Here is a 48,734-nt window from a genome sequence, read left to right on the forward strand (position 1 = left end):
AGTTGTTGTATATCTCCGCCGACCGTCCGTCCGTTCGGAGTACGTAATTACTTCGTAGTGCATACATTATACGTAAGTTATACGAGTCGGCCCGGCGTCGACCGGGCCGGGAGGTCGGCCCGCGGGCGGCGGTATCGGGTGTCGGCGGTCGCCGTCTGCGAGGCGGTCGTGGCCGGCTCGACGTAGAACGCGTCCGTGACCTCGTCGTAGCCGAGCGCGACGACCTCCGTCCGGTCCTCGAAGTAGTCGAGGGCGTCGGCGAGCGCGTCGCCGTGGTGGTACGTCGTCGCCCCCTGCGGCGGGTCACCGACATGGGGCAGCTCCACGGACGCGTCCGTCTCGACTGCCTGCGTGTGAACGAACGCTGATTGTTCGAGGGTGAGCGTCTCCTCGTCGGGGTCACAGCCGAGCGTCGCGGGCCCGTCAGCGCCCTCGGCCGCGAGGACGTCCGCGAGCGCGGTTGCGTCGACGCCGACCGTGCCGGGGGTGGCGTCGTATCGGTCACACAGCGTCCGGTGGAGGTTCGCCTGGACGGCTGTCACCATGGCATCGTCGACGCTCGCGGCGACGAGTCCGTCGTCCGCCACCGCGAGTTCGGTGGGGCCGTCGACGGCCGCGACCGGTGCGAACAGTCGCCGGAGGTGACGCCGGTCGATTGTGGCTTCGAGCCGCGGCGGGGGCGCGGACGTAGCCGGGAACCACGAGCGCATTAAACCCAGAACGTCATTCCAGTAACAGGTATTTTTCGGTCTCCGTCGGGACCCTCGCTGATCCGTTGGCGTCACCGACGACCCGGTTTGCCATCATGTCGACCTCCCCGCTGAGGGCGGTGAACTCGTTTCAGTCGGTGACCTTGTCGGCGTTGACATCGACGTTGCCTATGTGTTTGCGGTCTGTGACGCACGCCGCGACGGTCGCTCTAACGTCGCCGCTCCCGATGATCGACAGACGCATCTTGCGTAGTCGTCCACGGGTGGGTGACAAGAAACCTCTCGTTAGCGGCTCGACCAGTTTTCAGATGCTTAGTTTCGACGAACGATAGCGATCGTAGCTCGTCAGTATTCAAATCTAATGATAAAAAATATCTATCGGGGGTGTGGACATCAGAGTGATTCATGGAGGTCACCAAAGCAGTCATCCCTGCGGCCGGGTTCGGGACGCGATTCCTGCCCGTCACGAAGGCCCAGCCGAAGGAGATGATGCCCGTTCTCGACAAGCCGACGATCCAATACGTCGTCGAAGAGGCCGTCGAGGCCGGCATCGACGACATCCTCATCATCACCGGGCGGGGCAAACAGGCGATCGAGCGTCACTTCGACAAGTCCTACGAACTCGAAGAGGCGCTCGAAGCCGACGGCAAACTCGATCGGCTCGACCGCGTTCAGGAGATCGCCGACCTGGCGGACATCCATTACGTCCGACAGAAGGAACGCGACGGACTGGGTGATGCGGTCCGATACGCGCGCAAGCACGTCGGTGACGAACCGTTCGCGCTCTTGCTCGGGGACACTATCATCGAGAACGACACGCCGTGTACGGAGACGCTCATCGACGAGGCGGAGGCTCACGAGACCTCGGTGCTCTCCTTGGAACGCGTGCCCTGGGAACAGGTCCCGTCTTACGGCGTTGCGGACACCGGTGACGTGGAGTCAAGTGCCGGAAGCTTCCCGGTCAACGACTTCGTCGAGAAACCGCCACAGGACGAGGCCCCGTCGAACCTCGCGATCACCGGTCGATACGTGCTCACGTCGGAGATCTTCGAGCTGCTCGAATCGACGGAGAAGGGCGTGGGCGGCGAACTCCAGCTGACGGACGCGATCCGAGAGCTCGACGACGTACGGGGTGTGGAACTCGACGGCGACCGCTACGACATCGGGAACATCCCGAGCTGGCTGCGGGCGAACATCGAGATGTCGCTCCACCACGACGACGGCGAGATCAACGAGGCCGTGGAGGCACTCCTCAGAGAGCAGTCGCTATGAGCCGGATCCTCGTCACTGGGGCTGCGGGCTTTCTCGGATCGTTCCTCTGTGACCGGCTGCTGGCGGACGGCCACGAAGTCATCGGGATGGACAATCAGGTGAGCGGACGGACGGAGAACCTCGACGACGCGTTCTATCACGACGATTTTTCCTATTACGAACACGACGTGACGGAGTTCATCCACGTCTCCGGCGAGTTGGACGCGGTGCTACACTTAGCGAGTCTCGCGTCGCCGGTGTTCTACCGGGATCACCCGATCAAGACGCTGAAGGTCGGCGCGCTCGGCACGCACAAGACGCTCGGGCTGGCGAAAGAGAAGGACGCGACGTACCTGTTCACCTCGACGAGCGAAGTGTACGGGGATCCAGAGGTGAATCCGCAGCCGGAGTCGTATCGCGGGAACGTGGATTCGTACGGGCCGCGGTCGTGTTACGACGAGTCGAAACGCTACGGGGAATCGCTGGTGCGGGCGTATCGGGATCAACACGACCTGGACGTGCGCGTCGCCCGGATTTTCAACACGTACGGGCCCCGGATGCGGTTGGATGACGGGCGCGTGATCCCGAACTTCATGAAACAGGCGCTGACGGGAGAAGACCTGACCGTGTACGGGGACGGCGAACAGACGCGGAGCTTCTGTTACGTCTCAGATATGATCGACGGGCTGGTGGCGCTGTTGGAGTCCGACGTACAGGAGCCCGTGAATATCGGGAATCCCGACGAGCGAACGATCAACGAACTCGCGGAAGTCGTGCGGGAGGTGACCGAGAGCGAGAGCGGGATCACCCACAAGGAGTTGCCGCCACAGGATCCGCAGGTTCGCCGACCGGATATTACGAAAGCGCGTGAGGAGTTGGAGTGGGAACCGACGGTAGACCTTCGAGACGGGCTTCGACGTTCCGTTCCATACTTTACGGAATAGCTGTCCTCGCTTCCTGTGTCTTCGCCTCTCTCAGAACGGAACTAACTGCGTCCTTGCGTACCGGATTCTGCGCGTGTCGCGTCTGATTGGTTGACAGAGTGAAAAGACATATGCCGGCGTCACGACACCCTTCGACCATGCAAGCCGTCGTACTGGCCGCCGGCGAGGGGACACGGCTGCGCCCGCTCACGGAGGACAAACCGAAGGGGATGGTCGAGGTCGACGGGAAGCCCATCCTGACGCACTGTTTCGAGCAGCTCGCCGACCTCGGTGCCGACGAGTTCGTCGTCGTCGTGGGGTATCTCAAAGAGGCGATTATCGACCACTACGGCGACGAATTCGACGGCATTCCGATCACGTACGCCCACCAGCGCGACCAGCAGGGACTCGCGCACGCGCTGTTGACCGTCGAAGAGCACGTCGACGACGACTTCATGCTCATGTTGGGCGACAACGTCTTCCAGGCGAACTTGGAGGACGTGGTGCGACGCCAGCGCGAGGACCGCGCCGACGCGGCGTTTCTCGTCGAGGAGGTCGACTGGGAGGACGCGTCGCGGTACGGGGTGTGTGACACGAACAAGTACGGCGAGATCACGGATGTTGTGGAGAAGCCCGACGACCCGCCGTCGAATCTCGTGATGACCGGGTTCTACACGTTCACGCCCGCGATCTTCCACGCGTGTCACCTCGTCCAGCCGTCGAATCGTGGGGAGTACGAGATCAGCGAGGCGATCGACCTGTTGATTCAGAGCGGGCGGACCATTGATGCGATCGGACTGGAGGGCTGGCGGATCGACGTGGGGTATCCCGAGGATCGGGACGAGGCCGAGCGGCGGTTGCAGGACGAGGAGGTAGAGGCTTGACATCCTCTCCGCGCTGAAACGCGAGGCTTTCTCCTTGATTCTCCGTAAGACGGGGACAGACAGTTCTCTCGGAACGGCGTCGGGGTGTGGATCATACGCGGCCCATCGCATCATCTCGTAGTACCGGGACGGAACGTCGAAGGACTGCGAGGAACCCCCCACCCCATCGGTTCCGCTGTTAGCATAGGGGTGTCGGGAACGAGGACATGAACGAGACAGAGGTGACCGCTAACAGCGGAAGCAGTGGGGGCATTCGTCGCAAATGGTGAGTGATGAGACGCACAGTACCCCCACCCCACCACTTCCGCTGTTCCAGTCTCCCCTCGCGGAGAGATGTATCTGCCTACACCCCCATCGGTTCCGCTGTTATGACAGAGAGGTCGATCTCTCGACGAACCTAATTGTTAACAGCGGAACTGCCGGGGTTAGTGGTATATAAAATATCGACAACAGCGGAAGCAACGGAAGTAATGGTTTTATATAGAAACGGGGATCGTACTATGAATATGGCCGACTTCTCGTTCACTCCGAACGACGCTATCTTCGAAAATCGGGAGGCGCTCCTCGAAGAGTGGACGCCGGACAGCCTTGTCGGGCGGGACGAGGAGCTCACCCGATACCACGCCGCTCTCCAACCCGTCATCAACAACGAGACTCCCTCGAACGTCTTTCTCTACGGAAAAAGCGGGGTGGGAAAGACTGCGGCCACGCGCTATCTTCTCCGCACGCTCGAAGGGGACGCAACCGACGTGCCGGAACTCGAACTCACGACGATCGAGGTCAACTGCGACGGCCTGAACACGTCCTATCAGGTGGCCGTAAAACTCGTTAATGAACTCCGAGAGCCGGGACGGCAGATCTCCAACACGGGGTATCCACAGGCGAGTGTGTATGAGTTCCTCTTCGACGAACTCGACACGTGTGGAGGGACGGTTCTCATCGTCCTCGACGAAGTCGATCACATTGGTGACGATTCGTTGCTGTACAAACTGCCGCGTGCTCGCTCGAACGGCGACATCAGCGACGCGAAGCTCGGCGTCATCGGCATCTCAAACGATCTGGACTTCCGGACGCAGCTGTCCTCGAAGGTTCGATCGTCGCTTTGTGAGAAGGAGGTGTCGTTCAGCGCGTACGACGCCGACGAGCTCCGACTCGTCCTCGAACAGCGCGAACGGGTCGCCTTTCAGGACGGCGTTCTCGAAGACGGAGTTATTGCGATGTGTGCAGCGTACGGCGCGAAGGACTCCGGTGACGCACGGAAGGCGTTGGACCTTCTGCTGGAGGCCGGAGACGTTGCACGCGAGAGCGGGTCGGACGTCGTGACCGAGGCGCACGTTCAGGAGGCCCGTGAGCGCGTGCAGATGGATCAAGTGGTAGAGGGCATCCAGAACTACTCCGAGCACGGGAAGCTCGTGTTGTACGCGCTGACGCTGCTCCACGAACGCGGTGAGACGCCAGCACGGACGCGCGAAGTCGTCGAGACGTACCGGGAGGTGGCTCACTCGGAGGGGGTGAGTCCGGTGTCGGAGCGTTCGGTACGTGACTACCTCGGCGAGTTGGCCCAGCTGGGAATCACGAGTTCGACAGAACACAACCGAGGGAAAGGCGGTGGGAAGTACAACGAACACCGGTTGGCGCAGTCCGTTTCGGCGGTCCGGAGCGGGTTGTCGACGTTGTTGGAGTCGGCGTGAATCAGGGCGCTATCAGCTCCGGTGGTGACGGTAGCGTCTATCCTGTGCTAACAGCGGAAGCAGTGGGGTGGGTGTGGTGAACCATCTCGGGGCCAAGCACCGTGTATTCGCCTCGCACCACCTGTGAATCGTTTCGGTACACTTCCCGAGACGCTCGGTCTACGCTGACTGTATCGGTCCGACCAAGCGACCCTTCCGTAGAGGCGTACCACGCGATATCCGTCCGTGGTTCAAGACTTTACTATTCCACGCGCCGTCAGTATTCAAGTTCGTCTAGATAGCGTTCGACGTACGGATGGAATCCTTCGAAGGGCGGATAGAACAGATCGAGGGCGCTGTGCTGGTCGTCGCCGGCAAACACTGGCTCCGCGTGTTCGAGATGACAGCGATACGCGGTCGCGAGGTAGTGTTTCGAGTCGACGCCCTCGATTTCGGACGTGTCGTAGAAGTGTTCGTAGGTGCCAAGACACTTGTCGATGACGACCGGTTCGCCGAGTTCCTCTTTGGCCACGCGATGGACCGCGTCCGTTCGCGATTCGTTTTTCAGGACCGTTCCACCGGACACGAACCACTCGCCTTTCGCGGGCTCGTTCTCGCGTTTGCCGAGGAGAACGCCGCCGTCGTGTTCGACGACGAGGTCGACGGAGACGAGTGGCACGTTTGCGACAATCGTCTCCCACTCCGAGGGTGGGATTGGTTTCTCGTCGCTCATCGATCAGTCGAGGTAGTACTGGACCGCCCGGTCAAGTCCTTCTTCGAAGGTGTACGCGGGTTCCCAGCCGAGCGCTTCGATCTTGGCGGTGTCGAGCGCGTAGCGCTGGTCGTGGCCGGCCCGATCCTCGACGAACTCGATGAGGTCGTCGTCGGCACCAACGGCATCGAGAATCGCCTCGGTGACTTCGAGATTCGTCTTTTCGGCGTGACTTCCGATGTTGTATATCTCGCCGACCTCGCCTTTCCGGAGCACGAGATCGAGCGCGCGACAGTTGTCTTCGACGTAGATCCACTCGCGGACGTTCGAACCGTCGCCGTAGACGGGGAGTGACTCGCCGGCGGCGGCGTTCGTGATGAACTTCGGAATGAGCTTTTCGGGGTGTTGGCGCGGCCCGAAGTTGTTCGAAGTGCGCGTGATGAGCACGGGCAGATCGTGGGTCGTCTGGTAGCTCTGGGCGAGCAGGTCAGCGCCGGCTTTCGTCGCTGCGTACGGATTCCGGGGGTTGAGCCGGTCGTCCTCAGCGAATTTCCCGTCGAGGACTTGGCCGTACACCTCATCAGTAGAGATCTGAAGGAAGCGATCGATGTCGGCATCGTTGGCGGCGTCGAGGAGCGTCTGGGTGCCCTGGACGTTCGTCGAGACGAACGGCTCTGCGCCGTCGATCGACCGGTCGACGTGTGACTCGGCCGCGAAGTTGACGACCGCATCGACGTCGGCGACGAGATCGGTCACGAGTTCGCGGTCGCGGATGTCACCCTCCACGAACTCGTGTCGCGGATCGTCGAGCACGCCGTCGAGATTCGCTTTCGAGCCCGCGTACGTGAGCGCGTCCAGCGTGACGACCTCGTCGTCGTCGTGTTCCGCGAGTACGTGGTGGACGAAGTTCGACCCGATGAACCCGGCTCCGCCAGTGACGAGAATTCGCATGCGTTGGTGTTATTCACGGCACATATTTACCTTGCCATTGGGACAGTGCGCGTATGCGACTCCTCGTCGTCGGTGCCAACGGATTGCTCGGCAGTAACGTCGTGCGTGCGGGCCAGCGGCGTGGCTGGGACGTGTGTGGCACCTACCACTCGATGCGTCCCGACTTCGAGATTCCGCTCGTTCAGTTCGATCTGCAGGCCTACGACGAGTTCGAGGCAATCCTCGCGGAGTTCGAGCCCGACGTCGTCGTCAACTGTGCCGCGATGACCGACGTCGACGGCTGCGAAACGGATCCCGAAACGGCACGCGTGCTCAACGGTGACGCTCCCGGAGCGTTGGCCGCACAGTGTGTCAGCCACGACGTTCAGTTCGTTCACGTGTCGACCGACTACGTCTTCGACGGGACCGCGCGCGATCCGTACCCCGAGACCGCGGATCCGAACCCCGTGCAGGTGTACGGCGAGTCGAAGCTCGCGGGCGAACGGGCGGTGCGGGAGACAGCCCCTGCGGCACTCGTCGCTCGCCTCTCTTTCGTGTGGGGGATCCATCGCAGTCGGAATGAGTTGACGGGCTTTCCCGCGTGGGTCCGCGGGCAGTTACAGGACGGCGACGAGGTGCCGTTATTCACGGATCAATGGCTGACACCGACCCGGGCGGGGCAGGCCGCTGACGTGCTCCTCGATCTGATTGACCACGACGCGAGCGGACTCGTTCACGTGGCCTGTACCTCGTGTGTCACGCCCTACGAGTTCGGGGAGGTAATTGCGGAGGTCGGTGGGTACGACGCGGAGCTGCTCGGAGCGGGCTCGATGGACGATGTCGACCGCGACGCGACGCGGCCCGCGCACAGCTGTCTCGACGTGTCGCGTGTGGAATCCACGCTCGAACGGGCACAGCCGACGTTGCAGGAAGACGTGGACGCGGTCCGGGAGACCTTCGAGTCGGCTTAGATCTGGTAGCGCTCGCGGTTGTCGAGGAAGTGGTCACGGGCGTCTTGTGGGAGATCGTCGAACTCCAGGACCTCCTGACAGCCGAGCCCCGGACACTTCATGACGCGGTTGCCCTCGAGTTCGTTCGCGGCGACGATGGTACCACAGGCCGGACAGGTGTGCGTAATAATGCGCATCGTTAGAGTTTGAGCTGGGAGTTCTCGCCGACGACGAGGCGGCGGCCCTCGGGAAGCAGTTTCTCGGCGCTCTCGACGTTCGCGCTGCGGCCGAGGAGGCTGTCGACGATCCGCCCCGAGGCGGTGATCGTCGAGTCGCCGATGACGACGCTGTTCTCGATGTGGATGTTTTCGAGGGTACAGCTCGCGCCGATCGAGGTGTACGGCCCGACGTAGGTGCCGGCCTTGATCGTCGTGTCCGCCGCGATCGAGACGGGGCCCCGGACGACCGCGCCGGCTTCGATCGTCGCGGACTCTGCGAGCTCGATGCGCCCATCCGTTTCTGCCCCGTCTTCGATCGTGCCCGCCGTGTCGAGTGCCTCGTCTTCGAGGACGAGGCGGTTCGCTTCGAGGATGTCCTCGGGCTTGCCGGTGTCTTTCCACCAGCCGGTCACGACGTGGGAGTCGATCGCGTGGCCGTCTTCGAGCAGCGACTGGATCGCGTCCGTGATCTCGAGTTCGCCGCGCCACGAGGGTTCGAGCTCGTCGATGGCGTCGAAGACCGCCGGCGAGAAGACGTACATCCCGATGAGCGCGAGGTTCGTGGGCGGGTCGTCCGGCTTCTCGATGAGTTCGGTGACGTTGCCGTCGGCGTCGACGTCGGCGATCCCGAACGCCTGCGGGTCGTCGACCTCTTGGAGCGCGATGCCCGCGCCGTAGTCGCCGGCTTCGAAGCTCTCGACGAGCTCGGTGACGCCCGACTTGAGGATGTTGTCGCCGAGGTACATGACGAAGTCGTCGTCGCCGACGAAGTCGCGGGCGCACCCGGCGGCGTGCGCGAGCCCGAGGGGATTCCCTTGGACGATGTAGGTGATGTCGACGCCGTACTTCGAGCCGTCGCCGAGGAGGTCTTGGATCGCGTCGCGACCCTTGTTGCCGAGGATGATGCCGATCTCGGTGATACCGGCCGTTTTGAGGTCCTCGATCGCGTATTCGAGGACCGGCTTGTTCGCGACCGGGACGAGTTGTTTCGGGCCGGTGTGGGTGATGGGGCGGAGGCGTGAGCCGGTTCCGCCCGAGAGGAGTACGCCTTTCATGTTTCACTCGTGTGGTGGTTCCTCCCAGTCTAAAGGTATTCTGTCTGTGTCGTAGGGAATTCGTTCTTCGTCTGGATTCTCATAATCGTAGAGTTTTGTCGGATAATTAATGAGTAAAGAAGGTTTGTTGCCGATTGCCTTGAAGCCGTGCCAGCAGTCGCCTGGAATGTGAATGAGTTTCTGGTTGTGCTCACCAATGACGAAGGTATTCAGTTCTCCTTGAGTAGGAGAATCATCTCGGTCGTCGTAGACACCAACCTTAATTCGTCCCTGTGGACAAACAAAGTGATCGTTCTGGCCCTCTAGATGACGGTGCCAAGCGCGAATAATGCCTGGGTAAGTCATAGAGTAGTAGGACATCGCTGGGTCGATATCATACTCGTTCCAATCGTCGCGGAATACTTCGACAAGGTGACCACGCTCATCTGGATTTACTTGAAGATCTCGGACTTCTAGATCGTGTATCAATGTCCTAGCTAACTAGTTAACGATACAGTTATTAGAAGTTATGATCGATAGAGAGGGGTAGCGTGACAATATACTTGATAGCATATGATGACAATTTCATATTCTAAGCTTTCTAAATGTGACCTAATGACTTCTCGTATATTTCGTACGTTTTTAATAACGTAGTAGATGAGAATATGGATAAGTAAACCAACAGTATAATAACTCTCAAAGTGTTCTCAACGGTATGGAAAACAGAGAAAGTGATACTGAAACGCTAGAACTGGCTAGCGGTCTAATTGAACAAATTGAGGCAAGGATCGGACCTTCCGAGTTCGAGACAGTAGATGCTTACGTCGAATATGTACTAGAAGAAATGCTATACAATATGGACAAAAGTGATGAAAAAACTGATCAAGGAGGACCCAGCAAAGAAGATGTTGAGGACCGTCTAAAATCACTCGGTTATTTGTCTTAATAATGAAAAATATAGTTTTACTCACATTTGACAGCCTAAGGGCAGACCACTGTAGTCACCACGGGTACGATCGAGATACGACACCAAATCTGGCAGATATTGCTCAAAATGGTATTTCATTTTCAAATGCGGTCTCTCCTGCATCCAGGACAAATCCCTCTATGTCTGGTATATTCACGGGAGAGCATATCATCAATAGAGACAAAATATCAAATCCTGAACATTCGAAGTATCATCTTAACCGCCATGGCACGTTTGTAGAAGAATTATCGGAAAAAGGCTATTCAACAGCGGCATTCTGTCCAAATGCTTACTCTTCTAGGTACTACGGTTTTGATAATGGATTTGATAAGTTTGAGGACTTCATGTTCTCATCAGAAAAGTATAAGAAATTGTTCGATCGGCACATAACCGAGTCAAGTGTATATACCGCAGTCAGAAATCTGAGAAATCTAATACGAAAAGAAGAAGCGTTTCGCCTATGGGAAACATACATAGATAATATTGAACAGTGGGCAGAGAAAAGTAACAAGCCTTTCTTTCTGTGGGCTTTCGCTTTGGATACCCACTTTCCATACATAGTTCCGAGGAACCAACAAAAGTGGTCGAATTTGTTGGAGATGTATTATTATAATTGGCGCTGTAATCAGCTGTTAGATAAGTTTGATATCCAAATCAGCGAAAGGGAAAAGCAAGGCATTATGAATATCTATGATGATTCTATACGATACGCTGACCTAATGATTAAAGAAGTAAAGAAACGCTTAGATAAGTACGATCCGGTTTATATAATAACATCTGACCATGGTGAAGCAATCGGTGAAAGAGGTATATATGGACATTTTTATCCATCACTTTATGAGGAAAACATTCATGTTCCGCTAGTTATTGGGGGGAATATTGAACAAACTAAGACTATCGACAATCCTACATCGCTTACCGAACTATATGATATGGTAATTAGTATTTCAGAGACAGGATCAATCTCATATAATCCCAAAGATATCGTATTTGCTACAACATACGATGGTAGAAGAGAAAGAAACTTATTCACTTACAAGACTAAGTCATGGAAGTATCACTATATACTGGAAGATGGGACAGAACAAAAGAAGCTGTTTAATATGGATGGAAATCTCGTGGAACCTGAGAATGAAGTTGAAAATGAGCCAGTCTCATCCGCGTTAGGGGCATTGGCTGACCGGAGAAAGTCCCACGAGGAAGAAATTATTCAAATACGGGAGTCCGTCAAAACCATAGATTAGACCTGATATGGAACCAAAAGTATCAATAGTTCTACTGAATTGGAACAATTTCGACGATACAGATGATTGTTTGGAATCAATAGAAAAGCAAGATTATGGACAATTACAAACCATACTCATCGATAACGGATCTGATGATGGTTCATTTGGGAGGCTTACAAAAGATCATAATTTGGTTTCTACAAGACTTAAAAGTAATATTGGGTTTCCTGCAGCGAATAACATCGGTATCGAGATCGCAATGGAGACTGACTCTGACTATATCTTCTTACTTAATAATGATACAATACTCCCAAAAGATGATGTTATAAGTAAGCTTGTCTCAGTAGCAGAGGGTAGAGAAAACTTGGGAATATTATCTCCAATTATAACTCACTATCCAGAGACTGAACAGATATGGTTTGCTAAGGGTGTAATAAACAAATACCTTGGAGAGACAAAGCATAAATACAAAAACCGTAATATAGGTGAACTAGATAGTAAGAGACTAATTAATAATGATCGGATGACAGGCTGTGCGATGTTCGTACCAGATTATGTATTCGAAGATGTAGGAAAGCTGGAATCAGATTACTTCCTACTAGAGAGTGACACCGACTTTTCTCTCAGAGTAAGGGAACAGGGATACGATCTTATCACAGACAGTACAAACGTAATACATCATAAGGTGTCTGCCAGTACCGATGATCAGTTTGAACTGTCATATTATTCATCCAGGAATCGGTGGAGGCTAATAAACGACTCAAGCACATTTTATCGAACGGCGAAGTTAGCCTATGTATTAGGTACAATTCGAGGAATATTTCGGAGGATTAAATCAGGAGAGATTAGATATGTACCAGATCTAGTCCGAGGAGCCATACATGGGATTATAGGTAGGGATGGTAAAAAATAACTTAATCGGATCCATCGAGTACATTAGAAAGATGTTGTCCGAATTTTTCATTATCGCCCTGAGGTACGGTAATCGCGTCTGAAATATGCTGTGCAGCTGGATGTGTCTCGAACGCTATGATAGGTAATCCAAATTGATCGGCTTCAGATATCGGTAACCCCCAGCCTTCCTCCATTGAACAGGTTACAAATACATCAGACATAGAATAGAGTTGAGCAAGGACTTCATCTGAGACAAAACCAGTAAACTTCACACGGCTACTACTCTGTCTCTCCAGCCGGCTTGTATATTTTGGCATAGTCTTTTTTCCAACTAATAATAGTTGTGTGTCTTCATCAGAAACGTTGCTTTCGAAAACATCTATTAATGTGTTTATGTTCTTTTTCTCAGTAATTCTTCCCACATATATGGCTACAGTTACATTCTTATCTAGATCAAGTTGAGAACAAACCTCTTCTCGGGATGCCGGATTTTTAAACCGATCCATATTGGCTTTATTATGAATTACGGTAATATCTTGATGGACATATTTTTTAATATATTCCTTCGACTGTTCGCTTACTGTACAAATGACATCTGCACCCTTGATAGAAAAATGGCTAGTTTCTAGATATTTCAACGTGTGTAGCCATATTCGGGATACAACTGAAATATCTTTAGGGGGTTCCTGTGAAGGATGTGACCAGAAAACATAATCTACATCTGATATCTTCGACGCTATATATCCTGATAGAGTAAAGGGATATCGATGTGTAACGACAACATCGAATTCAGAAAGTGAGTGTATAGATTTTAGAAATGCGGGAAATAAAAAGAAGAGTAATCGAAAGAGACGACCGGAGTACGTAGTCTGATCCCAACTATATGATACAGTTTCTACTTTTGAATTAAAGTCGGTGTCAATGTTTAATGAGAACACAGTAACATCGTATCCTGCTTCAACAAGAGAATTTGACTGTTGGCGTATAACCTGAGTTACGCCATCCCCTTCGGTAAGAGTAAAACTACAGAGTGCTACCTTCTTATTGTTTTTATCGATTGACTTAATCACGTCACAGATGTCTATTGTCATGATCTAGACGTAGGTACTAATTGTATCAACTATTATTTTCATCACGTATAAAGATATTGCTGTTGCCAGTGTCATATATAATAGAGCGGGCTGTTGACAGCTTTCCTTTGTCTAAAGAATTAATCTGAGTCCCAGAAGTACTTACCCAGTCGGTAGAGTATCTCTCATCCCAAATTATATATTCGTCTTCGCAAGAGCTTGTATAGCATGATGATTTTTGTCTGACTTCTATACGATAGAGTTCTTCAATTATAAAATATTTCACATCACTAACAACGTACGGAGGCGAAACTGAAGAAGTAAATTCAGAGGTCGCATATGTTGATTCACTGTGGTAAACATCATATCCTGTATATGAAGGTGGTTCCGCAGTAGTGGAGAACATAGAAAATGGAACCAAAATAGCGTTGCCAATCAGGAAAATCACTAGAAGTACAGAGAATACCTTACGGAATGAGTTATCTGAGGGTGTGTAGAGATCCCAGACAGGTGCGACAAGCAATCCCACTAGTACCCAGCCACGTTTTGAGCTTATAGGCGCGATAAGCGACAACAACATCGAGCCTCCTCCACCAATTCCGAAAATGAGTTCCTCAGTTTTGATTTTGAAGCTATTTGATTGGATCCTGCTTGAGAACCTTACAGAAAATAATACACCAAATGCGGCAATTATCACTAAATAGATCAATATTGAGAACCACTCGATAGAATATTTGGAGAATGAGAGTATAGAGATCATACCTGAAGAAGGAGGGCCACTTTGACCAACAGAACCAAATTCTTGAGTACCAAATATGAATTTTGAGATGCCAACTACAATTAACCTATTTTCTCTGGCAACCCATATAATCACACTAACTACCACTGATATCAGACCATAATTAATAGAGCGACGTGAAAATGAGTCACCAATAATGATCGCTGGGAGGAGTAGAATAAATATAATTGGAGTGAACGAATGGGATAGCGAAAACGCAATTAACAGAATAGTAATCAAAAGTATATTTCTTCTGCCAAGCCTTGTAGCCATGGCAAATATTAGAATACCCAAGAACGGGTACGCAACCATTTGTGGGACCGATTGGCTACTAAAGAAGGGGTAGAAGACCGGGATCGACCAGATAATACCCCCTAAAGATCTGTGACGTGGAGTGAGCGTTGCCCCGATTAAAACGGTCATTGGCAAAATAAGTAATGGAGCAGTTTTAACTATGAAGATGGGAGGGGCACCAGTTATTGTAGACATATTCGAAAGTAATAAAAACAGGACTGGGAAATTACTAAGCTTGGGAGCCCCTCGGATTGAAGAAGAAGTTGGGGTGGCGATGGAGCCAGACGAAGACAGCTCTTGTACAAAGTACAACGTAACATGTGGATCATACGCGTATAACGCACCGGGAGATAGAGGAGTGATTAAGGTAGAAAGAAATAATACTTGAAATATTCCAACTGCTGCTAAAGAATAATAGTTCTCACCCCTATGGTATAATATTGAAAGCGATAAAATACCCAATAGAATAACAAAGGCAGCAGTAGAGATCCCTAAAGATTGTATTTGGACAAACTGTAAAGAGACACCTAAGATAGCAATACTGGATATCAACAATTTAGTTATAGAGTTCATGGAAGTGTCAGCTTATCTTGTTCCGATGAGGAGTCACGCGTGTAAGTATTTTTCTAATGGGTGCCGGAGACTTTTTCACTAACTTTTCGAACTCATGATCGGAGACAAAGCTCGTATTCAGTACAGCAATAGAATAGAACAGAAATCCTGCCGGAGGAATTACTAGAAGAGATATGATATCGCCTTGAAATAGTAAAGATAGAGAATATACTACGGCTAAGGTGCTAATACAAGCAGGAAATAGTTTTCGTAAACGAAGGTCAGAAATAGGATTGAATCCTATTTTTTTAGCACTCCATATATGTAAAACGAGCATTGAGAGGTATCCAACAGTTGTGGCAATAGATGCACCAATTAGACCAAACCTAGGGATGAGAATAATATTTAGTATCAGATTTATCAAAGCAGCCATACCAGTTGCATATACCAAAGTTCTAACTTTTCCTATACCTTGGCCGATGGCGAAGATAGGTCTAGCAATCGCAAACCCGACAGTACCCGGGAGAAGAATCAGCAGTGGAACTACTGACACCCCAAACTTAGAGCCAAAGTAAACAGGCATGAACTCGTCAGCTAAGACCGACAATCCGATTATTAGTATCATGATAAATGCGATTGAGTATCTAGTTACTTCTGAAGCAATTTGTGAGACCTCATCTGTCTCTCCAGCGGACCAAAGTTCGGATACAGAGTGAACTAATGAATACTGAACGGCAGAGGGAACGAACCAAATGAATTGTACAACGACAAGGGCAGCCTTGTAATATCCTGTCTGTGTCGAACCGGCGATCGGCCTTAGTAATAATAAGTCAACATTGTAGAGAGAGACCGTCAATATTGCTAATAGGATACTGTCGAGATTATAAGCAAGTAATTTTTTCTTTGACTTGCCAGGAACCCCTAATTTGAACACGTATTTTAGTGTTATTTCCCGAGAGACCAGATAAATACCTACAACACCGACAATAGTTATAGAAATTAATCGACCGATAAGGACACCAAGTACTCCCCACTGAAGATATATTAGTGGAACTGTTATCGATATAAACAGTATGCGATCGACAATCTGGAGTGGTTCGGAGTAACTCTCAAGTTGAAGTCCCATAAGTGCTCCTCGAGCTACAGCATAGATTTGGCTAAAAGCCACCCAAGCCGCTAATACGTAGAAGTACGTCTCGTAATTTTCTGGAAAGTATGCCGAGAATAGCTCTGAAGATGTTATTAAGATCAAGGCGGCGCAGATAAAGAAGACGAGCAATACTGAAATCCTTGAATAAAATCCCAGAATACGAGGGCCCCAGTCTGGTGTGGTGTTTTTTTCTGACATATACTTCCGAATAGCGTTAAAAACGCCCGAATGAGAAAGGGTGGTAATTAGTCCGAATGCGGAGAGCATGAACGCATAATCGCCATAACCATCGCTGCCGAGTAGCCTAGTTAGCATGGGAGTTATTAAGAGAGAAAGAAACAGAAGGCCTAGTTTGGATATGATAATAGACTTGAATGATTTCCACAGATTATTCATTTGTAAAAATCAGAGAAAAAAGATCAGTTTCTAATACCTCTGACCGAACATCCTGAATTTTTTGCGACTCCTGTGTTGTGTTCTCATCCAGAGCGCAGACAGAGTTAATTATATCCTGGCAATCCAGATCCTCTCTGCCATCAAAATAATATTGAGACTGGCCAAACGCTTGAAGTAGCTCTCGATATTTCTCGGCCCACCCTACTGTAATAACAGGAACACCATTTCGGTAGGAGTGTACGATAGAATGATACCTTGAAGCAAGAAGAAATTCAAACTGGCTGATTAGGTCTTCAAGTTCTATTGCGTTCATCTCTTTTCCGATTAGGTGTATATTGGTACTCTCGTCACAGAACTCAAATATCTCTTCACAGAGAGAGAGGTCTTCTGTTGAGTGTCTAAAAATATACACGTTCTTTCCCAGATCGGTCAAATTTTGAATAATAGTCGAATAGATCTTAAGAAGACTTTCTTTACCCATTCTATCGATCAACCTAACATTTGGGACGACGCCTACAGATTCATCTTCCACTTGTGGGGTATCGAAATCTGGGGCTTCTGAGAAGATGTTTTCTAGGTTATAGTCGTTGTACTGTAACACGATATCGAACCATTTCCTGATTTCATCTGAATCTGTATAGGGCTGAATTGCTTTTACTCCGGCAGATTCTCTAGGATAGATCTGAGGGTAGGATAGATAGTTTTTCAGTAGTGGTGATAATACGATATTTTTCACATGAGGGTATTCAAATGGGCCAAGTGATTGGGGGAAGAGATATAGAGGTACTGAATTCTTTTTCATTACCATTATATTGGATAGGAACATGATAGAAGAGGTAAAACCACACTGAGAAGACAGTGCGTAGCCGCTAATATCAATACAAAACATACAATCATTAATTACATTTTGAACCTTTTCTCGGGCCTCAGTGGGTATGTCCGGAGCATACACTGCGGGGATAAAGTCTACTAATTCGCTCGTCCTCGCACCACTGTCCCAGGGAAGTATATTAAAATTATACATATTTTTTTCCCGAGTATCACGCCAGTAGTCCATAGTTGAAAATAGGTATATGTCCTTATTTTCGAATTTCCTCCGTAATTGATCTATTACTGTGAACGTCATCGCTTGTGCACCTTTATTAAACAGCTCACCGCCTAAAATAACAATATTCTCACCTTGTGACACTGGCATTTTTCCGCTTGAAGCGGTACTACCTACGAAGGAATCAAGTAGCAAGCGTGACTCAACAGCAGCACCAGTTGTAGCCATTCGGATTAATCTTCTAGACTTAGATTCCATCTTTGACAGAGTCAGGTATTTTCATACGACCGGATATCATCTAAGTCTTTTTTTTCAGAATACGGGACCATTTTATTCGGGTCTGGATGGCCTACAGCCATAAGCATGACGACTTCTTCATCAGGTGATAGGCCCAAAATATTAGAAATTTCTTTTTCCTTTTTTGGAATTACTGGCCAGTTTATACAGCATGATGCTAGGCCGAGTGTCTCGAGAGCAAACTGGAATGACATAGCCGCCAAACTGGCATCAATGTAAATTATATGGCGATCACGATCAGTGTGATAAGCACGATGCTTCCCGACTAAGGCAACCATACATGGTATATTATTTTCATATCCTGCTACTCCGATTGCCAAGTCAGTTAATCGATCTATATCCTTCTCTTGTTTATATATCTTAAATTCGAAAGACTGTCTGTTACAAGCACTCGGTGATTGAGCAGCAGCTTCGATTGCCTTATCTAATACTTCATCTGATACATCAGTTGACTCAAACCATCGAGTGCTACTTCTTTGGTTAGTTAATTGTCTAAAATTCTCATATGATGGTATATTATGCTCAACTCGTTCACGGGATCGAGGTATCTTTTCATTTGTCACTGATTCATCTTCACCAAAATTATTCTTGAAATGCTCTTTAGCTTCTTTTATTTCACTATTATATTCAACGACTTCAAAATATTCATTTAGAACGTCGATGGCCCACGTAACTTGTGGATGAGAAGATGAGTCCACTAATTCTCTATATCTAATTAGATATTCAACAGTCTCCACAATGTAGCCATCAGCGAATATATCTCGACGTTCCGGCATTGACAGTCCTTTCTCTATTCTATGGATATTGCGAACAAGCTCGTCACGCGGGTCATCCATGTATTTGATATTATCTGAGTACATTGACTGGCCATATAATAGGGATCGCTGTTCAGTATCGAATGACCCTCTCAAATAAAAATAAGCTGTACGCATCGATTTTCGCTCTGCTATGAAGGCTTTGACCTTATTTTCCGGAGCCAACTTCCAAATTACTTTTTCCGGGAGAATTCTCCAGAAAAAATAGTGTGTTCCTTTTTTCAGGAACTCAGTCAGGCTATATTTATGAAATGCAGATTTTATTTGACCAAGCATATTCACACTACAGTTACCTTCGCACTAGAATGTTGTCAATTATCAGAATGATAAGGGTGGCGGTGTTCTGATAAGGTTTGAAAAGTGAGGCGGTATATTTTCAAAGTTATATATGCCCGAAAACGACCGCTTCAGCGGCTGCTTAGACGAGACCAACTTAGTGTTTGTGGAGCGAGAAGCAACACCGAAGCGTTGATGAAACTCAGTATTCAGCTCCATTTGTCAGTACTATCAATTTCAAATATCATTTTTTGTTTCTTGAAGTATTCGGTGTTGATCGAGGTCGATCGACCGTTCATAACTGGTCCACAAGCCAATCTACAGTCAGAAACTGATCGGAACCCGAATCCCGTTGTAGTTGACGAGACTGTGATTCGGCTCAACAATGAGCAATATCGGCTGTACGCTGCTGTCGATACTGACTCGAACGATTTAATATATACACTCTTTGAACCAACAAAAACGAATATTATACTAGATCAATTTTTCTCGGAACTTCATAAAAAATACGATTAGATGACGCGATCTCTCTCGTTAATGATGCGGCTCCACTTCACCGAGCCTGTTGTAAACACGGCCTCGATTTTAGATACGAACGACATGGAAATCGGAACAGCATCGAACGTGTTTTCGTGAGGTAAAAGGCGAAATGCCACTTTCCCAAACTGTTTCAGCAACGCCGAAGCAGAAACAGCAAATGAGTGGATTAGATCGTTTGTCCTCGCATGGACTCCGGTTATTTGAATACTACTATTGGTATGGCCTAATATTAAAGCATAATATATAAATTCTTGATAGCGATGAGATCATTCCGTAAAATAAGACAATAAGATACCGGCTTCTCGAATCCTTCCAATTACTACGCACACCAGTGAAGATGGCTGAAAGTCTTCTACTTACGTTAGAATAGCTTGATAGAACACTATCTAATCAATTCAGACTGTTGATTATACACTGGTGATTTCAAACTCTTTTATTTCTGTTCAAGTGCTTGTTTCCACTTTTTTGAAACACTATCTGAGGAATATTTATTTAATACAGCCTTACGTCCCTCTTTCCCCAAGGAATCAGCTAAACTTTTATTATTTTTTAACATGGCTATATATTCATATAGCTCATCGACATTAGGTTCCTCAAGTAAGAACCCGTTTTCTCGATGGGAGATGATCTCGGACGGACCTGTATGACTAGTTGCGATAACAGGCGTTCCACAGGCCATGGCTTCAATCAGTACAATACCAAATAGTTCCTGCCAACCTGTCTTCTGAGAGATTATAGATGGTAAGACTAGTACATCCGATTTGTTGTAAATTCGCGCTAGTTCAGAGTCGTCCTGTATGTATCCACAATTCTCAACAGGATACTCTTCCTCCATCTGAGAGATATCATCACTAAGGGGCCCCTCTCCGACGAATTTTATTTTGAAGTCACTCATATTCGCAGTCTTTGCGAAGTCTAATAATATTTTAATTCCCTTTTCATGAACAAATCTACCTACAAATAAAATCGTAAATTGATTGCTCTCAGCGATTGGTAATGGGCGATACATATCACAATCTACACCATGGGGAATATATTCAGCACTATATCCAAGATTTTCAATGGATCTTTTAGATGTCTTAGTAACTGTCACGATGTCTGCCCTGGATAAAAAGCGGTGCCACAACAATTCAACTAGTTTTCCCACATTGTGTGGTGGACTTGAAAAATCTGGCCAGCTAGTATGGTATATTATATTTCTGTTTTTCAGCGCAGGATAAATGTAACACAACCGGATGTCGAAGGGTTCTGCACCGACTATGATCGGGAAGGTATCCGACTGAACAGAAGACAGAAATAAAAATGATAGGTTCTCTAAAACGTCATCTTTGAGGGCTGGTAACCTAGCAGAGGAAGAAAAAATATTAATTTCTCTTCCGTTAAAAAACGTATATTCATAAAATCGGAGGTTAAACCCAAATTCGACAGACAAATCTTTAATCGGTGAGTAATGTCGCTCCATCCCGTACTTATGAAGAACGTCGATCTCGTCAGGGAGCATAGGTAAGAAAAGATGCTATGATGATTAAATCTTATCCTCGCGTAGATCGCTGTTAGCCACCAGAATAAATATGTATTTCGGATAGGTTGTATTCAGTAATCAAAAGACCTCCTACAAATAAACTTACGTATGATAGAGATGCAAATCGCCTTCGTAACTAACGTTGTCTATCCATTTGTCACCGGTGGGGCTGAGAAACGCATCCACGAGATCGGCACCCGCCTCGCCGAGCGTGGCCACGATGTCACCGTGTACGGCCGGCATTTCTGGGACGGCCCCGCGGAGATCACCCACGAGGGAATCACCCTCCGCGCGGTCGCGCCCGAGGCCGACCTGTACGCCGACGACCGCCGCTCGATCACGGAGGCGCTCGATTTCGCGGCGCGCGCGCTGCCGCCCCTCCGTCGCCGCCTCAGCGACGACGAACACGACGTGGTCGTCGCGAGCGTCTTTCCCTATTTCCCCGTCCTCAGCACCAAGCTCGCGAGTCTCGGCACGGACACGCCGCTCGTCACGACTTGGCACGAGGTGTGGGGCGACTACTGGGACGAGTATCTCGGGCGGCTCGCCCCGTTCGGGAAAGTCACCGAACACGTCACCGCCCGGACGCCCCAGCATCCCACCGCGATCTCCGGGGTCACCGCGGACCGTCTCGCCGCCATCGGCCCCGATCGCGGTCGAATCGAGATCGTCCCGAACGGGATCGATGTCAAGCAGATCCATAACGCCCCACTCCCCGAACAGGGCTACGACATACTCTTCGCCGGCCGACTGATCGAACATAAGAACGTCGACCTCCTCTTAGAAGCATTTGACCGAGTGGCCGTCGACACCGACGCCACCCTCGGGATCGTCGGCGACGGGCCGGAACGCGACGCACTGGAAGCGCAAGCAACCGAGCTGACCCACGCCGACCGCGTCGAGTTCTGCGGCTTCCTCGACGACTACGAGGACGTCCTCGGGCACATGCGCGCCGCCGACATTTTCTGCTCGCCGAGTACCCGGGAGGGGTTCGGCCTCACCTTCGCGGAGGCGATGGCGGCCGACTGTACGGTGATCGCCGCCGACCATCCCGACTCAGCTGCGGATGAGGTCATCGACGACGCGGGCTTTCTCGTCGACCCGACTGTCGACGCCGTGACGGAAATACTCGACAGAGCGGTGGGTGGCGCGCGCCCCACAACAGCCCCACGAGAGCGCGCCCAGCAGTACGACTGGGACGCGGTCGCGACCCAGGCTGAAACTGCCTATCGGCGCGCCATTGACGGCGAGTGGTAAATCGACGGACCCGAGCAGTCCACGATGAGCGTTACCAGAGAAATTAATTAGCACCGAAGGTACCCATCCATGTATGGCTCCCGCAATCGCTCACTTTCTCCTTGGCGCAGCGGTGCTTCTCGTTTTCGCCTCGCCGATCCTCCTCCGGTATGAAATCAATCGTATCGATGCTGTGTGGCTGATTCCGATCGGCGGCGTGTGGGGGATTGCTCCGGATTTTCACAATATTGCGCCCGTTTTTGTCGACGGGTTGTACGCACTCCATGGAAGCCCGTGGATGGATCTCTTTGGAATCCACTACACGCTCGATCGCACAGCGATCCGAGCGCGCTACTATGGGAGTGTCTTTAGCTCGATTGCGATCTTTATCGGTGCCGTCGCTGGGTACTGGGCGATAAGTCGATCCGAGACTCGCAACGCGGTTGTGAACACTGCCATCGGGCGAGGATCGGTGGTAGCGCTCGCAACGGCAATCGCAACACCGTTTGCGACAGTCGCGTTCGGGATCGCTGTGAGTGTCCAACAGGGGTTTCCAGTAGCTGCTGGGCTGCTCGGATCTGAAAGTGTTCTGCTCGGCGGACTGGGTGTCGGGACTGTTGGTCTCGCTATTGGGCCGCTCTTTGCGGGTGGGCGTCAACTACCCCACCCTAAGCGCCTTCGGCGCTTTGAGGGTGGGGCTTGTCCGTGAACTCGGCCTCGAACCCATCAGGGTAGGCGGTAAATCCGCCCTTCGGTGTCACCATTCCAGACTTGAGGGCGAGCTGACTGTCGCCCGTCCGCCGAGACGACTGTTGGCCTCGACGGACATACCGCATCCCAATGTTCTTCGCCGCGTTGTAATCCGCGTTCGCTTCTGATCCGCACTTCACGCACCGGAAGTCGTTACGAGACCGACGATTCTCCTCTACCGTGAATCCGCACTCGGAACACCGCTGTGACGTGTACGCCGAACCGACTTGCTTCACCGAAATCCCGACTGATTCGGCTTTGTACTCGACGTATTCGTAGAGTGTTCGGAACGCCCACTTATGACCCCACGACGCGCCGGTTCGCTCGCGGATGTCAGTTAGGTTCTCGAACGCGATGACGTCACAGTCGTAGCGGAGTGCCTCGTCTATCAGCGCGTTCGATGCCCGGTGGAGCACGTCGCGGACGTGACGAAGTTCCCGGCCACTCGACTGTCCGAGCGTCCGGTGTGCGCTTCGCGTCCCGGTCTGTTGTAACCCGGCGCGTACCTTCTCGAACTCGCGGAGGTCATGGGTTAGCTCCCGCCCGCTGAAGAAGTAGGCGGTACTGGTGACGGCGAGGTTTTCGATACCGAGGTCAACCCCGAGAACCGTTCCGTCCTCGGCGGTGTTACGCTCGGTGTCATTCTTGTGCCGGCGGAAGCCGATATGTAAGAAGAACTCTCCGTCACGGGCGGTGAGCGTACTTTCCGTAACGCTCCACTCGTCCGAATCGAGATACTGACGCTGGTAGCCATCGTCGGCGTCGGGAAGGTCAAGCGGGCACCGAACCCGACTCTCCGTAGTGGCAAGCGAGACGGTATCGTCATCGAACACTGTCATCGTCCGTGTATCGTATTTTATGGTCGGCGCGGTGAACGTCGGCTTGCTGACTTTCTTGCCTTGCGACCGGCGTTCGATACAGCCGGTGATGGCTTGTGCGGCTTGGTGGGTAGCGAGAATCGCGTGCTGACTACCGAGATCGGTGTCTTCACGCACAGAGTCGTAGGCGAGGGATTGTACGTCACTTTTGGCGTTACAATGTCCCCACGCAAGGTTTGTGGCGATTTGACAGCCTCGTTTCCACTCGGTGATTGTATCTTCAAGCAACTCACGTTGCTCGCCGTCTACCGAGAGGCGGGTGATCGCCGTCCGACGCACGTACTCGTCTGCCACGTCTTCAATGTAAACATGAGGCTATTTATAGGTTAGTGTGTGATCGATACGAACGCGCTCCTCCCCTCCCTACTCGTTCGCTTCGCTCACTCGTTGAGGAAGGGGACTCTGCGCTACCGTTCAGTTGAATTGGGGCTCGATCCCGAACAGTGGAAGCGTGGCTGGATCGCTGTGGCTGGGAGCGCCGGAATCGGCTGTCTTCTCTGGGGGGTCGGCAGTGTTGGACTTCGACTCGTCTCGAGTGGGAGCGTCCACGGTGTCTCTCTCGGAGCGCTGGCAGCAGTGGGTGTCTATAGTGGTATCTTTGGACTGTATTATCGCATAATCCGAACGCTATTTGCCGGAACGCAAGCGGAAACGGACTGTGTCGACGCTCGCACGTAGACCGGAACTCTCGCCGTAGATCGACGGGCGGAACAGGTCGAGTATCTCGGGTCCGTTCGGAAATCAGAGAGTCCGTGATGTTGAGACGGGCCACGTTTCGAATCACGGGGCTTCGAGCCGGTTCACAACACTCTGGTGAACTGTCTCGGGGTCTCCCCGCACCATTCGGCTTGTGAGAGTCTCTAGACGGAACAAGCCGAATGTGTAGGTAGCCATCGACGGCGACGGGGGGGACGACGTGTGCTTCGCCGGCCGCCTGATCGCGCACACGAACGTCGATCGCCTCTTGGAGGCGTTCGACCGGGTGGCCGCCGACACCGACGCCACCCTCGGGATCGTCGGCGACGGGCCGGAGCGCGACGCGCTGAAAGCCCAAGCGGACGCGCTCACCCACGCCGACCGCGTCGAGTTCCTCGGCTTCCTCGACGACTACGAAGACGTCTGCGGCCACATGCGGGCCGCCGACGTGTTCGCGTCGCCGTCGACCAGAGAAGGGTTCTAGATTACGTTCATCGAGGCGATGGCCGCGGACTGTACGGTGATCGCGGCCGATCATCCGGACGCCGCGGCAGACGAGGTGATCGCCGACGCCGGCTTTTGTGTCGAGCCCACGGTCGACGCGATCACAGAAATACTCGCCGCCGCCCTGGACGGGACGCGCCCACCGACGGCACCCGTCGACCGCGCCCAGCAGTACGACTGGGACGCGATCGCCGAGCAGGCAGAACGGACCTATCGAGCCGCAATCAACGACACCTGGTGACGACTCCACCCAACTATCGTTTTTTCCAGCAAAGCTATTTTCACACATCGCCACGTACGCACCATCATGACCACTAGCGATCCCCCGGAGAACCTCTGGGAGGGCGACGTGAATGAGGCTGTCGTCGAGCAGTGGACCGACGACACGACGGCGTTCGACCGCGTTCGGCAGGCCGTTGATGTCACGACTGAGCCGCAATCGGCCGCGGCGATCGCCGATCGCGCCCGCGTCAGCCCGCCGACGGCGCGCAAGTATCTCTCGACGATGGCTGCGGACGGGCGTGTCAAACGTATCAACACCGACACGGGCAGCCAGTATATGCGCGCCCCTCAGATGCTCGCGATGCGTCGTATCGCCGCGATTCACCGCGAACACACGAAAGCCGAGATCCGCAGCTCGATCAAGGAGCTTCAAGAAGAGCGCGCGAGCATCAAGGAGACCCACGATGTCGGAACGATCGACGAACTCACCCTCGCGCTCGACGCCGGCGATGACGGCTGGGAGGATGTCGCGCGCTGGCGCCAGATCGAGCAGAACCTCGAGATCGCACAGGCTGCGCTCGCGCTCTACGGGTTCGACCCCGACGATAGCCACGCTGCCGCAGTATCCACCGCCGAGTCCACAACCGAGCGCCGAGAGCGTGGTGCATTCGGCGACGACACCTCACGCTCCACCGCGTAGATGGACGAAGACATCGAGGGAGATGTCGGATCGCTCGACATCGCAGCCCTCGAAGAGATCCGAGCAGAGTTCCTCGCACTCGATGGGCTCGTCGATCATACCGGCTTCGACAGCCTGCTCGACCCAACCGAACTACAAATTTACGTCGACGACGGCATCGCTGACGCAACGTGGTGTCGGTTCGACATTCGCTGGTATCAGACGGGGTACTACAGCGTCCACCACACAGACGAGAACGGAGTCAACTTCCGGTTTGACCATCACCCGAAACCCGACGCTCCGGATCGACATTTCCACCACCCGCCCGACGCTGATCGCGTAACGGCATCATGTATCGATGTGACAGAACCGAGACTCGTGGCTCGAGCTGTCCACCAACTCTGGCGACGCGTCTACGAAACCGGAGAGACTGCCTCCCTCAACACGGCCGAGAACCCACCTTAATCGAGAACGGGGACCGGTTGACAAATCGGTAACGAATCATTCTGTGGTTCGATCCGCGGCAGACGAGGTGATCGCCGACGCCGGCTTTTGCGTCGAACCCGCGGTCGACGCGATCACAGAAATACTCGGTGCCGCCTTAGACGGCACGCGTCCGCCGACGGATCCCGTCGAGCACGCGCGGCAGTACGACTGGGACGCGATCGCCGAGCAGGCCGAGGCCACCTACCAACGCGCGATCGACGGCACCTGGTGATCGGTGGCTACCGCAGAACCGCATGCGGTCCGGTAGTACCATTACAGCTATACAACCGATTACGTACGTCAAGTCATGCCCATCGACATCGATCGGTTCGAAGAGGGACCGACCGAGGAGCTCCGAGCCGGCGGTCGGACGAACGGGGAACGGATACTCGGTTTTCTCGCGTCGTCGCCTGATCAGGCGTACACACCGAAGGAGATCCACGAGGCCACCGACATCGCACGCGGGAGTGTCGGCGTCGTCCTCTCACGGCTTGAAGACCGTGGACTGGTTCGTCATCGGGGCGACTACTGGGCGATCGCCGACGATCAGGCGGTCGAAAAGACCATCACCGCAATGGCGACCGCGCGGGCAGCCACGGAGCGGCTGGGTCCGGAGGATCCCGACGACTGGGGCCCAGGCATGAGTCAGTAACCCACAACTGAAGTCGTGGGTTACTAACACCGCGTTTAATCGTACAGAGACGACTCGGTCCGATTCTAGCCCCGGTTACAAATCCAGGACTTTCCTCGCTCGGGATACCTCCGCGTTCACGCGGAGGGGAATGTCAATCGTCCCAGAACGCTTCGATGCGGTCGTCGAGTCGAGTGAGTACTGTTGCCAGTACATCACGCCAGTCCTCAGGGTACTCTTCGTCCGTTCCGGGTGTCGATGCGTCCGGTGGCGGGTGAAAGTGTTCTCGGGTATTATGATCGTTTGGGTGGCTGTCCCAGTGACACTCCCACGCGTTGCCGGTCCGGTATTGCTCGGAATAGTGAACGCTGAAGTCGTCGGTTTCGAACCATCGGATTCGAAGAGACGCACGCGTGACGCCGTTCGGGAAGTAGCCGAGATCGTAGTCTGCGATGACTGCATTTGGCGCGTATACAGGTCGTGTTTCGATGTTGTTGAAGCGATTACTCCGAGAGAGGTGTGTCGCGATCCGATCGAGCAGTTCTGAATCAATGGGACCGCGATCAGGTGGGTCGGTCACGTCGTCAGGCATCGACGTGGCCGGGCGTCCGACGAGAGACCGGGTCGGTTCGGCGTGCTGTATCGAGGAGTGCTGCTCGCCGTTCAAGCGTCTCCCACTCGGAAAGCGCTTCCCAAGCTGCTTCCGTAGATAGATCCTGTTCCCGAGTGGCGTTGACGAGGGAGACCTCGTCTGGGTGCTGTGCGTCGAACTGTGTCCTGTAGGCGTCGATTGCTTCGAGAGTGGCTGCGAGTGCGTCGACGATCTCCTGGTCGGAGTAGTCTTCCCGGATCTTGTTGCGACGCCGCCACTGGAAGTACGCATCATTGCGCTTGTAGCGAACCGGGTGACCGTCGTGCCGGTGTACCAGTCCCATCTCGTGGAACCAGCCGAGGTAGTCCCGGGCTGTCTCGGTGTCGCAGTCAGCTCGGTCAGCAATTGTCGAGACCTTTGTTGGCGTGCGAAGTCCGATGACACTGTCGAGAAGTCGTTCTCGGATCGGCCCGCTTTTGAGCAGCGAGTCCGGTGTGTCCAACTCGTCGAGATCAGGTGGTGACTCGTCGTCGGTGTATGCCTCGCCGGGGATGTCTGTGAGATCCATCTGTTGTGCCACCGTACTGTATCTACGTGTTCTACCGATATATATCTATGTCTCGCTGAATTATTTCTGCTTTGAACAATCCGAACGTGTAGAGAGGTGCCGGCGGCGGCCACACCGGCGATGGGTGTGTATCGCGGAGTAGCTGATCGAACACACGAACGTCGAGTCCCTCGTGGAAGCGTTCGACCGAGTGGCCGCCGACACTGATGGCACCCTCGGGATCGTCGGCGACGGGCCGGAGCGCGACGCGCTGGAAGCCCAAGCGGACGCGCTCACCCACGCCGATCGCATCGACTTCTTGGGCGTTCTCGACGATGACGCGGACGTGTGCGGCCACATGCGGGCCGCCGACGTCTTCTGTTCACCGAACACGCGCGAGGGCTTCAGGATCAGGTCAGCGAGGCGATGGAGGGCGACGTGAGAACGGTGCTGGCGTTGTTCGTCAGGTGAGAGAGTCTCTGGCAGTTCTCGGAGTAGACGACCGGCTCGAAGTAATGAGTGCCTACCCGCGTAATTCGGATGTTTACAATGAAGATAGAGATACTCACTCTCGTATGGCGATCCCCTCAGTGTGTCCCGAGTGCGAGAACCCGGTCGATGTCGTTTCGATCCCACCGAACAAGAACGACTCTCAGGGATGGCAGACGGCGATCGAGTGCGACACGTGCGACGACCGCATGTTCACCCGGGAACTCGATGAGTAGACGCCGAGTCCGTGGGCAAGCGATCTTCCATTGTTACTGACAACAGCTATTCGTCCGGACCAGGCACGGACTCCGCTATCGTGCCGAACGGCTGATAAAGCGACAGAGATGGCTGATCTCAGCTCTGCGGATCCGCGACGAACTCGGACGGTTCTCTCTCGTTCAGTCGGTCGATCCGGCCGGCGACCGGAGGTGGAGACAGCGAGTCATCGACATCCGAATGGCGTGAACCGAGGACGGCTCTCGAAAAACGCCGTGTTCAAGATCCTCCTTGAGGACCGACCAGTAACCGGTCCCGTCGAACGCGCCCAGCGATACGACTGGGACGCTTCGCCGTACAGAGCCGACGGAACGTCAACGAGACGGGGGGTGAAAGACAAGCGCATCAACCATCATCAAGAGACACACAACCGATGCGATCCCGATTGCCAGCAGCTGCGTATTAAGGACGACAACACCAACGCCGTACGTGGTGGCAAACGCCAGTGGAAGCCCACCTAAGACGAGATCGGCACGGGTGACGGTGTTCTCAGGTAACAACTGGACTCTATCGCTCATTGCTGGGTCCCCGTCGAGTGCGATGAGTTGGAGACCGCTCTGATGCGCCCACCCCCCAGACGCGTGTCGACCACACCCGGTGTGTTCACCTCGATATGCTCGGGTGGGTCTGTGAGTGCGGGACGCAGCTCGATTGTGGAGATCACCCCGGTCCCCCCAGCAAACGTGGACTGGAGAATGCGCACAGCGGTATCGATCATTGGGATGACACGATGTCGCCAGCCAAATAAAGCTAATTACATGTAATTATAATACTATCCCGCACGGCTCCGGTCTCCAGTGACCACTCGCCAACTGACGTGTGAGATGCGAATGTGCGACTAGCTCGTCGTCGTCGAGGGCTCTGCTGAGTCGGTGCCGTCGGACGCGTCGATGAGGCGACGAATCACGTCCTGTTCGTCTGGTGCGGTGCTCCCCCCGGTGATACGCCCCGTGACGAGGTCGATCAGCCCACAGCGTTTCAGCAGCGTCCGCGTCTCCCGATCGTCGAGCCCGAGGTGTTGCCGCACTTCGTACACCGTCCGCGAGTCGGCGACGGCAGCGACGAGCTGGTCGGGCTCGACGTCGGCCGGAAGGTTGAGCGGCCCTGTCCGGTCGCGAATATCGGCGACCGTGAGCGGCTCGCCCAACTCGTTGCCGGCCGATCCAGCAGGCTCCGCGCGGCTGTGATCCGGTGACGCGTCAGCCGCCGAGCTGTTGGCAGCTGTCGCCTCGGTGGCCGTCGCTTCCTGCTCGTCGGGAGACGCGTCCTCTGTGGCGGTGGCTGCCGCCCCGGCCGGCGTGTCGGCGCTGTCGGCCGTCGAAGCGCCCGCCGCCTCGGTTGCCGGATCGGACTCGGTGTCGACATCCCTCGCGCGGGCCGCAGTAGCGGTGCCGCTCGCTGCTGTGTCGTCGCCGTCATCGTGCGTGGAGTCAGCAATCCCGCGTGGTGACGGTTCGTGGAGCCCGTACTCGATCATGTAGTTCCGGACCGTCTGCGGGGTCACGTCAGCGCCGAGCGCCTCGGTCATCTCCGTGAACGTCGCGTCCGGGTCGTACACCGCTGCGAGCTGATCGGGGTCACGATGGACGGGACCGTCGGCCGTGACCTCGGTGTCGGCGTCACCACCGTCACTCACAGCAGTCGCGTCTGTCCCGGTCGCCTCGCCGACGGAATCCGCTGTCTCGCCCGGTGTCGGCTCGTTCGGTGCTCCCGACGCAGTCTCGGTCCCGCGCTCGGCCTCGCCGCTGGCCGGCGGGGCGGTAGCAGACCCCGATCCGGATGGTGACGGGGCGTCCTCGGCGGTGGCTCGATCGCTGGCCTGGGCTCCGGCACCGTCCGTCTCCGTCGCTGGCGTGTCGACGGCGGCCGCGTGATCGGGCGATGGTGCGTCAGTGCTGTCGCGTGACGGAGCCGGGTCGTCGCTGGCGTCTGCGTTGTCGTCGGTGGGCTGGCCGGCCGTAACACTCTCCGTGGGTTCGGTCTCCGCGTCGCGATCGGTCTCGGACGCGTCCGTGGTAGCGTCCCCAACCGCAGCGGTGAGCTCTAAGGTGTCTCCGACGAGCCGTGCGTCGTCGATGCGGAGTGCCGTCTCATCGAGTGCTGCCGTGCCACCGAGCGCAATCTCGACGGTGACTGTGCTCTCGGTCGCCGGTGCCACCGACACGTCAAGATCTGTAACAGCGTGGCCAGCAGCCTCGAGGCCACTGACGAGCGTGGTCACCCGCTCAAGTTCACCGCGAGCACTTTCGGTCATATGATGGCTTGTCAACAACTCCCATGATATAACTCTGTCTCACACGATTATTCATGGATATGGGCTTCGTGGGCGTAACGATGGAGACGCCGATCATCTCCAGATTCGACGGTGGGTCATCGGCTTCTCCACGACATCGCTGACCTCTCCGTACTGGTTCGTCTCACATCTCCTGTCCCCAACCCTCGACCCAGTCGACCACCTCGACGAGACCACGGCATCCGCTGATCGGTGGTTCTCTCGTGTGGGCGCACGATGAGTCGCTCACCCGACAGTCAGCTGACCGGTCCCGGCCGCGTCGAACGCCCCGTAGACGAGCGCATACGTCACCCCGAACACCACCCCGTGGACCACGAGCCCACCGAGAGCTACCGGCCGCACAAACGGGATCGACAGCGCGTCATCGAGGACCCAGCGAGTCCACAGCGGGAGTCCGACGAGGACGGTGCCCACCCACACGATAACGCCGATGCCCGCCCCGATCACGCCGGCGACACCCGGTGTCGACCGCGCGTGTCGCGGCATGACCGTCACGAATCCGACCGCGTACACGAGCCCCGCAAGGAACCCCGCCGCGAGCACGACCAAGCCGCCGATCGCGACGCGGTCGGTACCGACGAGGCTCGCGACCGTGCCGAACGCCCACTGGACGCTGACGACGGCTGTCAACGCGAGCGTCGCGTACCCGGCCGCGAGTACGCTCGCCCCGCCGACAATCGCCATCCGCTCGCGCCGCGTGTCTGCGATCGACTGCCACGGCCGTTCCCGAGCCACGAGTGTGATCACCGCGAGTACGCCCACAAACCCGGCGATCGCGAGAAAAATGCTCGCATGAGCCCGGTGACGCACGGCCAGCGTGTCGAGCGGGTAGTGAAACGCACACAATGACACCCACGGTGAGCCGTGGATCGCGTACAGCTCCGTCGCGAAGACGGGGGCGACGTGATGGACATCTGGGAGGATTCCCCAGATGCCGCCGATCGGAATCAACCATGTGATCACGAGGGGATCAGTGTCGGACCGAATGATGAACGGGACCGCTGCCAGCAAGCAGAGGGACGCACCGACGAGAAAATGCGTGATCGCGGGGGCCATACACCTGTGTCGACGTGTGCGCGGCAAAACGATATCGCTCGGCGCAGCGTCGACTCCCCGAATGAATGATGTAGACACGCAGCACTACCCGGCCGACAGTCGAGAGGACGCACTGAGGTGGGAGTCGTATCGCTACTGGGACGAACCGCCCGAAGTCTCTTTTTGTCGTGACCGATGAGAAGTCGGGAGCTTCCGCCTCGCCCCGCTATGACGCCGAGAACTCTCATTTTACGCAGGGTCGCTCAGATGTTACAGTGTTCAATTTTAACAGTAGTTTTACCACTGTTGGGGTCGATACACAACATAGGAGATCGATGCCAGCAACGGTCGTCTACCGGGGAGAAAACGAGAAACCAGACGGGAGTCGGTACGAAATGATCGCGTGGCAGGTCCCGGTGACCGAGGACTTCCCGCAGGGGCTGAAGTACAGCTTCCAGTACATGGACGCTGACGGCGACACACTCCTGCGGTACGACAACTCGCCGTACCACCTGGACATCGGCCGGCATCATCGACACCCACCCGACGGCGAAATCACGAAACTGGAGTTCGAGGGTCTCTCCGACCTGATCAACGAGTTCCAAACTGAGGTACACGAAATCTATGAGCAACGAACCCACTGACACCGAACCCACACACGACGAGTTCACGCCCGACCCGGACGAGATCGAGTACCCGTCGACCCTTCGTATCACGTCGCTCCCAGCACAGCAGGCCCAGGCGGCGGCTATCGAGCGCGCCGAACGGTGGGAGGACGGCGAGGAAGTGCCACACGTCGTCAACTTCGAGGACCGAGCGCGACTCCGGCAGTTGCTCACCGACCGGCGAATGGAACTGCTTGAGGCGGTGATGGATACTCCCCCTGCGAGTATCCGTGCACTGGCCGACCGCCTTGACCGCGATGTCCACGACGTCCACGACGATCTGTACCTCCTGGCTGAGTACGACATCATCCACTTCGAGGAGGCGGGCCGCGCGAAGAAGCCGTACGTCCCCTACGACACGGTCCGGCTTGAGGTTGAGTTCGGTCTGCCGCGCGACGATGGATCAGAGTCAGCCGCGTCGGTATGAACGGTGGCTACTCACCTGCCACTCAGTAGAATCGGCTAGAACGGGATTTTACCGACAAGCTTGCCCTTTAGGGCGGAGAAGGTGACCCTTCACGCGAACGAGGAGGGGATCAATCGTGGCCGTCACAAGACGGTTCGTCCGCCCACGCATTCCCTGTTTTTGTGCGCCAACAGCGAAGCCAGTAGGGTGAGGGTAGTTTCCGGAGTCTTGGGGCTCTCGTTCAACCCGGAACACGTCGTTATCTATCAGCAGCATGACCGCACTATACAGCCGCAAGACGGTGGTGAAGGCCCCAATCTGGTCGGTAATCACGACGACACTTGGAGGTGTATCACGATAGGACCGTGATCAAGTCCCACTTCAGTTCTGTCGTTCGTCCGAATTAAGTGACGAGAGAATGGGTATGACGAGTCGGCAGGTTATCCGCTCCGCGGCATCAGTGCCGACGAAACACCGTCTATCTGAGCTGGGAATGACTGTTCAGAAGCTTCGCGTTTGACAGGCAGCGATCCTGTCTCCCTACCCTACCATGTCGAGTGTTCCAGCGACGGTCTCGCACTCACTTCTAATGATATGGGATCGATGGCACACACCCCGTACCGAGTGAAGACGGGGCCAATCAAGCTCGATGAGGCCAATTCGTCGACGCCGACACCCACACCCGATACCGAGTGAAATTAGCTCCCGATATGAACGGTCCGTCCGTGACCGGCTGTGGATACTATCACTCGGTTTTGAGTGTGCGATACGCCACAAATAACTATTTAATAAAGATTAGAAAGGCACAAATGGATTTCTGAACCGATTATAATAAAACTCACTCGGTATGAGGTCGGTGGATATATACCAGATGTCGTTGACACACCATTATGACGGAACGCGGCGATATCTTCGAAACGGGGGAGATATTCAGAGAGCGAGAGCTGGTTCGGGTCGGCCACGTCCCCGATCTCGATCGTGTCGTCGGTCGCGACGAAGAGATTGAGTCGATAGGAAGCACACTCGCCCCCGCAATACGCGGCGGACCACCCGAGACAACGATCGTCTACGGAAAGACCGGGACCGGAAAATCACTCGTTACGAGGTGTGTCGCCAGGGAGGCGACGCGTCGCGCGACGGCGAACGGGAACACCTTCGCGTACGCCTATATTGACTGCTCGGACTACGGAACCGAAGCGCAGGCGAGCCGGCAGATGGCGCGTGAACTTCACGAGCGGCTCGGGGACGCCGTCGACGATCGCTCGATCCCCCGGCGCGGTATTGGGGCCGCGGACTACCGTGACATTACCTGGGAGCTACTCACGGAGGGCGACGTTGATTCGTTCGTGGTGGTCCTCGACGAAATCGACAAGCTCGATGGCGACGCGCTTCTACGGAGCCTCTCGCGCGCACAGGAGAGCGGGAAGGCGGACACATTCGTCGGGGCGATCTGTATCAGCAACAAGATCGAGTACCGCGAACAACTCGGCGAACGCGTCGATTCCTCGCTTCAAGACAACGAACTCGTCTTCGATCCCTACGACGCCACACAGATCGAGGCGATTCTCACCCGTCGCCGGGACGCGTTCGCGGAGGGCGTCCTCAACGACGGTGTCATCCCGAAGACCGCAGCGCTCGCCGCCCGCGAACACGGTGACGCCCGAAAGGCGATCGATATGCTGTACGAAGCGGGACGACTGGCCGAACAGGAACAAGCCGATTACGTTACGGAAGCCCACGTCGACGAGGCTGTCGACCGTGCCGAAATAAATCGGTTCCAGAAACTCGTGAGCGGACAGACGCCACACGTGAAACACATTCTCCGGGCGCTCGCACTTCTCACCGAGCAGACCGATACACGGACATTTCGCACCGCCGAAGTGTATGACGCGTATCAGAGGATCGCCGAGCAGGAGGGTACGACGCCGCTGAGCTACGATCGCGTTCAACGCCTCCTCAAGGAGCAGGCGTTTCTCGGCGTCACAGAGAGCAAACACACGGGTGGTGGCCACGGCGAGGGAAGCTACCGAGTCCACCGCCTGCTTCGATCGCCGGAGATCGTTACACGGGGGCTCGATGACCAGTAGCCGGTGACGAGTAACTGGTAACCTACCACCGGGTCCGATCACAGCGGTACAAGGGCGGAAGCCCACGACTTCAGTCGTGGGTAGCTGACCTGATACTCACTCGGTACGAGGGGTGTCTCCGCTCGACTGTCACTCCAATTCGACGCGGCTTTCTCCGACAAATGTACACTCGGTACGGGGGGTGTCTCGGTCTCAGAGGCGTCGATTAGTAGTGGTGAAATGGACACAGCAACCGTGTCTTAGACGAACGAATGCCTAGGAGAGGTGCTGCCAGATCGTCGTCGGGTCAGCGTCGTTCAATTCGGCGTTCGTCTCCATCTGTCGGAGTTCTGTGACACACCGCTTGGCGACGAGCGGGTAGACATCCGCAGGCGTGAACTCGAAGTCGAGTCGCATGATCTCCTGCCAGTGTTCGGCCCAGATATCCTCAACGACACGCGGATACAGATCCTCGACGAGGTGAACGCCGAACTCACGGTCCGCTTCGACGACGAGTGAACGCACCGTCTTGCGGATCCGGGCGGACGTACAATACATCGCAACGATCTGTTCAGCTCCCGTTTCCGCGTCATCCGGATCGTGACCGAACTGCTCGCGGTTCAATTCCTCGAACGCTTCGCGGACTACTTTCACACGGCGGTCGTAGTTGTCGCTGCGGACGACGACGCCCTCCGCACGGATATCGTCGGCAAGCGACGACCGCGGAACGGCGTAGTTGTCGGGATCGAACTCGCTCGTCTCAGCGATGATCGACGCGGGAACAAACGCCCGGTCATGCGACGTATCCTCAATCCGGATTCGCTCGAAGACGCGCCACGCCTTGTCGATCGAGAGGAATCCCTCGAACGTCTCGGCGTATGGGTTTCCGGGTGGCGTCATCGAATCGATGGCCGCGTAAGGAAGGACATCGAAGCCGACCAATGCGGGGAGATCGCGTTCTGTGTATCCGTAGTCCAGTGTCGAGTACACCAAGTTCTCCGCGTACACAATCAGGGGGCCGCCATGTTCATCGTGACATCGACGAAGGGCGTCCGAATCGATCCCGTCGCGAAGACAGCGGACGGCTCGGTGGAGTGCCCCGTCGATTTCCTCGAGATCGTCGCGATGACACCCCCTGATGGTGCGTCGCGTTCCGAAGACAAGACTTCCGTCTCCCTCGGCAGCGTTCACGACGGGATCGGGATACGATGACGCGTACCGCTCGTCATAGAGCGTGAAGCGGAATGAACTCCCGTCGAATTTCTCGAGGAGCACCACGTCGTCGGCGTCGAAAAACAATTCCGGGACGACAGGATGATCGTATCGTGGAATTTTCGGATAGACTTTCATCGGCTAGTGATTGGTGGTGGACAGGTCAGATACCGTCCTGTGTTGGCTGTTCAACTCTCTCTCGAGGTCGAATGGCATCGCCGACCGCCGTCCGAAACTCGTCGACCGGTGTGGTTCGGATACTCGAGGGCATCGGACCGTAGTCGTCCCATTCTGTAGTGTGACGGACGACTCTCGATCGGAGATGGCCGTCCTGTGAGTCCAGGTCATACGTTTCAAAGACATGGTGGACGCCGAGTACCAGTACTTCTCCGAGCTCCTCGTGTCGATAGATTGTGTCTTCTGTAAGCATCATTTGTGTTCGATACAGTCGTTCGAGCTATTTATTCAGTACAGTTGGTGAATGGGCTCCCAAGTAGATATTCTTAACCAACACCCTGGCGACGATGCGGGTTACGTTGGTTAATTTTGACGCCGTCGAGTCGAAAGAGGCCCCGGTGAACGATCTCCCGGCGGCCGCTGCCCCCACCGGATCATTTCGTGGTGTTTCAGACGCGAGTCCCACCGCAAGAGACGATGACCCAACGTGTGAAACACTGGGGGCGTCGCCCCCAACTCGAGTGAGCAAGCGACACAGAACTCATTCAACAGGACGCCGACGATCTCTAGTCTGGCCGGGATAGCGCGCCGCTGTGTCGCGCTTGGAACGTCGGCGGCGATCACGCACGGACCCCAGCACCTCGATCAGAAACATCTTCTCTCTCTGAGACGCTCAGACTGAACGACTCGATCAGCCCCGGAAACAGGGGGGTGATACGGCTGAACGAGATATACTTGCCACTTGAGAGATCGCGACCGGATCGCGGGGCCAGTGACACCGCGGCGACGGCGACGCCGATCGATCATGGCTGCCGTCCGGCGATCGGGCTGTCGATCGACCAACCACGAGCGCTAGTACCCGCGAGCGCTGCGCGGATACAGCGCTCGGCTGTGGTGACCCAGCTGTGTCACCCATTTCCCACGGAGTTATTGCGGATGGAATCCCGCATGAAACTCTCTGAAAGCGGGATCGAGCTGCGATCTCACGGGTGACCCTGGGCACCGTACCATCGGCATGTGCGACACCAGAGGCACAGGCCACGGGCACCACAGGTGGCGTCATCTATTTGCCCGATCCGTGTGATAATCTCTCACGAACGATGGGTCTCCCACCGACCGCTGACACCCTCCCGGACGCGCTGGTCGACCGCGACCAGTGGGTGTGCTGGCGCACCCAACAGCGAGACGACAACAAGACGAAAGTCCCGATCATTCCCGAAACCACGCAGTTTGCGTCGACGACCGATCCGGACACGTGGCGGACGTTCCAGACGGCCCGCGAGGCGGTGACGACGACCCCCGCCGAGGGACTCGGCTTTGTGTTCACCACTGACGATCCCCTCATCGGCGTTGATCTGGACGACTGTCGCGATCCCGACACCGGCGAACCGGCCACGTGGGCCAGTCAGATCATTACCCAGCTCGACTCCTACACAGAGGTGAGCCCCTCTGGGACCGGCTACCACGTCCTCATCACGGGGACACTACCTGATGGACGGAATCGCGCCGGCGATCTGGAGCTGTACGACCGATCGCGGTTTTTCACCGTGACCGGCGCACACGTCGATGACACGCCCACAACGGTGGCCGACCGAACGGAGGCAGTCGAATCGGTACACACTCAGGAGGTGGCGTCGGAGACAGCCAGTTCGAATCCGACAGCGACGACGGAGCAGTCGGCCAGTGACGACCACGTAGCAAGCGACCCTCCGACAGCGTCAGGACCGGCCGCCCTCGACGATGAGACGCTCCTCGATCGGGCACGCAACGCCGCCAACGGCGCGAAGTTCAGCCGCCTGTGGGGCGGCGACACCAGCGGCTACGAGAGCCACTCGGAGGCCGATATGGCGTTGTGTCGGCTGCTCGCCTTTTGGACCGGGTGTGATCACAACCGTATCGACCGGCTGTTTCGCCGGTCCGGACTCGCTCGTGACAAGTGGGACGAGGTGCATTACGCTGATGGCACCACGTACGGTGACAAGACCGTCGAGCGGGCGATCGCCCGCACAGATGACGTGTACACCCCACCTGAGGCGACGGACTCAGCATCCACATCAGCGGGCGAGTCGGACAGCCCTGCGGCTGGTGGTGGTGGTACGACATGGACAGCCACAGCTAACACCGACCCCACATTACAGGCGTCGACGACACACGCCGACTCGTCTCCACCCACTCCCGCCGCCTCCCCATCGAACGCCGACACCACGGCGGAATCGTCTTCGGGGACGACTACAACAGCTACCGCCTCACAAACACCTCACCCACAGGATACAACCGATCAGCTCGCCCGAATCGACGAACTGACTGCGCGGGTTGAAACGCTGATGAAGGAAAACGAGGAGCTCCGGGCAGATCTGGCGGCAGAACGTACGCGGCGAAAAGAGCTTGAACGCGAACTCGACACTGAGCGTGCCAGCTGGTGGCCGCTGTAGCACATCGATCTCCCCACTGAGTCGTGCCGTATTATGCTCTATTCACCGATTCCAATCGAGAACCTGCCACATCGCCACGAAGAGGTTGCCAGTAAAGTGTAACCCAACCATGATCTCCCAGTGGCCGACAAGCCACACGCCCGCACTGAGCCAGCCGGTTGTGACGAGCAACGTGATCCCACGCCCCGTGCCATGTAGGAATGCCCACGCGATAGTGCCACCGATGACCGGCCAGAACGGTTCTCCCCCGAGCGCGATTGCGCCGACATATGGTACCCCACGAAATACCCCTTCCTCGGTCAGGACTCCGATACCGGTCACCACGACGAGTTGTAGATAGATCGCGGCTCCACGGAGGGGTCGTGGCCACCGCTGATCGGCCGTCAACTGGGCTCCCGGTAGCGTGCGGATGACCACAGCTACCGGCGCATACGTGCGTAGCACGCGCCGAGTGCGCAACGAAATCGGCGGTGTATGTACCCATTCCTGATGGATAAGATGGCTGAGCAGTTTCTGGAGCCCGAGATCAGCAAAACTCAACAGCAGATACAGCCCCGCAAGTGGAACAATGGCTCCAGTTGTCATCCAGTGGAAGATCCGGCTGATGAGGGCGGCTACTTCCTGCATATGTGTGATCAATTAGCGATTGGCTCTGGTGTAGTGTCACCCATTAGTCGCTGGTGTTGAGATGCGTATCTCGCACCGACTGGAACGTGTACACGTCGGTGAGCCCCGGCTGGTCGATCGTGAACACAGCTGGGCGCGTCTGCTTGCCGTACGTCTTCTCGACGCGAGGGGTACCGTTTGGGGGCGTGTTGAGCGCCTCGATCACCGCGTGGGCGGCCTCCCGATTTTTGACGATCCAGATGGCCGCATCCGGGGCTTCGGCGGCCAGCTTGTCGTAATCGTCGGGGATCGCCCGACTCGCATCGTGGTTGATGCGTTCGGCTTCGAACGCGGCGACGACGTCACCAGTGTCATCGACGGCGGCCGCATCGAGCCGCCCCTCACTACCCTCGTAGTACCGCTTGACGGTTGTCGCCGGCGAGGTGGGGTCGTCAACGAACTCCTGGGCGAGCAACTGCGCGCCGACCTCGACCATCGCGACATGAAAGCTCGACTCGCTGAGATCGCCAGCGCCAGCCCCATGCGCCACGCCTTCGCGATGCCGCACGCCGATCGCATCGCGACCGTCGGGCGTCACCGTATACAGCGTGTGTGGATATCGACAGTCACGGCTGAGCAGCCCCGCCTCACGCAGCTCGTCGATCTCGTCGGCGTCGATCCCGACGTACTCGGCGAGCCGGCGCATACTGTCACGGGTGATGTCATACTCGATCTCCGGATCGTACTGCTGTTGGTGGGCCGAGTACACTGCTTGGAGAAAGCGGAGCCCCGCATCACTGATCGCGCTCTCTTGGCGTTCCGTATACGTGAGTTTCAGCGGTAGCTCACAGATCGGACAGTCGTCGCGGTCAATAGCCTCGAGATTGTGACAACAGCCGATTGCGGCCCGAATCCCGTCTGGAGTGGGATCATAGGGCGTCTCACACCCCACACAGACGAGGGCGTGTCGCTCGTCGACATACGACACTGACTCTGGCAGGCGATTGGTGTACGGCAGCGCTGAATCGATCCGGGACGCGGTGGGCTTCGTGGAGTCGGGCACTGTCTCGTCGCCGTTGTCTGTGGTCTCTGGGCCGGTCGTTGCGCGCGTTGTTGTCAGATCGAGACCGTACTCACGCCGGCTGCGCGCGACGAGCAGGTCGCGCTGGGCAGCGAACGTGGTTTCGCGGGCCGGTCGGAAGTCGTCGCGTTCGGGATGGCCGGCCGGCAACGGCGCACTCCCGACGAGAAACGGCGGCGATGGCGTCTCCGCAAACGGCGCGGGCAGCCGCACCAACCACTCGCCACGGCCGAGCGCGCGCAGCCGATTCCCAATCTCGGCGGGAGGATGATCGGCTGTCGCGAGGCGTTTCGTTAAGACATCATCGACGGGGACACTTCCCGTGACAACTGTTGAGACGTTGTTGATCAGTTCGATGTACGCGGCCTCATCGCGCACCCGCAACTGCCCAGGGAACTGGGTGGCTAACGTCACGCTACAGCCAAAGGATCGGGTCTGTGAAAGCAGCTCATCGAGCACCCCAGAGCTGACCAGCTGAGCAGCCTCTTCGAGATACAGGTTGACAAGCGGGCGCGCGTCGGGATCCGTCGTGTGGGCGCGCCGCTGGAGCGCGGTCCATAGCTTTGAGAGGACTGTTCGGGTGAGCGCCTCCTGGCTGGCGGCGCGGAGCCCACCCGTGTCAAGGATGACGACCGCGTCCTCATCAATCACCTCACGAAGATCGAAGTGGGGGTCATCGTCGTCGGGCACGTGGTTGAACAGCTGGCCCAGCCGGTCGTCAAGCGGGATCTTCTCGATCCGGTTGTGGACCCCTTGGAGCAGCTCATCGAACGTTTGTTGGCTGTTGGCCGCCACGTTGTATAGCATTGATTGGAGTTCATCATCCACCACCGAGGGCGGCTCACCCGTCTCGTGAAAGCGGGCGGCCGCCCGTTGGAGATCGCGGTGGGGGAACGCATCACGCCCGTGGACGGGATCGAACAGTGCCTTGACGAGCTGGCGGATGATGTCGGGCGAGCGGACGGCCTGGTGGAACTGCTCTGGCCCCATCACACCCGCCAGGATTTCGATGTAATGATCCGTGATATCCTCGACGGCCGTCGATCGGTCGATGCCAGCATCAAGTTGGTCGCGAATATCGAAAAACGAGATGGCGGGCAGCGTCTCCGCACAATCAAAGTAGTAGACGTTCTCAAGCGTGTCGTACGTGGCGTAATGGCCCCGCAGATACGCGGTCGCCAGGGTGTCGCCTTTCGGGGTGATGAGGATGTCAGCGCCGTCTGTGGCGGCGGTGTTGTCGAGCAGCCCTGTCAGCAGGCTGGTGGATTTCCCGGAGCCCGTCTTCCCGAACCACGCGACGTGGAGCGACTGGAGATCGGGGGGCACGGCCACCGGGTCGTCGGTGGGGGTGCCGTCCTGATCGAGTGGGTGACCGATAGTTAGTCCCGACTCACGGTAGCGTGTGAGGTGGCTGGTCGGTGGGGGTGGCAGCGCCGTTCGGTCGGCGGCGGTCGGATCGACGGTCCGGGCGGCCCCCATGGTGAGCGTGGGGCCATCAATCAGACAGAGTGCGGGCACCGTGGCGGCGTCCATCACGAGCCCGCGGCTCCGATTGGCCGTCCCCGGCAGCTTCGTGATCGCGGTTTCGTAGCTGGGCTCGTGGACCGTCCGGTCACGAATCGCGTCCACCACTGACGCCGCCTCTGTGTCCGTTGTGACCGTCCCGTCGATCCGGTAGTAGTCGTTGCCCACGCCTTCGAAGGCGGTGGCAAGCCGGCGTGCGAGTACCGATGCCTGTGGCCCAGCAATGACACAGCGGGCGCTCACCAGAAAGGCGTGTACAGGGTCGGCCGCGGTGATCGCCTCCTGGCGGCCGACGGTGGCAGCGTTGGTGTGTTCGCGGGTGGCAGTCTCGGACGCCTCATTTGCATACTCGGCGAACACGTCGCCAAACAGGTCATCAAAGGCCCGGCTGGCCGGCGTGTCGCGGCCTTCCTCGAGCCGCTGCTGGCGAAGCTCGGCATCGCCGCGCCAGTCGCGATACCGGCGACACACCACTTGGTAGGTGACGGCGGCGTCGGTGTCCGCGAGCGTCTCGGCGATCACCGCCAGCGGGAGGCGGGTATCGTCAGCGTCTTGAAACGCCGCAAGCGGTGTGAGCTGGGTTTGCCAGTCGTTGCGGCGCTCGGCGTCACCGATCCACTCGACGGCCGCAAGCTGAGTGTCTGACTCGTCAGTCGCCGGCTCAATCCCTGGCAGCGGCTCGGGTGTGGCCGGCGTGAGCTCATACGCGTTCGGACACGCGGTGCGGACCCCGCCTTGGAGCGTCTCTAGCGGCGCGTCGTCGACACCGGCATAGAGATTAAAATCGGCGTCAGCGCCGGCTGCGCGCTGTAACCGAAACTCGAAGGTTGGTGCGGGACTGCCGAAGAGCCGGTCGGTCCACCCCGTCGTGTCGGCCTCGACACTGTGGAGCCGACAGAAGCCTTGTTCGACTGCTGGCGCGGACAGCCCGGTGTCGGTCGGTTGGATGTGGAGGTGCGTGTGTTCGGAGGACTCGTCGGGTGGGGAGTCGGGCGTCTGCCCCATAGTATGTGTGGTAATACCATGTAGTATTAAGAAAGTTACTGCGCGTCACTGGTGAATCAAACGGCGGGAGGGTCTCACGTGGCCTGTGCTTGGTTGTTGGGGGTGGCTGGCCGGTGGGTCTCGCTGCCGGATTGTTGTGCTCCCGATGGGTGGGAGCATGGCTGAATCCCATTCGAGCGGGCGTGTCACCTTCGGTGACACTGACGCCCGTGCCGACCAGATGCACCAAGCGATTGATCAGTGGCTTGCCGAACTCGTCGAGGCTGTTGATACGGCACGCGCCAGCGAGCAGTTCCAACAGTGGCTCGACATCCAGCGGCGCTTCCATGAGTACTCGCATCGGAACACGCTGCTCATCGCACTCCAGTGTCCGGAGGCGACGAAGGTGGCGGGCTACCGGACGTGGCAAGATGAGTTCGATCGCCACGTGACCGACGGCGAATCCGCGATCTGGATCTGGGCCCCGATCATCACCAACCAGTGTCCAGAGTGTGGGGATGGGCCGACCTACCACGAGCGCAACGACTGCGACTACGACGAGACGCCACCCGACGAGTGGGACGAGGGTGTTGTCGGGTTCAAACCCGTCCCCGTGTTCGACGTCTCGCAGACCGAGGGGGAGCCGCTCCCCGAGCTCGACACGGCTGCTCGGGGCGACCCCGACGGACTGGTGACGGCGCTGCTTGAAGCGGCCGCCACCCTCGAACTATCAGTCGAGATCGTCGACAGCGACGCGTGGTCGTACGGTGACGCGGACGGGGTGTGTCGCCACGTCGACGGCGACCCCCATATTCAGGTGCGTGGTGACGACACGGCGGCCGTCGCGGGGACACTTCTCCATGAGTACGCGCACGCTCTGCTCCACGATCCAGCTGATACGGCCGGGCGGGAGGCGCGCGAACGCGAAGCCGAGGCGGTCGCATACGTTATCGGACGCCACTTCGATCTGGAGATGGACGGCTCAGCGCAGTATCTCGCCGCGTGGCACGACGATGACTCGGATCAGCTCTTCGAGCGCTGTGAGCGGATTCGGGAGACAAGTACAACTCTGATCGAGACGATTGCTGCCCAGGGCGGTTCCCCTGCCGATGGTTAGGCAACAGTCTCAGCCGCTGGCAGCCAGACAACTTATTCGCCCCCTCGTGAAGATGTATGTATGAGTGGTATCGAGCTTCGAGATGAGACGCTCTATGTAGAACGTGAACCGAACCAGCTAGACGAGCTGGCAATTGCGTTCTCACGAATTCTCGATCAGGTCGGGATCAAACACGTGTACATCGCTGGGTACGTGTCGATTCTCGCAGGGCGTGCACGCTCAACCGAGGACGTCGACGTGCTCATCGAACCAATCGACAACACAACGGCGGACAAGCTCGCGACGACACTCAGTACAGAGGGGTATTGGGGGCCGGCGATGCCGCTTACGTCGATGTACGAGATGCTCGAGAATGAGGATCCGATCTGGGTCGCGCCAACCGATCAGATCACCCCACATATCGAGGTTAAGACCGTCACTGATGAGTTTGATCAGGCATCTCTCTCCCACGCACTCTCCGCACAGATCGATGGTCAATCGATTCCGATCGGTCCGCTCGAACTCCAGATTGCGTACAAACTGTCGCTCGGCGCGCAGAAAGATATCGAAGACGCAGTCCATCTGTACACACTCTTCGAGGAAACACTTAGTGCGCCCCAGCTCGAAACGTGGGTGAGCCGACTCGATGTCGAAGCTGAATATGACCGACTCAAACACGCTTGAGAACCTCGATGCGAAGCACGATCGCAATCGTGAACAACGCATCGCGGCGATCAAACGCTGGGTGGCGTACATCCAAGCAGAGCCACCAGAGACGTGGGGGCCACAGCAGAACGCAGTAGTTAACGGTCAGATCAGTGCTGCCCAACACGTTGCGACCTCAGCTGCGCACCAGAAACACGTGTCTGATGTTGCCCAAGACATTCTTGCCATCCAAAACGACGGGAGCGACACAGCCGGATCGCAGGATGAGCGGTAAGCTGTCTTCGCATTCGTAGACTACGACCAGTTGTACGAAGTTCTCCCCTGACAGCCGGTAGCGTCGTCTGTAGCGGTTTGTGTGGTGCCCCGAGGAGTGGACACCATGTCCAAGCAGTCGTCGTCCCCGGACTCTTCCGGGACCGACCCGAGTGGTATCGAAGCCGTTGAGATGACCACGACCGATCAGGTCGCGCAGTATCTGATCGAAGACCAGATGGCCGATCTCACAGACGCCGTCCGTGAGGCCGTCCAAAATGGGGCTGATAGTCCGGGCGCAGAGCGCGTGCTCGTGAGCGTCACCCCCGACCAGACGGTCGTTTGTGACGATGGTGCGGGCGTCGATCTCGGTGGTGAGGCCGGCCGCCGTGACCTGTCGGTGCTCGGCGCTGGGACGAAAACGCGTGGTGATGATTCGACCCTCGGCGAGTGGGGGATCGGGACGGGCGCGATCATTGCGAAAGGAGCGGTCCGGATCTGGAGTGGCACCCACGCGCTGTGTTTCGATTACCAGGACGAACGCGACACCGGCCCGTTCGCGCAGGCAGCGGGGCGAGAGGGCGTCGTCATCGATACTGACCACGCGTTCGACGGCGTCTGTGTGACGATCGACCACTACGCGAGTGAGGTACCGGAGCCGGACAGCTATCGGTGGCACCGAATGTACGAACAGCTCCGCGAGCGATTCGGCTATCTCAGCTTCCGAACAGGCGTCGAGATTGTGGTGAACGGTGATGTCGTGGATCGCGGCCATCCGTTCGCCGCCGTCGACAATGCCCGCGTCGCGGTCACCCGCGAAACTGATGACGCGTACCTCGCGGTCACCAACACGCCCGAAGAGGGGCTCGCCGTCTACAGCAACGGGCTGTACGTCACCACCGATTACGACGCTGGGGTCGGTGGCGTCGTCGTCTCGAAGGGGAATCTCACGCTGAACTTCGCGCGGACGGCCGTCCAGTCAGGATGTGAGCGCTGGGACCGGATTCAAGAGACGCTCGCAGACACGCGCGTCGAGCTCTACGACCAGTTGAGCGATGACGCGCTCGACAGTCGGACCCGGTCGGTGATGGCCGAGCTGATCGCGACCGACGCCGACCGGCGTGAGCGGTGGCGCGACCGCCAGGTGTTCCAGCTTGTTACCGAGACGCCGGTGAGTCTCGCCCAGATTCAGGCCGCCCCACAGATTGCCTTCCAAGACGACGCCAGTCATAGCGCAGACGCACTCGTCGAGCGGGGCGCGATCGTCTTGGATACGAGCGATACGGCGACCGAGCAGCTCGCGCGAGTCGCGCGCGACGAGGAGAACCCGCTTGAACTCCCGGATACCTTCGCGGTCCAAGCGCGCGCCGAGGCGCTCGGCGTCTGGGAGGGGTACACGCGACTCGACGACAGCGAGCTGACGGCACGCCAAGAGCGGTATCTGTTGTTCGCGCGAGCGCTCGCCGACGCGATCGGCATCGATCGGCGGATCTACTGGGGGGAGGCGACGGCAGACGCCTGGACCGATGGGTACACGCGGATCGTGGTGACGGATTCGGCGGTAACGAGCCCGAAACGCGCCGTGTGGACCCACGACCTGTTTCTGGTGCTCTGTCATGAGGCGGCTCACGACCGCCCGGACAAACAGCGGACCGCCCACGGGCGGCGCTTCGAGAGCCGGTTCCGCAACCTCGTCGAGGATCCGAGCGTGCGCGACGCGTACTCCGACCTCGTGGGTGCGATCCACGAGCGGGGGCTTCGCGCCGTGTTCCGTGACCGCGGCGTGCGACTCGGGTAGCGGGGGTGTCTCGCGCCCGAGGGGTGCGCGCGATGTTCAAACTCGTATTGCTGATCGTTCAGAGTCGAATCGCCTCGCCACCGGATCACGCCACATGGGGATCGTGTTCGCATCCCCCAGCGGCACGTACCACGGACGCGACGCCGCGAGGAGAACTGGTCGCGTGTGACCGCTGCGGGCGTGTGGAGCCACCCACTCGCTGATGGCGACCTACGAGCGCTGTCCGCGGTGTGGCGACCGCGTGTCTATCGTCATCGTTCGCGGGCCCGATACGGCGGTCTGTCACCCATGTGGGCATCAGGTCCCGCCGCCACCCGTCGACTGAGGGACGGGTCCCAGTTCACCCGGCTGTGGGCGGTCGCGACACGAGGGAGCTGCGGATCGTGTACCTGCGGTGAGCGTGGGGCGCGCCACACAAGAGGAGATCAGTTCCTGCTGACAGCTGGTGTCTCACACCGGTGGCGGCCTCAACCACCACCAGCAGTCCGTCTGCGTGTGTGCTAGATGGCTCCCAGGCCCGCCTTGTGGGGGTGTTTATTTCTCGCCGCGATGGGTGCCGGCGAGTACCTGCCGGCGTGATTCGATGTCGACACGGTGTCAACTTCGGTTCGTCCGGACTCTCGATGCGGGCCGGACGGCCGATCCGACCGATCCAGTCGCACAGGTGTACACCCACTCCGATGGCTACCCGAGCGGCGTGCTCGGGCGGCTACGCGAGCTCAAACAACTACTGGAAGCGACCTCGAGTGTCCGTGGCCCGTCGTACGCGGCCGCTCAGTACGTCTTCCTCGAGAAGTTGGCGTCGCTGCCGCTGTATCTCGATCCCGACCGGGAGGCGGGCCAGCGGCTCGACGCACACTCGCCCGCCGACGTCTGTCAGCCCAGTCGGATGCAGCATCTCTCCCAACCGCTGTTTCTGCTCGGCCACGGGATCGAGGATCCCAGCAGTGGGATCCACGGCGACGAGGAGTACCTGTACATCGTCGCGATCCCATCGTACGACCTCGGGCAGGTCGAGCCGCCGACGTGGGAGGTGGCCGTCAGCAAGCAGTGTGGGTTCCCGCGGTGGGACGCCCAGACCGACGACGCGTTCAGCGAGGCGACGTGGCAGTTTGAAGGGTCGCTTACGGCTGCGCGAGGTGAATTCTGCGACGATCTGTGAGAGACAGCCGATTCGAACCGATCTTAACCAACAAGAAGCCAGTTTCTGGGGTACTGTTGGTTAAGACTACTGACGACACTCTGTTCCTCGTTTTCAGCCGTGTCTCTCTCGAGACCCTCGTGCGTTTTGCGTGAGTTAGGTGAGCCAGCACTCCATCGACTGGTGACCCTCCGTGACTGGTGAGTTGTG

General features: G+C 56.6%; 49 protein-coding genes and 2 pseudogenes. 29 read left to right on the plus strand and 22 right to left on the minus strand.

What is annotated here, in order from left to right; translation table 11 throughout:
- Nucleotides 1-77: 77 nt before the first annotated feature.
- A complete protein-coding gene (locus BN903_RS06760; protein WP_048077010.1) occupies nucleotides 78-710 on the minus strand; it encodes a hypothetical protein in 633 nt (210 codons plus the stop codon).
- 405 nt (nucleotides 711-1,115) lie between these two features.
- Here BN903_RS06760 and galU point away from each other — a divergent pair, with 405 nt between their 5' ends.
- The 4 genes from galU (at nucleotide 1,116) to BN903_RS06780 (ending at nucleotide 5,459) form a co-directional block, all read left to right on the plus strand.
- Nucleotides 1,116-1,982 carry a UTP--glucose-1-phosphate uridylyltransferase GalU gene (galU, locus tag BN903_RS06765; protein WP_048077011.1) on the plus strand — a complete coding sequence of 289 codons (867 nt, stop codon included), beginning with the start codon at nucleotides 1,116-1,118 and terminating at the stop codon, nucleotides 1,980-1,982.
- A complete protein-coding gene (locus BN903_RS06770) occupies nucleotides 1,979-2,905 on the plus strand; it encodes a UDP-glucuronic acid decarboxylase family protein (protein WP_048077012.1) in 927 nt (308 codons plus the stop codon). The genes galU and BN903_RS06770 overlap by 4 nt, the downstream gene beginning before the upstream one ends.
- A gap of 137 nt (nucleotides 2,906-3,042) precedes the next feature.
- Entirely contained in the window at nucleotides 3,043-3,768 is a 726-nt protein-coding gene (gene aglF / locus BN903_RS06775; RefSeq protein ID WP_048077013.1) for a UTP--glucose-1-phosphate uridylyltransferase AglF, read from the plus strand.
- A 506-nt stretch (nucleotides 3,769-4,274) separates the two neighbouring features.
- Nucleotides 4,275-5,459, plus strand: a complete 1,185-nt coding sequence (locus BN903_RS06780; protein WP_048077014.1) for an orc1/cdc6 family replication initiation protein — start codon at nucleotides 4,275-4,277, stop codon at nucleotides 5,457-5,459.
- Between the two features lie 256 nt (nucleotides 5,460-5,715).
- Here the strand turns inward: BN903_RS06780 and BN903_RS06785 are convergent, their stop codons facing one another.
- Together BN903_RS06785 and rfbB are read right to left on the minus strand one after the other, a co-directional pair.
- Nucleotides 5,716-6,171: an NUDIX domain-containing protein gene (locus BN903_RS06785; RefSeq protein WP_048077015.1), complete on the minus strand. Its 456-nt coding sequence runs from the start codon at nucleotides 6,169-6,171 to the stop codon at nucleotides 5,716-5,718.
- 3 nt (nucleotides 6,172-6,174) lie between these two features.
- Entirely contained in the window at nucleotides 6,175-7,101 is a 927-nt protein-coding gene (rfbB, locus tag BN903_RS06790) for a dTDP-glucose 4,6-dehydratase (RefSeq protein WP_048077016.1), read from the minus strand.
- A 53-nt stretch (nucleotides 7,102-7,154) separates the two neighbouring features.
- Between rfbB and rfbD the strand changes: the two genes are divergently transcribed.
- Entirely contained in the window at nucleotides 7,155-8,051 is an 897-nt protein-coding gene (rfbD, locus tag BN903_RS06795; protein ID WP_048077017.1) for a dTDP-4-dehydrorhamnose reductase, read from the plus strand.
- On the opposite strand, the gene BN903_RS06800 is transcribed toward rfbD, so the two are convergent.
- Genes BN903_RS06800 through BN903_RS06810 form a run of 3 tightly spaced genes read right to left on the minus strand, consistent with a single transcriptional unit; the run spans nucleotide 8,048 to nucleotide 9,771 of the window.
- Nucleotides 8,048-8,227 (minus strand): hypothetical protein, encoded by a 180-nt coding sequence (locus BN903_RS06800; RefSeq protein ID WP_048077018.1) that lies wholly within the window; start codon nucleotides 8,225-8,227, stop codon nucleotides 8,048-8,050. The genes rfbD and BN903_RS06800 overlap by 4 nt on opposite strands.
- A gap of 2 nt (nucleotides 8,228-8,229) precedes the next feature.
- On the minus strand, nucleotides 8,230-9,303 hold the full coding sequence (locus BN903_RS06805) for a glucose-1-phosphate thymidylyltransferase (protein ID WP_048077019.1): 1,074 nt from the start codon (nucleotides 9,301-9,303) through the stop codon (nucleotides 8,230-8,232).
- Between the two features lie 3 nt (nucleotides 9,304-9,306).
- Nucleotides 9,307-9,771: a dTDP-4-dehydrorhamnose 3,5-epimerase family protein gene (locus BN903_RS06810; protein ID WP_048077020.1), complete on the minus strand. Its 465-nt coding sequence runs from the start codon at nucleotides 9,769-9,771 to the stop codon at nucleotides 9,307-9,309.
- A gap of 226 nt (nucleotides 9,772-9,997) precedes the next feature.
- Here BN903_RS06810 and BN903_RS15660 point away from each other — a divergent pair, with 226 nt between their 5' ends.
- Genes BN903_RS15660 through BN903_RS15670 form a run of 3 tightly spaced genes read left to right on the plus strand, consistent with a single transcriptional unit; the run spans nucleotide 9,998 to nucleotide 12,388 of the window.
- Complete coding sequence (locus tag BN903_RS15660; protein WP_048077021.1) at nucleotides 9,998-10,228, plus strand: hypothetical protein; 231 nt, start codon at nucleotides 9,998-10,000, stop codon at nucleotides 10,226-10,228.
- Nucleotides 10,229-10,230: 2 nt separating this feature from the next.
- Nucleotides 10,231-11,493 carry a sulfatase gene (locus BN903_RS15665; protein WP_079890596.1) on the plus strand — a complete coding sequence of 421 codons (1,263 nt, stop codon included), beginning with the start codon at nucleotides 10,231-10,233 and terminating at the stop codon, nucleotides 11,491-11,493.
- 7 nt (nucleotides 11,494-11,500) lie between these two features.
- Nucleotides 11,501-12,388 carry a glycosyltransferase family 2 protein gene (locus tag BN903_RS15670; protein ID WP_079890597.1) on the plus strand — a complete coding sequence of 296 codons (888 nt, stop codon included), beginning with the start codon at nucleotides 11,501-11,503 and terminating at the stop codon, nucleotides 12,386-12,388.
- Nucleotide 12,389: 1 nt separating this feature from the next.
- Here BN903_RS15670 and BN903_RS15675 read toward each other — a convergent pair whose 3' ends face one another.
- Entirely contained in the window at nucleotides 12,390-13,460 is a 1,071-nt protein-coding gene (locus tag BN903_RS15675; RefSeq protein ID WP_079890598.1) for a glycosyltransferase family 4 protein, read from the minus strand.
- 25 nt (nucleotides 13,461-13,485) lie between these two features.
- Nucleotides 13,486-14,325, minus strand: a complete 840-nt coding sequence (locus BN903_RS16565; RefSeq protein WP_195155734.1) for a hypothetical protein — start codon at nucleotides 14,323-14,325, stop codon at nucleotides 13,486-13,488.
- A gap of 286 nt (nucleotides 14,326-14,611) precedes the next feature.
- Here BN903_RS16565 and BN903_RS16570 point away from each other — a divergent pair, with 286 nt between their 5' ends.
- Nucleotides 14,612-14,899: a hypothetical protein gene (locus BN903_RS16570; protein WP_154018071.1), complete on the plus strand. Its 288-nt coding sequence runs from the start codon at nucleotides 14,612-14,614 to the stop codon at nucleotides 14,897-14,899.
- A 192-nt stretch (nucleotides 14,900-15,091) separates the two neighbouring features.
- On the opposite strand, the gene BN903_RS15680 is transcribed toward BN903_RS16570, so the two are convergent.
- Genes BN903_RS15680 through BN903_RS15690 form a run of 3 tightly spaced genes read right to left on the minus strand, consistent with a single transcriptional unit; the run spans nucleotide 15,092 to nucleotide 19,042 of the window.
- On the minus strand, nucleotides 15,092-16,609 hold the full coding sequence (locus BN903_RS15680; protein ID WP_048077022.1) for a polysaccharide biosynthesis C-terminal domain-containing protein: 1,518 nt from the start codon (nucleotides 16,607-16,609) through the stop codon (nucleotides 15,092-15,094).
- The gene (locus BN903_RS15685; protein ID WP_195155736.1) at nucleotides 16,602-17,882 is read right to left on the minus strand and encodes a polysaccharide pyruvyl transferase family protein; all 1,281 of its coding nucleotides are present in this window, start codon (nucleotides 17,880-17,882) and stop codon (nucleotides 16,602-16,604) included. Before BN903_RS15685 ends, BN903_RS15680 begins: the two co-directional genes overlap by 8 nt.
- A gap of 41 nt (nucleotides 17,883-17,923) precedes the next feature.
- Nucleotides 17,924-19,042 carry a nitroreductase family protein gene (locus BN903_RS15690; protein ID WP_079890600.1) on the minus strand — a complete coding sequence of 373 codons (1,119 nt, stop codon included), beginning with the start codon at nucleotides 19,040-19,042 and terminating at the stop codon, nucleotides 17,924-17,926.
- Nucleotides 19,043-19,154: 112 nt separating this feature from the next.
- Between BN903_RS15690 and BN903_RS06830 the strand changes: the two are divergent.
- Nucleotides 19,155-19,786: pseudogene (locus tag BN903_RS06830) on the plus strand (IS6 family transposase).
- Between the two features lie 229 nt (nucleotides 19,787-20,015).
- Here BN903_RS06830 and BN903_RS15695 read toward each other — a convergent pair.
- Nucleotides 20,016-21,083, minus strand: a complete 1,068-nt coding sequence (locus tag BN903_RS15695) for a glycosyltransferase family 4 protein (RefSeq protein WP_079890601.1) — start codon at nucleotides 21,081-21,083, stop codon at nucleotides 20,016-20,018.
- A 138-nt stretch (nucleotides 21,084-21,221) separates the two neighbouring features.
- On the opposite strand from BN903_RS15695, the gene BN903_RS06835 reads away from it, so the two are divergent.
- Nucleotides 21,222-22,361: a glycosyltransferase family 4 protein gene (locus BN903_RS06835; RefSeq protein ID WP_048077098.1), complete on the plus strand. Its 1,140-nt coding sequence runs from the start codon at nucleotides 21,222-21,224 to the stop codon at nucleotides 22,359-22,361.
- Between the two features lie 73 nt (nucleotides 22,362-22,434).
- Entirely contained in the window at nucleotides 22,435-23,049 is a 615-nt protein-coding gene (locus tag BN903_RS17310; protein WP_048077023.1) for a hypothetical protein, read from the plus strand.
- Here the strand turns inward: BN903_RS17310 and BN903_RS06845 are convergent.
- Nucleotides 23,009-24,262, minus strand: coding sequence for an RNA-guided endonuclease TnpB family protein (locus BN903_RS06845; protein ID WP_048077024.1), 1,254 nt, complete (start codon nucleotides 24,260-24,262; stop codon nucleotides 23,009-23,011). The two genes, BN903_RS17310 and BN903_RS06845, sit on opposite strands and share 41 nt — an antisense overlap.
- A 120-nt stretch (nucleotides 24,263-24,382) precedes the next feature.
- Entirely contained in the window at nucleotides 24,383-24,517 is a 135-nt protein-coding gene (locus BN903_RS18310; RefSeq protein WP_255331278.1) for a hypothetical protein, read from the minus strand.
- 358 nt (nucleotides 24,518-24,875) lie between these two features.
- On the opposite strand from BN903_RS18310, the pseudogene BN903_RS18580 reads away from it, so the two are divergent.
- From BN903_RS18580 to BN903_RS06870, 5 genes and pseudogenes are all read left to right on the plus strand, one after another.
- A pseudogene (locus tag BN903_RS18580) lies at nucleotides 24,876-25,409 on the plus strand (glycosyltransferase); the annotation flags it as partial.
- A gap of 66 nt (nucleotides 25,410-25,475) precedes the next feature.
- On the plus strand, nucleotides 25,476-26,090 hold the full coding sequence (locus BN903_RS15700) for a hypothetical protein (protein ID WP_048077025.1): 615 nt from the start codon (nucleotides 25,476-25,478) through the stop codon (nucleotides 26,088-26,090).
- Nucleotides 26,091-26,534 carry a hypothetical protein gene (locus tag BN903_RS06860; protein ID WP_048077026.1) on the plus strand — a complete coding sequence of 148 codons (444 nt, stop codon included), beginning with the start codon at nucleotides 26,091-26,093 and terminating at the stop codon, nucleotides 26,532-26,534.
- A 43-nt stretch (nucleotides 26,535-26,577) separates the two neighbouring features.
- Complete coding sequence (locus tag BN903_RS06865; RefSeq protein WP_048077027.1) at nucleotides 26,578-26,787, plus strand: hypothetical protein; 210 nt, start codon at nucleotides 26,578-26,580, stop codon at nucleotides 26,785-26,787.
- Nucleotides 26,788-26,862: 75 nt separating this feature from the next.
- The gene (locus tag BN903_RS06870) at nucleotides 26,863-27,207 is read left to right on the plus strand and encodes a helix-turn-helix domain-containing protein (RefSeq protein WP_048077028.1); all 345 of its coding nucleotides are present in this window, start codon (nucleotides 26,863-26,865) and stop codon (nucleotides 27,205-27,207) included.
- 133 nt (nucleotides 27,208-27,340) lie between these two features.
- On the opposite strand, the gene BN903_RS06875 is transcribed toward BN903_RS06870, so the two are convergent.
- Nucleotides 27,341-27,778 carry a hypothetical protein gene (locus BN903_RS06875; RefSeq protein ID WP_048077029.1) on the minus strand — a complete coding sequence of 146 codons (438 nt, stop codon included), beginning with the start codon at nucleotides 27,776-27,778 and terminating at the stop codon, nucleotides 27,341-27,343.
- Complete coding sequence (locus BN903_RS06880) at nucleotides 27,771-28,346, minus strand: hypothetical protein (RefSeq protein WP_048077099.1); 576 nt, start codon at nucleotides 28,344-28,346, stop codon at nucleotides 27,771-27,773. Before BN903_RS06880 ends, BN903_RS06875 begins: the two co-directional genes overlap by 8 nt.
- A gap of 190 nt (nucleotides 28,347-28,536) precedes the next feature.
- Between BN903_RS06880 and BN903_RS15705 the strand changes: the two genes are divergently transcribed.
- The 3 genes from BN903_RS15705 to BN903_RS16580 all read left to right on the plus strand — a co-directional run bounded on the left by BN903_RS15705 (nucleotide 28,537) and on the right by BN903_RS16580 (nucleotide 29,551).
- Nucleotides 28,537-28,767, plus strand: a complete 231-nt coding sequence (locus tag BN903_RS15705) for a glycosyltransferase (protein ID WP_321163489.1) — start codon at nucleotides 28,537-28,539, stop codon at nucleotides 28,765-28,767.
- Between the two features lie 133 nt (nucleotides 28,768-28,900).
- Entirely contained in the window at nucleotides 28,901-29,050 is a 150-nt protein-coding gene (locus BN903_RS16575) for a hypothetical protein (RefSeq protein ID WP_154018072.1), read from the plus strand.
- 225 nt (nucleotides 29,051-29,275) lie between these two features.
- Complete coding sequence (locus tag BN903_RS16580) at nucleotides 29,276-29,551, plus strand: hypothetical protein (protein WP_154018073.1); 276 nt, start codon at nucleotides 29,276-29,278, stop codon at nucleotides 29,549-29,551.
- A gap of 53 nt (nucleotides 29,552-29,604) precedes the next feature.
- Here BN903_RS16580 and BN903_RS06895 read toward each other — a convergent pair whose 3' ends face one another.
- From BN903_RS06895 to BN903_RS15210, 3 genes are all read right to left on the minus strand, one after another.
- Complete coding sequence (locus BN903_RS06895; protein ID WP_048077032.1) at nucleotides 29,605-29,808, minus strand: hypothetical protein; 204 nt, start codon at nucleotides 29,806-29,808, stop codon at nucleotides 29,605-29,607.
- A gap of 120 nt (nucleotides 29,809-29,928) precedes the next feature.
- Complete coding sequence (locus BN903_RS06900) at nucleotides 29,929-31,344, minus strand: hypothetical protein (protein ID WP_048077033.1); 1,416 nt, start codon at nucleotides 31,342-31,344, stop codon at nucleotides 29,929-29,931.
- A gap of 264 nt (nucleotides 31,345-31,608) precedes the next feature.
- Nucleotides 31,609-32,439, minus strand: coding sequence for a hypothetical protein (locus tag BN903_RS15210; protein ID WP_052334935.1), 831 nt, complete (start codon nucleotides 32,437-32,439; stop codon nucleotides 31,609-31,611).
- A gap of 314 nt (nucleotides 32,440-32,753) precedes the next feature.
- Between BN903_RS15210 and BN903_RS06910 the strand changes: the two genes are divergently transcribed.
- From BN903_RS06910 to BN903_RS06920, 3 genes are all read left to right on the plus strand, one after another.
- Nucleotides 32,754-33,062 (plus strand): DUF6516 family protein, encoded by a 309-nt coding sequence (locus tag BN903_RS06910; protein WP_048077034.1) that lies wholly within the window; start codon nucleotides 32,754-32,756, stop codon nucleotides 33,060-33,062.
- Nucleotides 33,043-33,510, plus strand: a complete 468-nt coding sequence (locus BN903_RS06915; protein ID WP_048077035.1) for a hypothetical protein — start codon at nucleotides 33,043-33,045, stop codon at nucleotides 33,508-33,510. Before BN903_RS06910 ends, BN903_RS06915 begins: the two co-directional genes overlap by 20 nt.
- Before the next feature lie 869 nt (nucleotides 33,511-34,379).
- Nucleotides 34,380-35,576: a Cdc6/Cdc18 family protein gene (locus BN903_RS06920; RefSeq protein ID WP_048077036.1), complete on the plus strand. Its 1,197-nt coding sequence runs from the start codon at nucleotides 34,380-34,382 to the stop codon at nucleotides 35,574-35,576.
- Between the two features lie 255 nt (nucleotides 35,577-35,831).
- Here BN903_RS06920 and BN903_RS06925 read toward each other — a convergent pair whose 3' ends face one another.
- Complete coding sequence (locus BN903_RS06925; protein WP_048077037.1) at nucleotides 35,832-36,905, minus strand: RNA ligase family protein; 1,074 nt, start codon at nucleotides 36,903-36,905, stop codon at nucleotides 35,832-35,834.
- A gap of 1,139 nt (nucleotides 36,906-38,044) precedes the next feature.
- Between BN903_RS06925 and BN903_RS06930 the strand changes: the two genes are divergently transcribed.
- Nucleotides 38,045-39,376 (plus strand): hypothetical protein, encoded by a 1,332-nt coding sequence (locus BN903_RS06930; RefSeq protein ID WP_048077038.1) that lies wholly within the window; start codon nucleotides 38,045-38,047, stop codon nucleotides 39,374-39,376.
- A gap of 42 nt (nucleotides 39,377-39,418) precedes the next feature.
- Here the strand turns inward: BN903_RS06930 and BN903_RS06935 are convergent, their stop codons facing one another.
- Nucleotides 39,419-39,916 carry a hypothetical protein gene (locus BN903_RS06935; RefSeq protein ID WP_228841048.1) on the minus strand — a complete coding sequence of 166 codons (498 nt, stop codon included), beginning with the start codon at nucleotides 39,914-39,916 and terminating at the stop codon, nucleotides 39,419-39,421.
- 130 nt (nucleotides 39,917-40,046) lie between these two features.
- Nucleotides 40,047-43,592 (minus strand): ATP-binding protein, encoded by a 3,546-nt coding sequence (locus tag BN903_RS06940; protein ID WP_048077040.1) that lies wholly within the window; start codon nucleotides 43,590-43,592, stop codon nucleotides 40,047-40,049.
- Nucleotides 43,593-43,749: 157 nt separating this feature from the next.
- Here BN903_RS06940 and BN903_RS06945 point away from each other — a divergent pair, with 157 nt between their 5' ends.
- The 5 genes from BN903_RS06945 (at nucleotide 43,750) to BN903_RS06960 (ending at nucleotide 48,545) form a co-directional block, all read left to right on the plus strand.
- Nucleotides 43,750-44,688 carry a hypothetical protein gene (locus BN903_RS06945; RefSeq protein ID WP_048077041.1) on the plus strand — a complete coding sequence of 313 codons (939 nt, stop codon included), beginning with the start codon at nucleotides 43,750-43,752 and terminating at the stop codon, nucleotides 44,686-44,688.
- A 60-nt stretch (nucleotides 44,689-44,748) separates the two neighbouring features.
- Nucleotides 44,749-45,351 carry a hypothetical protein gene (locus BN903_RS06950; protein ID WP_048077042.1) on the plus strand — a complete coding sequence of 201 codons (603 nt, stop codon included), beginning with the start codon at nucleotides 44,749-44,751 and terminating at the stop codon, nucleotides 45,349-45,351.
- A complete protein-coding gene (locus tag BN903_RS15710; protein WP_079890603.1) occupies nucleotides 45,329-45,607 on the plus strand; it encodes a hypothetical protein in 279 nt (92 codons plus the stop codon). The genes BN903_RS06950 and BN903_RS15710 overlap by 23 nt, the downstream gene beginning before the upstream one ends.
- A gap of 105 nt (nucleotides 45,608-45,712) precedes the next feature.
- Nucleotides 45,713-47,383: an ATP-binding protein gene (locus BN903_RS06955; RefSeq protein ID WP_228841049.1), complete on the plus strand. Its 1,671-nt coding sequence runs from the start codon at nucleotides 45,713-45,715 to the stop codon at nucleotides 47,381-47,383.
- A gap of 583 nt (nucleotides 47,384-47,966) precedes the next feature.
- Complete coding sequence (locus tag BN903_RS06960) at nucleotides 47,967-48,545, plus strand: hypothetical protein (RefSeq protein WP_048077043.1); 579 nt, start codon at nucleotides 47,967-47,969, stop codon at nucleotides 48,543-48,545.
- Nucleotides 48,546-48,734: the final 189 nt, after the last annotated feature.

This window comes from Halorubrum sp. AJ67 (genome assembly GCF_000513435.1).

Excerpts from the sequence above, each read along its gene's own strand:
- BN903_RS17310 (WP_048077023.1), top strand. The coding sequence starts at position 22,435 with ATGGCTCCCGCAATCGCTCACTTTCTCCTTGGCGCAGCGGTGCTTCTC.
- BN903_RS15710 (WP_079890603.1), top strand. The coding sequence starts at position 45,329 with ATGACCGACTCAAACACGCTTGAGAACCTCGATGCGAAGCACGATCGC.
- BN903_RS15665 (WP_079890596.1), top strand. The coding sequence starts at position 10,231 with ATGAAAAATATAGTTTTACTCACATTTGACAGCCTAAGGGCAGACCAC.
- BN903_RS06955 (WP_228841049.1), top strand. The coding sequence starts at position 45,713 with ATGTCCAAGCAGTCGTCGTCCCCGGACTCTTCCGGGACCGACCCGAGT.
- BN903_RS06880 (WP_048077099.1), bottom strand. The coding sequence starts at position 28,346 with ATGGATCTCACAGACATCCCCGGCGAGGCATACACCGACGACGAGTCA.
- aglF (WP_048077013.1), top strand. The coding sequence starts at position 3,043 with ATGCAAGCCGTCGTACTGGCCGCCGGCGAGGGGACACGGCTGCGCCCG.
- BN903_RS06805 (WP_048077019.1), bottom strand. The coding sequence starts at position 9,303 with ATGAAAGGCGTACTCCTCTCGGGCGGAACCGGCTCACGCCTCCGCCCC.
- rfbB (WP_048077016.1), bottom strand. The coding sequence starts at position 7,101 with ATGCGAATTCTCGTCACTGGCGGAGCCGGGTTCATCGGGTCGAACTTC.
- BN903_RS15685 (WP_195155736.1), bottom strand. The coding sequence starts at position 17,882 with ATGGCTACAACTGGTGCTGCTGTTGAGTCACGCTTGCTACTTGATTCC.
- BN903_RS15700 (WP_048077025.1), top strand. The coding sequence starts at position 25,476 with ATGACCACTAGCGATCCCCCGGAGAACCTCTGGGAGGGCGACGTGAAT.
- BN903_RS06925 (WP_048077037.1), bottom strand. The coding sequence starts at position 36,905 with ATGAAAGTCTATCCGAAAATTCCACGATACGATCATCCTGTCGTCCCG.
- BN903_RS06950 (WP_048077042.1), top strand. The coding sequence starts at position 44,749 with ATGAGTGGTATCGAGCTTCGAGATGAGACGCTCTATGTAGAACGTGAA.
- BN903_RS15675 (WP_079890598.1), bottom strand. The coding sequence starts at position 13,460 with ATGACAATAGACATCTGTGACGTGATTAAGTCAATCGATAAAAACAAT.
- galU (WP_048077011.1), top strand. The coding sequence starts at position 1,116 with ATGGAGGTCACCAAAGCAGTCATCCCTGCGGCCGGGTTCGGGACGCGA.
- BN903_RS06895 (WP_048077032.1), bottom strand. The coding sequence starts at position 29,808 with ATGATCGATACCGCTGTGCGCATTCTCCAGTCCACGTTTGCTGGGGGG.
- BN903_RS06770 (WP_048077012.1), top strand. The coding sequence starts at position 1,979 with ATGAGCCGGATCCTCGTCACTGGGGCTGCGGGCTTTCTCGGATCGTTC.
- BN903_RS06760 (WP_048077010.1), bottom strand. The coding sequence starts at position 710 with ATGCGCTCGTGGTTCCCGGCTACGTCCGCGCCCCCGCCGCGGCTCGAA.
- BN903_RS06835 (WP_048077098.1), top strand. The coding sequence starts at position 21,222 with ATGCAAATCGCCTTCGTAACTAACGTTGTCTATCCATTTGTCACCGGT.
- BN903_RS16575 (WP_154018072.1), top strand. The coding sequence starts at position 28,901 with ATGGCGATCCCCTCAGTGTGTCCCGAGTGCGAGAACCCGGTCGATGTC.
- BN903_RS06780 (WP_048077014.1), top strand. The coding sequence starts at position 4,275 with ATGGCCGACTTCTCGTTCACTCCGAACGACGCTATCTTCGAAAATCGG.
- BN903_RS15210 (WP_052334935.1), bottom strand. The coding sequence starts at position 32,439 with ATGGCCCCCGCGATCACGCATTTTCTCGTCGGTGCGTCCCTCTGCTTG.
- BN903_RS06930 (WP_048077038.1), top strand. The coding sequence starts at position 38,045 with ATGGGTCTCCCACCGACCGCTGACACCCTCCCGGACGCGCTGGTCGAC.
- BN903_RS06915 (WP_048077035.1), top strand. The coding sequence starts at position 33,043 with ATGAGCAACGAACCCACTGACACCGAACCCACACACGACGAGTTCACG.
- BN903_RS06875 (WP_048077029.1), bottom strand. The coding sequence starts at position 27,778 with ATGCCTGACGACGTGACCGACCCACCTGATCGCGGTCCCATTGATTCA.
- BN903_RS06910 (WP_048077034.1), top strand. The coding sequence starts at position 32,754 with ATGCCAGCAACGGTCGTCTACCGGGGAGAAAACGAGAAACCAGACGGG.
- BN903_RS06860 (WP_048077026.1), top strand. The coding sequence starts at position 26,091 with ATGGACGAAGACATCGAGGGAGATGTCGGATCGCTCGACATCGCAGCC.
- rfbD (WP_048077017.1), top strand. The coding sequence starts at position 7,155 with ATGCGACTCCTCGTCGTCGGTGCCAACGGATTGCTCGGCAGTAACGTC.
- BN903_RS06940 (WP_048077040.1), bottom strand. The coding sequence starts at position 43,592 with ATGGGGCAGACGCCCGACTCCCCACCCGACGAGTCCTCCGAACACACG.
- BN903_RS06945 (WP_048077041.1), top strand. The coding sequence starts at position 43,750 with ATGGCTGAATCCCATTCGAGCGGGCGTGTCACCTTCGGTGACACTGAC.
- BN903_RS15660 (WP_048077021.1), top strand. The coding sequence starts at position 9,998 with ATGGAAAACAGAGAAAGTGATACTGAAACGCTAGAACTGGCTAGCGGT.
- BN903_RS15670 (WP_079890597.1), top strand. The coding sequence starts at position 11,501 with ATGGAACCAAAAGTATCAATAGTTCTACTGAATTGGAACAATTTCGAC.
- BN903_RS06870 (WP_048077028.1), top strand. The coding sequence starts at position 26,863 with ATGCCCATCGACATCGATCGGTTCGAAGAGGGACCGACCGAGGAGCTC.
- BN903_RS15695 (WP_079890601.1), bottom strand. The coding sequence starts at position 21,083 with ATGCTCCCTGACGAGATCGACGTTCTTCATAAGTACGGGATGGAGCGA.
- BN903_RS15690 (WP_079890600.1), bottom strand. The coding sequence starts at position 19,042 with ATGCTTGGTCAAATAAAATCTGCATTTCATAAATATAGCCTGACTGAG.
- BN903_RS15680 (WP_048077022.1), bottom strand. The coding sequence starts at position 16,609 with ATGAATAATCTGTGGAAATCATTCAAGTCTATTATCATATCCAAACTA.
- BN903_RS06920 (WP_048077036.1), top strand. The coding sequence starts at position 34,380 with ATGACGGAACGCGGCGATATCTTCGAAACGGGGGAGATATTCAGAGAG.
- BN903_RS06785 (WP_048077015.1), bottom strand. The coding sequence starts at position 6,171 with ATGAGCGACGAGAAACCAATCCCACCCTCGGAGTGGGAGACGATTGTC.
- BN903_RS06960 (WP_048077043.1), top strand. The coding sequence starts at position 47,967 with ATGTCGACACGGTGTCAACTTCGGTTCGTCCGGACTCTCGATGCGGGC.
- BN903_RS06800 (WP_048077018.1), bottom strand. The coding sequence starts at position 8,227 with ATGCGCATTATTACGCACACCTGTCCGGCCTGTGGTACCATCGTCGCC.
- BN903_RS06900 (WP_048077033.1), bottom strand. The coding sequence starts at position 31,344 with ATGACCGAAAGTGCTCGCGGTGAACTTGAGCGGGTGACCACGCTCGTC.